Annotated in this window: 51 protein-coding genes (1 of these 51 only partly in view); 38 read left to right on the forward strand and 13 right to left on the reverse strand. The window is 58.8% G+C overall.

Translation table 11 applies throughout. From position 1 onward, the window contains the following. From B5F94_RS16690 to B5F94_RS05050, 4 genes are all read left to right on the forward strand, one after another. Window positions 1-453, forward strand: the 3' end of a protein-coding gene (locus B5F94_RS16690; RefSeq protein WP_143383244.1) for a tetratricopeptide repeat protein. 1,413 nt of this gene lie to the left of the window's left edge; 453 of the gene's 1,866 nt are visible here — the last part of the coding sequence; its start codon lies off the left edge, out of view; it ends in the stop codon at window positions 451-453. A gap of 277 nt (window positions 454-730) precedes the next feature. Further along, on the forward strand, window positions 731-1,504 hold the full coding sequence (gene spo0A / locus B5F94_RS05040; protein ID WP_343212787.1) for a sporulation transcription factor Spo0A: 774 nt from the start codon (window positions 731-733) through the stop codon (window positions 1,502-1,504). A 143-nt stretch (window positions 1,505-1,647) separates the two neighbouring features. After that, window positions 1,648-2,250: a pentapeptide repeat-containing protein gene (locus tag B5F94_RS05045; protein WP_087268702.1), complete on the forward strand. Its 603-nt coding sequence runs from the start codon at window positions 1,648-1,650 to the stop codon at window positions 2,248-2,250. 75 nt (window positions 2,251-2,325) lie between these two features. After that, entirely contained in the window at window positions 2,326-3,705 is a 1,380-nt protein-coding gene (locus B5F94_RS05050) for an alanine/glycine:cation symporter family protein (protein WP_087328366.1), read from the forward strand. Between the two features lie 44 nt (window positions 3,706-3,749). Here B5F94_RS05050 and B5F94_RS05055 read toward each other — a convergent pair whose 3' ends face one another. Continuing rightward, window positions 3,750-5,522, reverse strand: coding sequence for a CvpA family protein (locus B5F94_RS05055; RefSeq protein WP_242965593.1), 1,773 nt, complete (start codon window positions 5,520-5,522; stop codon window positions 3,750-3,752). Window positions 5,523-5,786: 264 nt separating this feature from the next. Between B5F94_RS05055 and B5F94_RS05060 the strand changes: the two genes are divergently transcribed. After that, entirely contained in the window at window positions 5,787-7,445 is a 1,659-nt protein-coding gene (locus B5F94_RS05060; RefSeq protein WP_087328369.1) for a Na/Pi cotransporter family protein, read from the forward strand. 59 nt (window positions 7,446-7,504) lie between these two features. Here B5F94_RS05060 and B5F94_RS05065 read toward each other — a convergent pair whose 3' ends face one another. The 5 genes from B5F94_RS05065 to aspS all read right to left on the reverse strand — a co-directional run bounded on the left by B5F94_RS05065 (window position 7,505) and on the right by aspS (window position 13,449). Further along, entirely contained in the window at window positions 7,505-8,806 is a 1,302-nt protein-coding gene (locus B5F94_RS05065; protein WP_087328374.1) for an MATE family efflux transporter, read from the reverse strand. A 173-nt stretch (window positions 8,807-8,979) separates the two neighbouring features. Further along, window positions 8,980-10,401 (reverse strand): Asp-tRNA(Asn)/Glu-tRNA(Gln) amidotransferase subunit GatB, encoded by a 1,422-nt coding sequence (gatB, locus tag B5F94_RS05070; protein WP_087328376.1) that lies wholly within the window; start codon window positions 10,399-10,401, stop codon window positions 8,980-8,982. After that, on the reverse strand, window positions 10,398-11,840 hold the full coding sequence (gatA, locus tag B5F94_RS05075) for an Asp-tRNA(Asn)/Glu-tRNA(Gln) amidotransferase subunit GatA (RefSeq protein ID WP_087328379.1): 1,443 nt from the start codon (window positions 11,838-11,840) through the stop codon (window positions 10,398-10,400). The genes gatB and gatA overlap by 4 nt, the downstream gene beginning before the upstream one ends. Before the next feature lie 10 nt (window positions 11,841-11,850). Further along, window positions 11,851-12,138 (reverse strand): Asp-tRNA(Asn)/Glu-tRNA(Gln) amidotransferase subunit GatC, encoded by a 288-nt coding sequence (gatC, locus tag B5F94_RS05080; protein WP_087268720.1) that lies wholly within the window; start codon window positions 12,136-12,138, stop codon window positions 11,851-11,853. 12 nt (window positions 12,139-12,150) lie between these two features. Continuing rightward, window positions 12,151-13,449 (reverse strand): aspartate--tRNA(Asn) ligase, encoded by a 1,299-nt coding sequence (gene aspS / locus B5F94_RS05085; protein ID WP_087328382.1) that lies wholly within the window; start codon window positions 13,447-13,449, stop codon window positions 12,151-12,153. 447 nt (window positions 13,450-13,896) lie between these two features. On the opposite strand from aspS, the gene B5F94_RS05090 reads away from it, so the two are divergent. Then, window positions 13,897-14,433 (forward strand): uracil-DNA glycosylase, encoded by a 537-nt coding sequence (locus B5F94_RS05090; RefSeq protein ID WP_087268725.1) that lies wholly within the window; start codon window positions 13,897-13,899, stop codon window positions 14,431-14,433. 76 nt (window positions 14,434-14,509) lie between these two features. On the opposite strand, the gene B5F94_RS05095 is transcribed toward B5F94_RS05090, so the two are convergent. Further along, window positions 14,510-14,722 (reverse strand): helix-turn-helix domain-containing protein, encoded by a 213-nt coding sequence (locus B5F94_RS05095; RefSeq protein WP_087188564.1) that lies wholly within the window; start codon window positions 14,720-14,722, stop codon window positions 14,510-14,512. A gap of 12 nt (window positions 14,723-14,734) precedes the next feature. After that, window positions 14,735-15,292, reverse strand: a complete 558-nt coding sequence (locus tag B5F94_RS05100) for a DUF2975 domain-containing protein (protein WP_087328385.1) — start codon at window positions 15,290-15,292, stop codon at window positions 14,735-14,737. 146 nt (window positions 15,293-15,438) lie between these two features. Between B5F94_RS05100 and B5F94_RS05105 the strand changes: the two genes are divergently transcribed. From B5F94_RS05105 to rpsU, 4 genes are all read left to right on the forward strand, one after another. Further along, window positions 15,439-15,921: an RNA polymerase sigma factor gene (locus B5F94_RS05105; RefSeq protein ID WP_087328387.1), complete on the forward strand. Its 483-nt coding sequence runs from the start codon at window positions 15,439-15,441 to the stop codon at window positions 15,919-15,921. After that, entirely contained in the window at window positions 15,915-17,222 is a 1,308-nt protein-coding gene (locus B5F94_RS05110; protein WP_087328388.1) for a DUF4179 domain-containing protein, read from the forward strand. The genes B5F94_RS05105 and B5F94_RS05110 overlap by 7 nt, the downstream gene beginning before the upstream one ends. A 146-nt stretch (window positions 17,223-17,368) precedes the next feature. Then, window positions 17,369-19,789: a leucine--tRNA ligase gene (gene leuS, locus B5F94_RS05115; protein WP_087328392.1), complete on the forward strand. Its 2,421-nt coding sequence runs from the start codon at window positions 17,369-17,371 to the stop codon at window positions 19,787-19,789. Between the two features lie 113 nt (window positions 19,790-19,902). Next, the gene (gene rpsU, locus B5F94_RS05120; protein WP_009259223.1) at window positions 19,903-20,085 is read left to right on the forward strand and encodes a 30S ribosomal protein S21; all 183 of its coding nucleotides are present in this window, start codon (window positions 19,903-19,905) and stop codon (window positions 20,083-20,085) included. 55 nt (window positions 20,086-20,140) lie between these two features. Here the strand turns inward: rpsU and B5F94_RS05125 are convergent, their stop codons facing one another. After that, on the reverse strand, window positions 20,141-20,920 hold the full coding sequence (locus tag B5F94_RS05125) for a hypothetical protein (RefSeq protein ID WP_087328395.1): 780 nt from the start codon (window positions 20,918-20,920) through the stop codon (window positions 20,141-20,143). A 248-nt stretch (window positions 20,921-21,168) separates the two neighbouring features. Here B5F94_RS05125 and B5F94_RS05130 point away from each other — a divergent pair, with 248 nt between their 5' ends. The 13 genes from B5F94_RS05130 (at window position 21,169) to B5F94_RS05190 (ending at window position 32,296) form a co-directional block, all read left to right on the forward strand. Further along, entirely contained in the window at window positions 21,169-21,669 is a 501-nt protein-coding gene (locus B5F94_RS05130; RefSeq protein ID WP_087328399.1) for a YqeG family HAD IIIA-type phosphatase, read from the forward strand. After that, the gene (locus B5F94_RS05135; protein ID WP_087328402.1) at window positions 21,666-22,514 is read left to right on the forward strand and encodes a TIM barrel protein; all 849 of its coding nucleotides are present in this window, start codon (window positions 21,666-21,668) and stop codon (window positions 22,512-22,514) included. Before B5F94_RS05130 ends, B5F94_RS05135 begins: the two co-directional genes overlap by 4 nt. Window positions 22,515-22,779: 265 nt before the next feature. Then, window positions 22,780-23,841 (forward strand): M24 family metallopeptidase, encoded by a 1,062-nt coding sequence (locus B5F94_RS05140; protein WP_087328407.1) that lies wholly within the window; start codon window positions 22,780-22,782, stop codon window positions 23,839-23,841. 79 nt (window positions 23,842-23,920) lie between these two features. After that, window positions 23,921-24,490: an elongation factor P gene (gene efp / locus B5F94_RS05145; RefSeq protein WP_087188553.1), complete on the forward strand. Its 570-nt coding sequence runs from the start codon at window positions 23,921-23,923 to the stop codon at window positions 24,488-24,490. Window positions 24,491-24,741: 251 nt separating this feature from the next. Continuing rightward, window positions 24,742-25,212 (forward strand): CD1247 N-terminal domain-containing protein, encoded by a 471-nt coding sequence (locus B5F94_RS05150; RefSeq protein WP_087188552.1) that lies wholly within the window; start codon window positions 24,742-24,744, stop codon window positions 25,210-25,212. A 202-nt stretch (window positions 25,213-25,414) separates the two neighbouring features. Further along, complete coding sequence (feoB, locus tag B5F94_RS05155) at window positions 25,415-27,862, forward strand: ferrous iron transport protein B (protein ID WP_087328409.1); 2,448 nt, start codon at window positions 25,415-25,417, stop codon at window positions 27,860-27,862. Window positions 27,863-27,866: 4 nt separating this feature from the next. Continuing rightward, window positions 27,867-28,031, forward strand: coding sequence for a FeoB-associated Cys-rich membrane protein (locus B5F94_RS05160; RefSeq protein ID WP_087328412.1), 165 nt, complete (start codon window positions 27,867-27,869; stop codon window positions 28,029-28,031). Window positions 28,032-28,043: 12 nt separating this feature from the next. Further along, window positions 28,044-28,769 carry an NAD-dependent protein deacylase gene (locus tag B5F94_RS05165; RefSeq protein ID WP_087328415.1) on the forward strand — a complete coding sequence of 242 codons (726 nt, stop codon included), beginning with the start codon at window positions 28,044-28,046 and terminating at the stop codon, window positions 28,767-28,769. Between the two features lie 100 nt (window positions 28,770-28,869). Next, on the forward strand, window positions 28,870-29,325 hold the full coding sequence (locus tag B5F94_RS05170; RefSeq protein ID WP_087328418.1) for an AlbA family DNA-binding domain-containing protein: 456 nt from the start codon (window positions 28,870-28,872) through the stop codon (window positions 29,323-29,325). 131 nt (window positions 29,326-29,456) lie between these two features. Then, a complete protein-coding gene (locus tag B5F94_RS05175) occupies window positions 29,457-30,383 on the forward strand; it encodes a helix-turn-helix domain-containing protein (protein WP_087328421.1) in 927 nt (308 codons plus the stop codon). A gap of 124 nt (window positions 30,384-30,507) precedes the next feature. After that, window positions 30,508-30,819 (forward strand): ArsR/SmtB family transcription factor, encoded by a 312-nt coding sequence (locus B5F94_RS05180; RefSeq protein WP_087268767.1) that lies wholly within the window; start codon window positions 30,508-30,510, stop codon window positions 30,817-30,819. A gap of 89 nt (window positions 30,820-30,908) precedes the next feature. Beyond that, window positions 30,909-31,925, forward strand: coding sequence for a permease (locus B5F94_RS05185; RefSeq protein WP_087328425.1), 1,017 nt, complete (start codon window positions 30,909-30,911; stop codon window positions 31,923-31,925). A 35-nt stretch (window positions 31,926-31,960) separates the two neighbouring features. Further along, window positions 31,961-32,296 carry a thioredoxin family protein gene (locus B5F94_RS05190; RefSeq protein ID WP_087328431.1) on the forward strand — a complete coding sequence of 112 codons (336 nt, stop codon included), beginning with the start codon at window positions 31,961-31,963 and terminating at the stop codon, window positions 32,294-32,296. Between the two features lie 62 nt (window positions 32,297-32,358). On the opposite strand, the gene trxA is transcribed toward B5F94_RS05190, so the two are convergent. Genes trxA through B5F94_RS05205 form a run of 3 tightly spaced genes read right to left on the reverse strand, consistent with a single transcriptional unit; the run spans window position 32,359 to window position 33,853 of the window. Further along, a complete protein-coding gene (trxA, locus tag B5F94_RS05195) occupies window positions 32,359-32,673 on the reverse strand; it encodes a thioredoxin (RefSeq protein WP_087328434.1) in 315 nt (104 codons plus the stop codon). 26 nt (window positions 32,674-32,699) lie between these two features. Further along, on the reverse strand, window positions 32,700-33,557 hold the full coding sequence (locus tag B5F94_RS05200) for an NAD(P)/FAD-dependent oxidoreductase (protein ID WP_087328437.1): 858 nt from the start codon (window positions 33,555-33,557) through the stop codon (window positions 32,700-32,702). Then, window positions 33,539-33,853: an ArsR/SmtB family transcription factor gene (locus B5F94_RS05205; RefSeq protein ID WP_087188541.1), complete on the reverse strand. Its 315-nt coding sequence runs from the start codon at window positions 33,851-33,853 to the stop codon at window positions 33,539-33,541. Before B5F94_RS05205 ends, B5F94_RS05200 begins: the two co-directional genes overlap by 19 nt. A 155-nt stretch (window positions 33,854-34,008) precedes the next feature. Between B5F94_RS05205 and B5F94_RS05210 the strand changes: the two genes are divergently transcribed. The 8 genes from B5F94_RS05210 (at window position 34,009) to guaA (ending at window position 44,209) form a co-directional block, all read left to right on the forward strand. Beyond that, entirely contained in the window at window positions 34,009-34,272 is a 264-nt protein-coding gene (locus B5F94_RS05210) for a metal-sensing transcriptional repressor (RefSeq protein ID WP_087188540.1), read from the forward strand. A 20-nt stretch (window positions 34,273-34,292) separates the two neighbouring features. Beyond that, window positions 34,293-36,812 (forward strand): heavy metal translocating P-type ATPase, encoded by a 2,520-nt coding sequence (locus B5F94_RS05215; protein ID WP_087328441.1) that lies wholly within the window; start codon window positions 34,293-34,295, stop codon window positions 36,810-36,812. 225 nt (window positions 36,813-37,037) lie between these two features. Beyond that, complete coding sequence (locus B5F94_RS05220) at window positions 37,038-38,273, forward strand: BMP family lipoprotein (protein WP_087328445.1); 1,236 nt, start codon at window positions 37,038-37,040, stop codon at window positions 38,271-38,273. A 166-nt stretch (window positions 38,274-38,439) separates the two neighbouring features. After that, window positions 38,440-39,981: an ABC transporter ATP-binding protein gene (locus B5F94_RS05225; RefSeq protein WP_087328448.1), complete on the forward strand. Its 1,542-nt coding sequence runs from the start codon at window positions 38,440-38,442 to the stop codon at window positions 39,979-39,981. Beyond that, the gene (locus tag B5F94_RS05230) at window positions 39,978-41,279 is read left to right on the forward strand and encodes an ABC transporter permease (protein ID WP_087188536.1); all 1,302 of its coding nucleotides are present in this window, start codon (window positions 39,978-39,980) and stop codon (window positions 41,277-41,279) included. Before B5F94_RS05225 ends, B5F94_RS05230 begins: the two co-directional genes overlap by 4 nt. Then, window positions 41,276-42,307, forward strand: coding sequence for an ABC transporter permease (locus B5F94_RS05235; protein ID WP_087188535.1), 1,032 nt, complete (start codon window positions 41,276-41,278; stop codon window positions 42,305-42,307). The genes B5F94_RS05230 and B5F94_RS05235 overlap by 4 nt, the downstream gene beginning before the upstream one ends. 69 nt (window positions 42,308-42,376) lie before the next feature. Continuing rightward, on the forward strand, window positions 42,377-42,838 hold the full coding sequence (locus B5F94_RS05240; protein WP_087328450.1) for a helix-turn-helix domain-containing protein: 462 nt from the start codon (window positions 42,377-42,379) through the stop codon (window positions 42,836-42,838). Window positions 42,839-42,919: 81 nt separating this feature from the next. Then, window positions 42,920-44,209 carry a glutamine-hydrolyzing GMP synthase gene (guaA, locus tag B5F94_RS05245; RefSeq protein WP_087328453.1) on the forward strand — a complete coding sequence of 430 codons (1,290 nt, stop codon included), beginning with the start codon at window positions 42,920-42,922 and terminating at the stop codon, window positions 44,207-44,209. A gap of 177 nt (window positions 44,210-44,386) precedes the next feature. Here the strand turns inward: guaA and B5F94_RS05250 are convergent, their stop codons facing one another. After that, window positions 44,387-44,947, reverse strand: a complete 561-nt coding sequence (locus B5F94_RS05250; RefSeq protein ID WP_343212788.1) for a helix-turn-helix domain-containing protein — start codon at window positions 44,945-44,947, stop codon at window positions 44,387-44,389. Between the two features lie 151 nt (window positions 44,948-45,098). Between B5F94_RS05250 and B5F94_RS05255 the strand changes: the two genes are divergently transcribed. The 7 genes from B5F94_RS05255 to B5F94_RS05285 all read left to right on the forward strand — a co-directional run bounded on the left by B5F94_RS05255 (window position 45,099) and on the right by B5F94_RS05285 (window position 48,967). Then, entirely contained in the window at window positions 45,099-45,311 is a 213-nt protein-coding gene (locus tag B5F94_RS05255) for a MarR family transcriptional regulator (protein WP_087328459.1), read from the forward strand. Beyond that, window positions 45,298-46,374, forward strand: a complete 1,077-nt coding sequence (locus tag B5F94_RS05260) for a site-specific integrase (RefSeq protein WP_009260866.1) — start codon at window positions 45,298-45,300, stop codon at window positions 46,372-46,374. The genes B5F94_RS05255 and B5F94_RS05260 overlap by 14 nt, the downstream gene beginning before the upstream one ends. Next, the gene (locus B5F94_RS05265; protein ID WP_087328463.1) at window positions 46,374-46,703 is read left to right on the forward strand and encodes a plasmid mobilization protein; all 330 of its coding nucleotides are present in this window, start codon (window positions 46,374-46,376) and stop codon (window positions 46,701-46,703) included. Before B5F94_RS05260 ends, B5F94_RS05265 begins: the two co-directional genes overlap by 1 nt. Before the next feature lie 160 nt (window positions 46,704-46,863). Further along, window positions 46,864-47,856, forward strand: a complete 993-nt coding sequence (locus tag B5F94_RS05270; RefSeq protein WP_087328487.1) for an AAA family ATPase — start codon at window positions 46,864-46,866, stop codon at window positions 47,854-47,856. Window positions 47,857-47,959: 103 nt separating this feature from the next. Then, entirely contained in the window at window positions 47,960-48,226 is a 267-nt protein-coding gene (locus B5F94_RS05275; protein ID WP_087328467.1) for a DUF6809 family protein, read from the forward strand. 13 nt (window positions 48,227-48,239) lie between these two features. Beyond that, window positions 48,240-48,593, forward strand: coding sequence for a TnpV protein (locus B5F94_RS05280; RefSeq protein WP_087328472.1), 354 nt, complete (start codon window positions 48,240-48,242; stop codon window positions 48,591-48,593). A 155-nt stretch (window positions 48,594-48,748) separates the two neighbouring features. After that, window positions 48,749-48,967, forward strand: coding sequence for a plasmid mobilization protein (locus B5F94_RS05285; protein ID WP_087328475.1), 219 nt, complete (start codon window positions 48,749-48,751; stop codon window positions 48,965-48,967). Window positions 48,968-49,027 lie beyond the last annotated feature (60 nt).

Below are 49,027 nucleotides of genomic sequence, written 5' to 3' on the forward strand. Positions count from 1 at the left end.
CTGGTAACCACTTTGTATTGCTACATCGAAGACGATGAAAAAGACCTGGCCTACTGGCTTTCCTATGGACAGGCCCTGCAGCAGCTGGTCAGTCACCCCGAGTGGCCGGGAGACGACTGTGCGGAAGGATTCCTAAGGGCGCTGGAGAGGGCTGCAAAACAGTATCCCCAGCTGCAGGGCTATGCAGATGCGGTGCTGGAGCATATGCCAGACGTCAAAGCGGAACGCGCACGTGAGGAGGAGGCCCGGCGTACGGAAGAAGCCAGACGTGCGGAAGAAGCCAGACGTGCGGAAGAAGCCAGACGTGCGGAAGAAGCCCGGCGTGCAGAAGAAGCCAGACGTGCAGAAGAAGCCAGACGTGCAGAAGAAGCCAGACGTGTGGAAGAAGCCAGACGTGCAGAAGAGGCCCGAAAAAGAAGAGAAGAGGAAGAGCTGCTGCTGCTGATTTGGTAACAGAACTGGAAGCAGCAGAAGGACAAAAGCAAGTATGCGCCGGGGAATCAGTGCGGTTCTCCGGCGCTCTTTTTGCCGAAAAAGGGGGAGGGAGTGGAGAAGTATGCTGCCCGCCGTCGGAATTTCTGCGGAAAAGTCGAACGAAGTCGAAGAGAAATAACCATAAATTACCAGTAAAACCCTTGCGCTTGCTGTCTGATTATGGTAAATTATAGCCAACCGGTAATCAGCCTTGGCCAGGCGGCAAATGTGGAGCAGGAGGAGCCTGCTGGAAAGGGTGTCAATATTGGAACGGAGAATCAAAGTCCTGGTAGCGGATGCAAGCGAAGAATTTCGCCGTATTCTGGTGGAACAGCTGGAAGGGGAAGCGGGCATCCAGGTGGTGGGAGCCACAGGAGATGGAGAAGAGGCGCTTCAACTTTCAGAGCGTCTGGCGCCGGATGTGCTGGTGATGGATCTGGTGCTGACCCAGATGGATGGGGTGGAGGTCTTGCAGGCGCTGTCCAAGGCCGAAGCCAGGCCCCGGGTGCTGGTGCTCTCCGGATTTGCCCGGGGCAGCGTGGCTGAGCTGGCTGCATCCACCGGCGCGGATTACTATATGCTCAAGCCCTGCCGGCTGACGGCGGTGGCCGAGCGGGTCCGCCAGCTGGCCGCCCTTCAGGAGACGGAGGAAGGGGATGACGGCGAAGAGCGGGCCAGACGGCTGGAAAATGTGGTGACGGGAATCATCCATGAGATCGGTGTGCCCGCCCACATCAAGGGTTACCAGTATCTGCGGGAGGCTATTATCATCGCCGTGGGGGATATGGATGTGATCAACGCGGTCACAAAAATTCTCTACCCCGAGGTGGCCAAACGCTTTGGCACCACTGCCTCCCGGGTGGAGCGGGCCATCCGCCACGCCATCGAGGTGGCCTGGGACCGGGGCGATCTGGAGACACTGCAAAAATACTTCGGCTACACGGTCTCCAACGCCAAGGGAAAGCCTACGAATTCGGAATTTATTGCCATGATCGCCGATCGGCTCCAACTGCAGCAGAAGGAGCGGTGAAGGCTGTGATGTGCCCGGCAGACGGGGAACTCCCCGGAGCCGGGCGCGTTTTTCTCTACACAGCCGGACAAAAAAGGAGTATAACATAAGCAGACAGGATGCGCCCCGCTGCCGGGGCGTATCCCCTAGGAGGCGTGACCATCATGCTGGTGCAGCAATTACATTGGGCCAGAACCGAAGAGCGGGACCTGGAGGATCTGGCCATTGAACAGGAACAGCTTGTGGGACTGGATCTGTCCCACTTGGAGTATACCCGGATCCGGTTCTATAAATGCCGTTTTGAGCGGTGCGATTTTTCCAAAGCGGCTTTTTATCAGTCGGAATTTGACGGCTGTGATTTTTCCAACTGCAGCTTTCTGGATACGGTGTGGAACAAGTGCCGGGTGTCCGGGTGCAAGGGAGACGGCGTGAAGATGATCTCCAGCCGCTGGAAGGATTGCTCGGTGACTGACAGCAGCTTTCGCTATGGGAATTTTTCCAAATCCCTGTGGAACCGGGTTAGTCTGACCGGCTGCGATTTGCGGGAGGCTTCCATGGCGGAGGCCCGGGTAAGCGGCCTGGAGCCCCATGGGTCCAACTTTCAGAGGGTGGACTTTTTTCGGACTCCGCTGAAGGGTCTGGATCTGTCCGACTGCCAGATCCAGGGCATTACCGTGTCGGAGAGCCTGCAGGAGCTGCGGGGGCTGAAGATCAACCCAGCACAGGCGGTGGATCTGGCCCCTTTGCTGGGGGTACAACTGCTCTGAGCATTCCGGCTTCGGACAAGATACAGGCATGGAACCGCCCCTGTCCGCATACCTCTGGGACAAGGGGGTGGGGCTATGACCGGATTAGAGCGGCTGGCCGATCTGATCTGGAATCCGTGGCTGCTGGGCCTGTTTCTGGTGACGGGCCTGTATCTGTCGGTGCGGACCGGTTTTTTTCAGGTAATTCATTGCAGGCTGTGGCTCAGGACCACGGCAGGGGCACTGGGCAAAAAAGCCAGAAAAGGTACCGGGCGGGGGCTGACTCAGCTTCAAGCCATGTCCACCGCTTTGGCGGCCACCATTGGCACAGGCTCCATCGCCGGGGTGGCCACCGCCATCTTTTACGGCGGGCCGGGGGCGGTATTCTGGATGTGGGTATCCGCCTTCCTGGGTATGATGACCGGCTGTGTGGAAAAGATCCTGGCGGTGCGCTACCGGGAAAAGGACGAGAAGGGCTGCTGGCAGGGCGGACCCATGTGCTACATGGAAAAGGGGCTTGGGAGCCCCGCCTTGGCCACCCTGTTTGCCCTGTGCTGTGTGGCCGCCTCCCTGGGGGGCGGCAATATGGTGCAGGCCAATTCCATCTCGGCTGCCCTCCATGCCGGTTTTGGGCTGGACCCGCTGGCAGTGGGCATCGTGGTGGCTCTGCTCACCGGAGCGGTTGTGGTAGGGGGCATTGGCCGCATCGGCAAGGTGAGCGAGACCCTGGTGCCCTGTATGGCCCTCCTCTTTGTGGGCGGCGGGATGGTGGTACTCTGCTGCCATGCCCAGGCCCTGCCCGGGGCGCTGAGACAGATCGTGGAGGGGGCCTTTACCCCAAAGGCAGCCCTGGGGGGCGGCGCGGGCTACGGTATGGCGGCGGCGCTGCGGTACGGTGTGGCCCGAGGGGTATTTACCAATGAGGCGGGCATGGGCTCCTCTTCCATTGCCCACGCCGCCGCCGACACCAGAGAACCGGCGGAGCAGGGGATGTGGGGCATTTTTGAGGTGTTTGTGGCCACCATCGTGGTGTGTTCCATTACCGCGCTGGTGATCCTTACTACCGGAGTTTATCAACCGGAGGAGGCTTTGGCCGCCATCCAAAAGGGGCAGGTGACGCCGGAGATGCTGGGAGCCCCCCTGTCGGCGGCGGGGTTTTCCACCGTATTCGGTCCCTTTGGGGAAATTTTTGTGTCGGTATGCCTGCTGCTGTTCGCCTTCACCTCCCTCTTGGGGTGCTGCTACTATGGTGAGCGGGGGCTGGCCTACCTGAGCGGCTCCAACCGCTGGCGGTGGATCTACCGGCTGGTATTTTTGTGGGCGCTGGTGTGGGGCAGTGTAGCCGACGTAACAGCGGTGTGGCAGCTGGCGGATATTTTCAACGGGCTCATGGCACTGCCCAACCTGTTCGCCCTGCTGCTGCTGTCCCCGGAGGCTTTGGCCCTGCTGCGGGAGTGGAAAAACAAACAGAGATGAAAAAGCGCACGCTGCTGATGCAGCGTGCGCTTTTTGTAGAAATCTTATTCCGCCGGAGCAGGGGAGGGAGAAGCTTCCCCGGTATCGGTCCCCTCCTGAGGAGCGGGAGTGACGATCGGCGAGGGAGCGGGCTGGGCCGCTCCGTCCAGAGTGATGGTGGAGCCATCCAGAATGGAGGAGGTCTCCCCGTCAATGGCGGGGGTGTGCTGGATAGTCACCTGGTCGCCCACATTGAGAATGACAGCCAGGGGATTCTGAGCGGCAGAGATGGCGTAGTAGGTGGGATCGCCCTCCAGCTGAATGAAGTAGTAGGAGTTGCCCTCCATGACTGCCGAGCGGATGTCGCTGATGACGCCGGAGACCTCAGTGCGTGGGGTGTCCTCCGGGGTGGTGATACCCTTGTTGTTGAGCAGCTTGATATACTCCTGCTCACAGGCCGACACGGTGGAGCCGGTGGCCACCACCTGATACTGGGCCACGTTGACCATGGCGTAGCTCTTCACCAGATTGGTGGCGTCCTTCAGGGGAATGAAATAGGTGGGCTCCCCGGCGATGTTAAGCAGCAGCGGGGAGGTAGCGGTGTATTTCAGGTCCTGCACCACGCCCTCGGCGGAGGACATGGCCGCCGCCTCGGTGGCGCCGGGGGCGGAGTAGAACTTGGTCTCCTTGGTACGCTGATTGGACAGCAGGAAGCCCAGGTTGGACTGGTCGGCATTGGCGGAGGTAACGCCGGTGTACATATACACGTCGTCGTTGAGGGCAATATAGTTGGAGCCGCTGGTGGTGATGGTCACGTCCCGCTGGCCGAAGATGGAGTTGATGAAGCCGTTGACCAGGGTGCCATGATAGTCATACTGCTGCATGATCAGCTCAGGGGTAAACACGTTGTCCACCCAGCTGGGGATATCGGCCAGCTCATAGTAGGTGCATTCGCCGGTGATGGCGTCCACCAGCACCGCACCCTGGATATCGTCACCGCCGAACAGGCCGATGGTCTTGACAATGCGGGGGGCGATCCAGTAGGGGCGGCCCTCCTCGTCGATCTCAAACTGAGGCGTGCCAAAGATAAAGGTAGGGTAGTTGAAGCGCAGGTGGCGCTCGATGTTGCGGTTAAGGGGCTCAGAGAAGGAGTATTTCATGCCCTCCTCCAGCCGGACCACCGTGGCCTCCTGGGTAACCATGTCCACCATCACATAGGCGGGCAGACCGGTACCTCGATTGGTAAACCATTTGAACAAGTCGGCGTAGGCGATGGGAGCCACACGGACGGGCCGGCCCTGGTAGTTGATCTGGGTGGAGTCAAAGGAATATTCAAACTGACTCACCATATCGCTGAGGGTACCCATCTGGCGGTCGCTGAGGTATTCGGCGGAGGACTCGTCCAGGGTGGGAATCTCGTTGAAGGAGATCTCGGCGATGTCGGTGGCAAAGTTGCCGTCCTCCACGGTGAGCAGATCACGGTAGGCCCCGGCCCGGAAGATAGGCAGGGAAATGAGGGTGCCCACGATGCCGATGGCGATGAGAACCAGCAGCAGGATGCCGGCCGGCAGACAGCGGGATTTGATGAAGCGCAGGTAGTCCTTGGGCCCACTGCCGTCCCGGATCAGGTCCATGCCGGAGGTGAGGATGGAGGTGACCACAAATACGATACACAACACGGCGATAAAGACATAAAAATCGCCGGACTGGGGATTGATAGGGGGCAGAGCCACATAGAAATAGACCAAGCCGATCAAAATGGTGAGTACAATACAGAGCACCAGTTTTCCGGACTTGCTTTTGGGCCCATGGGCCTTTTTGGCCGGTTGCTGTTCCATGAACGTTTCTCCTTTAGGCAATTCGACATTTTTTTCAGTATCAGAAGGGACTGATAAAGGTAGTATAGCCCATAGTGGTGGAAAAGGCAACTGAACAGGCATTAAATTTCCATAAAATGAGTGGAAAAACCTGCCGGAGCAGAGGGAGAAAGGAAGCAAAACTTCGTACAAAATCCCATTGACGACAAACTTTACATTCGATATACTTAGACAGGACATTGTAAAGAAACTGAAAAAGAAATATAAAAAAAGAGGAGAAAAAACGTGGGAAACATAAGCATCCTTCTGGGGCTGCTGGGCGGCCTGGCCTTGTTCCTCTACGGTATGCAGATGATGAGTTCCGGCCTGGAGGCCGCAGCTGGCAACCGTATGAAGCGCATCCTTGAGCGACTGACTTCCAACCGTTTCCTTGGCGTCCTGGTGGGCGCGGTGATCACTGCGGTGATCCAATCTTCTTCCGCCACAACAGTCATGGTGGTGGGCTTCGTTAACTCCGGCATGATGACCCTGCGGCAGGCTGTGTGGATCATTATGGGCGCCAATATCGGTACCACCATTACCGGCCAGCTCATCGCCCTGGACGTGGGCGCCATGGCACCCCTGTTCGCCTTTGTGGGTGTGGCCATGGTGGTGTTCCTGAAGAAACCCCAGATCCACCACTACGGCAACATCCTGGCCGGTCTGGGCGTACTCTTCATCGGCATGGAGATGATGAGCTCCTCCATGGAGCCCCTGCAGGAGTGGCCCGCCTTCGTGGATGTGGTCAGCACCTTCTCCAACCCTCTGATCGGTATTCTGGTGGGCACCCTCTTCACCGCCCTCATCCAGTCCTCCTCTGCTTCGGTGGGTATTCTGCAGGCCCTGGCGGTCAGCGGAGTCATCGGCCTGGACAGCGCTGTGTATGTTCTGTTCGGCCAGAACATCGGTACCTGCATCACTGCCGTGCTGGCCTCCATCGGCACCAGCCGCAACGCCAAGCGCACCACGGTGATCCACCTGATGTTCAACCTGTTCGGTACGGTGCTCTTTACCACCATGTGTATCCTGACGCCGCTGACCGACTTCATGGTGAGCCTGACCCCGAATTATCCGGCGGCCCAGATCGCCAATATGCACACCCTCTTTAACGTTGTCACCACCATTCTGCTGTTGCCCCTCGGCAACGGGCTGGTGAAGCTGGCCATGTTCATCCTGCCCGACCGGAGTGAGAGCGGCGAGGAGGGAATGCACCTGGCCTACCTGGTGCCCAACCCCACCCACACCAAGCAGGAGCACCCCATCGGTTTTTCCGCCATGTATATCACCCAGCTGCGGCAGGAGCTGAACCGGATGCTGGGGATGGCTCGGGAAAACATCGCCACCTGCTTCCAGGCGGTGCTGGATGTGGACCCCAAGAAAATGGAAGGTGCCGAGGCCACCGAGGACTATCTGGACTACCTGAATAAGGAGATCTCCCAGTATATCTCCCAGGTTATCGTCCATGAGACCAACGAGCAGGATTCCACCGCCGTCAGCGCCTACTTCAAGATCACCGGCAACATTGAGCGCATCGGCGACCATGCCATGAACATCTGCGAGTATACCCAGATGATGCATGATAAGAACATCCAATTCTCTCCCGAGGCCCGGGAAGAGATTAAGCGGATGGAGCAGGTCAGCCTGGAGGCCCTGGATCTCCTGGGACAGGAGGTTACCGATCCCACTAAGTGGCTGACCAAGGTGTCCGCCCTGGAGCAGCGGATGGACGACATGACTGAGGAATACCGCCGCAACCAGCTCAAGCGGATGCGGAAGGGAAGCTGCTCCGACGAGGCCTGCATTATCTTCTCCGAACTGCTCACCGACTTTGAGCGTATCGGCGACCACGCCCTGAACATTGCTCAGGAGCGGGCCTCCATTTCCTCCGACGCCACCGGCGTTTAAACCAAACCAAAACTCCCCCCGGTTCAACCTTTGAGCTGAACCGGGGGGAGTTTGTTTTATTAAGATAGTGGGGTGCGAAGAACCCTGCGGCTGGCGCCAAGAGCCAGAAAGAGGGTAAGCAGCTCTGTGACCGGGAAAGCCAGCCAGATCCCGGTGACCCCCAACAGCCATGCCAGCAAAAGTACCAGCGCGGCAATGCCTATGCCTCCCCGGAACAGGGACAGGAGAAAGGAGGCACGGGGCTGCTCCACAGCACCCAGGAAGGAGGCGGCAATGATGTTGGGCCCGGCAAAGAGAAAGCCCCAGAAATAGATCCGCAGCCCGCTTACTGCCAGCCGGGCCAGTTCCGGGTCGCCATCCCGGTTGAACAGGGCTGCCAGGGGTTCGGCCCCGAATTGAGCGATGAGGGCCAAGGCCAGACCCACCAGACAGGAGACCAGCAGGGCCAGACGGCAAAGCTGACGGACGGTGTGATGGTCTCCCCGACCGTAGGACTGACTGATGAGAGGCTGGGCCCCCTGGGACAGGCCGGTAAACAGAGCCAGAGCCATGAGCGCCAGATTGGCCACCACGCCGTAGGCTGCCACCCCAACCGTACCGGCAGCCCGGAGCATCAGGGTGTTGTAGAGGGCCAGCACCATGCAGGAGGTAAACTCATTGAGAAAGGCGGCGCTGCCCAGGCCTGCCGCGTCGGCCAGGGACCGGGCCGGGTTGGCGGGCCGGCTCAGCCGGTACTGATTCCGACCAGTGAGGCTGTGGAGAGAGGAGAGACACAGCCCGATTACCGGAGCGGTGCCGGTGGCCAGAGCCGCGCCGAAGATACCCATATTCAGAGGATAGAGGAAGAGGTAGTCCAGGGCAATGTTGGCCAGGCTGCCAGCCAGCATGGCAGTCATGGCCAGCTTGGGATTGCCGTCATTGCGGACAAAGCACACCATCACATGGTTGAGGAGAAAACAGGGAGAGAAGAGGAGTACCGTGCGCAGATAGACAGTGCACAGAGGTAGTGTGTCGGTATTAGCCCCCAGCAGCAGAGCGATGGGCCGGGCACAGAAGGCTCCCAGCAGAGCCAGGATGATCCCCAGCCCCAGCCCGGTGAGCAGGGACAAGGTAAAGGTGCGGTTGCCCCGGTCCTCATCCCCCTGATACCGGCAGATGGAGTAGCGGGTGGCGCCCCCGATGCCCAGCAGGATGCCCAGTCCGTTGATGAGCCCGAAAATGGGAATAGCCAGATTGAGGGCGGCCAGTCCGTCGGAGCCCAGCCGGTTGGCCACAAAAAAGGTGTCCGCCATGATGTAGCCGGACAGGCCAAGGGCCCCCAGCATATTTAAGGAGATGTACTTGAAAAAAGTCCGCCGCATGGTTTGTCCTCCCGGGTGCAAATGAAAAACGTGCCTGAGTATATTCCTTCAAAGACCTACGGAATATACTCAGGCACGTTGCCTCGCCCATCCGGTGACGGGCGTCATGCACATGGTTTACTTGTGGATAAGAGCATACCAGAAGAGCGGAATCCTGTCAAGCTTGGGAAAGGTTACTGGGACAGCTTTTCCCGCAGCACCTGGTTGACCACCGCCGGGGCGGCCTGGCCCTTAAGCTGCCGCATGACCTGGCCCACCAGGAAGCCGAAGGCCTTTTCCTTACCGGATTTGAAGTCCTCCACCGACTTCTGGTTGGCGGCCAGCACCTGTTCCACCACGGCGGTCACCAGTCCGGCGTCGGACACCTGGGCCAGACCATGTTCCTTAATATAAGCATCCACGTCGCCGTTGTCGGCAAAGACGGCTTCAAAGACCTTGACGGCGGTGTTGCGGTTGAGCTTGCCATCTTGAACCAGGGCGATGAGCTTGGCCAGGGTGGCGGGGGTCAGCTTCATGTCCTTGGCCTCCAGGCCGTGGGCGGACAGCTGCCCCAGTACCTGGCCCATGATCCAGTTGGAGGCCTGCTTGGGATCGGCTCCCAGGGCAACCACTTCTTCAAAAAAGTCAGCCAGAGCCTTCTGGGAGGTGAGCATCTCAGCGTCGTAGGCGGGCAGCCCCCAGTCCCGCTGATATCGCTCCCGCTTGGCCTCGGCCAGCTCAGGCTGGGCGGCCCGAAGGCCCTCGATATATTCGTCGGACAGCTCCAGCGGCGGAATGTCCGGCTCGGGGAAGTAGCGGTAATCCTGGGCGTTCTCCTTGGAGCGCATGGCGTAGGTGGCGTCCTTGTTCTCATCCCAGCGGCGGGTCTCCTGGACCACCCGCTTGCCTTCCTCAATGAGCTCGATCTGCCGCCGGGCCTCATAGGCGATGGCCCGGGAGATGGCCTTGAAGGAGTTCAGGTTTTTCATCTCGGTGCGGGTGCCGAACTCTGTGGACCCGGCGGGACGCACCGACAGGTTCACGTCGCACCGCAGGGAGCCCTCCTGCATCTTGCAGTCGGACACACCCAGGTATTGCAGGGTGGAGCGCAGCTTCTCCAGGTAGGCGATGACCTCCTCAGCCGAGCGGAAGTCGGGCTCGGTGACAATCTCAATGAGGGGCACGCCGCAGCGGTTGTAGTCCGCCCGGGTCTGGTCCAGCCAGGGGTCGTGGACCAGCTTGCCCGCGTCCTCCTCCATATGCAGCTCGTGGATGCGGATGGTTTTGCCTTCCCCGATGTCCACTTTGCCGTCGTGGCAGATGGGCAGGTAGAGCTGGGAGATCTGATAGGCTTTGGGCAGGTCAGGGTAGAAGTAGTTCTTCCGGTCAAAGCGGCTGAAACGGCTGATCTCGCAGTTCAGAGCCAGACCGGCCTTTACCGCAAATTCCAGTACCTTTTCGTTGAGCACCGGCAGGGTGCCCGGCATACCGGTACACACCGGGCAGCAGTGGGTGTTGGGCGCGCCGCCGAATTGGGTGGTGCAGGAGCAAAAAATCTTGGTCTTGGTGGCCAGCTCCACATGGGTCTCCAGACCGATGACGGTTTCCCAGGTCATTGGACGTCGCCTCCTTTGGGGCTTTTCTTGTGCCAGCCGGTGTCCAGCTGGAAGGCATGGGCGGCGTTGAGCACCCCGCCGTCGCCCAGGGCGGGACCGATGAGCTGGGCGCCGATGGGCATACCCTTGCTGTCAAAGCCGCAGGGCATGGACAGGGCGGGCAGGCCCGCCAGGTTGACCGACACGGTGTAGATGTCGCTAAGGTACATCTTCAGGGGATCGGTGAGGCTCTCCCCCAGCTTGGGGGCGGTGGTGGGGGCCACCGGGGTAAGGAGCAGATCATACTTGGTAAAGGCCTCATCAAAGGCCTTCTTGATGAGGGCTTTGACCTGGAGGGCCTTTTTGTAGTAGGCGTCGTAGTAGCCGGAGGACAGCACGAAGGTGCCCAGCAGGATGCGCCGCTTCACCTCGGAGCCGAAGCCCTGGGTACGGGTCTTGCAGTAGAGGTCGGTGAGATCCCCGTAGTCCTCAGCCCGCCATCCGTACTTGACTCCGTCGAACCGGGACAGGTTGGAGCTGGCCTCGGCGCAGGCGATGATATAGTAGGTGGGTACCACGTATTCCATCACCGGCAGGGCAAATTCCTCCACCTCGGCCCCACGGGCCTTCAAAACCTCGGCGGCGGCCAGCACGGCGGCGCGCACTTCTGGGTCCAGGCCTTCGCCGAAGCAGTCTGCCGGCAGGCCAATCTTCTTGCCATTCAGGTCGCCGGTGAGGGAGGAGAGGAGCCCCCCGGCGGGGGCGTCCAGGCTGGTGCCGTCCCGGGGGTCCTTGCCCTGGATGAGATCCAGCACCGCCGCGCAGTCGGCAGCGGACCGGGCGATGGGGCCCATCTGGTCCAGGGAGGAGGCGTAGGCAATGAGGCCGTACCGGGACACGGTGCCGTAGGTGGGCTTCATGCCGGTGACGCCGCAGTAGGCGGCGGGCTGGCGGATGGACCCGCCGGTGTCCGAGCCGATGGCGTACCACACCTCACCAGCTGCCACGGCGGCGGCAGCGCCGCCGGAGGAGCCACCAGCTGCCCGGGTCAGATCCCAGGGGTTTTTCACTGGGCCGTAGTGGGAGGTCTCAGAGGTGGAGCCCATGGCGAACTCGTCCATGTTCAGCTTGCCCATGGAGATTGCCCCGGCGGCGGACAGACGCTCCACCACAGTGGCGTCATAGCAGGGGACAAAGCCCTCCAGGATCTTGGAAGCGCAGGTGGTGGCCACACCCTTGGTACAGATGTTATCCTTGTAGGCCATGGGCACCCCGGCCAGAGGGGAGGCAGACAGGTCGGCCGCCGGGAAGACGGGGCCGTCCACCGTGACAAAGGCGTTGTTGCCCGGCTGGGCGGCGTGAATACGGGAGAGGGCGGCCTCCACCGCCTCCTGCTGGGTTACCTCGCCGGTGCGGAGCTTTTGCTCCAGCTCCAGGGCAGTCAGTTCATACAGTTCCATGTGTGCCACCTCACTCTACCGCCTTGGGGACCAGAAAGGTCTCGCCGTCCCCGGCGGGAGACCCAGCCAGCAGGGTCTCCCGGTCGTAGGACGGGACCACCTCGTCGGCGCGCAACACGTTTTTCAGGGGGAAAATGTGGCTCAGGGGCTCCACATCGGTGGTATCCAGGGTGTTGAGTACATCCATATAGGCCACGATGCGTTCCAGTTCCGCAGTCATGGCGGTTTTCTCCTCCGCCGGCAGCTGGAGCCGGGAGAGCTGGGAGATATAGTCGACCATATCTTCGGTGATTTTCATGTTCAATCCTCCTTACGGTTCCAGTCGGGTGCGGTCTCTGGGGAACAGACAGGCCCGGCGGACGTTGTCCAGGCCGCACAGCTGCATGGTCAGCCGTTCCAGGCCGATGCCCAGTCCGCCGTGGGGGGGCATCCCGTGCTTGTGGATCATGAGATAGCTTTCAAACTCTGCCGGGTCCATGTCCCGGGCCTCCATCTTGGCCACCTGGGCGGCGTAGTCGTGGATGCGCTGACCGCCGGTGGTCACCTCAAGACCCCGGAAGAGCAGGTCGAAGGACAGGGTGAAGCGGGGATCATCAGGGTCGTCCATGGCGTAGAAGGGACGCTTCTTGCTGGGGTAGTGGGTGACGAACACAAAATCGCTGCCCCATTCCTCCTTGGCGTACTTGCCGATGGCGTGCTCCTCCTCCGGCTCCAGATCGAAGGGGTCCCGGATCTGGTAGCCGTACTTCTCCGCCGCCAGCCGCTTGATCTCGTCAAAGCGGACGGCTGGAATTTGGGAGGTGTCGGGCAGTTCCATCCCCAGCAGATCCAGTTCAGCAGAATACTCTTTCTTCAGCAGCTCCATCAGGTGCTGGAGGAAGCCCTGCTCCATCTCCATGATCTCGGTGAAGGACTGGATATAGCCCATCTCGAAGTCCAGAGAGGTGTACTCGTTCAGGTGCCGCTGGGTGGAATGCTTTTCCGCCCGGAACACGGGAGCCACCTCGTATACCCGCTCGAAGGCCCCCACCATGGTCTGCTTGTAGAACTGGGGGGACTGGGCCAGGAAAGCCTTTTTGCCGAAGTAATCCAGGCGGAAGATGTTGGACCCGCCTTCGGCTCCGGCGTGGACGATCTTGGGGGTGTGGATTTCAGTAAAGCCCTCGCCCTGGAGGTAGTCCCGGAAGGCCCGGCCGATAGCGGCCTGGATGCGGAACACCGCCCGTTCCTTGGGGGCTCTCAGCACCACCGGCCGCAGACCCAGCTCGGTGTCCAGATTCAGATCCAGCTTTTTCTTGGACAGCGGCACCGGAAGAGGAGCGGCGGGGCGGGACAGGACGGTGAGGCTGGCGTCGGTCAACTCTTTCCCGCCGGGAGCCCGGGGTTCGATGCGCCACATACCGGCGGCGGTGACGGCGCACTCCTCGGTGGCCCCGTCCAGGGCGTCCTTTTGGGTGCAGACACACTGGACCAGACCGGTGCGGGTGCGCAGGGTGACGAAGGTGATGCCGCCCATGTCCCGCAGGGCATAGACCGCGCCGTGGATGGTGACGGGCTGGTTATTCCGGCCCTCCACCGCTTTGTCGATTTGTTTTGCCAGGAATACCATACCGTTCACAACCTTTCTTGTTTGAAAAAAATAAAAAAAGTCCCGAAGTCGATCAAAACGACTTCGGGACGGAAAAACTCCGCGGTACCACCCGTAGTTGCCCCATCACCCTTGATGGAGCCACTTGGAACTCTTAACGCGAGTAATACGGACGAACCTACCTCCCAAACGGGGCTCGGCACGCCAGCTCAAAAGTGTTGCGCCATCCCATCCTGCCGGACCGGGCTCTCAGTCGGTGACCCGGATTCTCTGTCGGCTCTCACGGGCGGCGGTCTTTGTCGCAGCCTTTATGGGCGTAGTATATGCGCTTTTGCGTGGAAAAGCAACTGTGAATTTTGACAAAATCTGCCCTAGGCAAGGAGGGCGGCCCTATGTTACAATGGGGAAAATCCTCGAAGAAAGGGGGCGGAGGACACGAAAAACTGGGACGAGCTCTATGCCGAATGTATGGACTGCCGCAAGTGCTCCCTGGCCGATACCCGGCACAACGTGGTCTTTGGCGAGGGCGCCCGGGACGCGGAGGTCATGTTCATCGGCGAGGGGCCCGGTGAGCAGGAGGACCTGACCGGACGGCCCTTTGTGGGCCGGGCGGGCCAGCTGCTGGACGATATGCTGGAGATGATCGACCTGCGCCGGGAGAAGGTGTTCATCGGCAATATGGTCAAGTGCCGTCCGCCGGGAAACCGGGACCCGCTGAACATTGAGCAGGAGGCCTGCATCGGTTACCTGCGCAATCAGGTGGCCCTGATCCGGCCCAAAATCATCGTCTGCCTGGGGCGCATCGCCGCCATTCGGCTGATGAAAGACGACTTCAAGATCACCCGGGAGCACGGACAGTGGATGGAGAAGGCCGGGGTGTGGATGATGGCCATGTTCCACCCTTCCGCTCTGCTGCGGGACCCCTCCAAGCGGCCTGAAAGCTTTGTGGATCTAAAGACCCTCCAGGCCAAGATCCGGGAGATCTGCAACCATACCTACGACTGAAGAACGGGACCTGCCTAAGGCAGGTCCCAATTTTTTATTCGTTTTTTATCACAGAAGGCAAAGGGAGCGTTATGGTTCACTCCGTCTCCGGCACATATTCCAGAATATCCCCGGGCTGGCAGTCCAGGGCCTTGCAGATGGCCTCCAGGGTGGTAAAGCGGACCGCCCGGGCGTGGTTGTTTTTCAAAATGGACAGGTTGGCCAGGGTGACATCCACCTTGGCGGACAGCTCATTGAGGCTCATCTTCCGCTTGGCCATCATCACATCCAGATTCACAACGATGGGCATGGGAACACCTCCTCAGATGGTCAGGTCGTTTTCCGCCTTCATCTCCGCCGCCTGGCGGAAGAGGGCGGATATGACCAGACAGAGCAGCCCGGCCAGAAAGAAGAGCGGAACAAAGAGTGTATTATAGCTGAACAGAGGCGCGATGGATTGGGCATAGCAGATCCTCCAGATTACACGCACCAGGGCGGCCCCGGAAATCAGAAAGCAGAGGACCGCCGACCCCAAAAGGCTTTTGGCATTTTCCAGGCAGAAGGGAGTACCTTTGAGGACAGTGCCCAGCACCCGGCGGCCCTGCCACAGGATGGCCGCTGTACAGGCGCCGCAGAAGAGTAGAAAACCAGACAAAACATCCGCCTGGATGCCGTTGCGCCCCCACATGGACCAGCCGCCGATGAGCAGCATATGCAGGGTATCGTCGATGTCATAGTCCCACCACGCCGCGAGCACCTGCTGTGAGCCGATGTGTACCAGCCCGGGCACCATGATAAGTGCAATGAGATTGCATACAAAAGTGATGGTAACCAGTATTGTCAGCACATGGGCCAGTTTCTGCACGCCGGTTCTCTCCATAACCACGCCTCCTTTGGCATCACTGTACCACGGAACACATTGCTTGTAAATGCGTTTTTATCGTTTTTCAATATAACGACGGGGCTTGTAACGTTTTGCGGAGCAAAAACGTGTATTCTATAGAAACAGAGAAAGGAGAGTGGGCTATGGATCGGGAGGAAGCCGCCCGGCTGGTGGAGCAGTACAGCCCGGCGGTATACCGGCTGGCCTACGCCCGGACGGGCAGCCGGGAGGATGCGGAGGATATCACCCAGGAGACCTTTCTGCGGTTGGTGCGGGCGGCCCCTGTTTTTCGGGATGGGGAGCATTGCAAGGCCTGGCTGCTGCGGGTAGCCGCCAACTGTGCGGGAGATCTGCACCGCTCCCCCTGGCGCAGGCGTGCGGTGCCGTTGGAGGAGGCGGGGCAAATGGCCGCGCCGGAGCCACCGGAGGAGCAGGGCATGGAGACCGCCATTCTGACGCTGCCGGAGGACTACCGGGTGGTGGTCCATCTCTATTACTACGAGGAGCTGAGTACCGCGGAGATCGCCAAGGTGCTGGGCAAGCGGGAGGGGACCATCCGTACCCGTCTGAGCCGGGCCCGGGCTATGCTGCGGGAGGACTTACAGGAGGGGGAAACGCCATGCTGAAGCAGGATTATCAGACCTGGATGGACCAGGTGGAGCCGGATCAGGACTTTCAGGCCCGGCTGACGGAGGCCATGACATCAGAACCGGTAAAAACCCCTAGACATACGTTCCGGGTGCTTGTGGCGGCGGCAGTGATGTGCGGTGCGCTTGTGGTGTCGGCGTTGGCGCTATCCCCCGACCTGCGGCAGACCCTCAGCGGGATACTGGAGGGATACACCCCCCACAGCCAGACAGTGGAGGGGGTATCGGTTACTGACCAAGGGGTGAAGGTGGAAATAGTGGCCGCCCTCACCGACGCCGCCGGTGGCACCGCCTATCTGGAGGTCACCGACCTGGAGGGAGACCGGATCGGACCGGATACCACCCTGGCCGGCGGGGAAGAACCCCTGGCCTACGACAGCGAGAGCAGCACTGCCCTGTATGCCTGGGAACTGGACCGGGGGGGCCTTTGGGAGGACGGCACGGTGGAGGTGTCGCTGTCTGGGTTCTGGCCGGGCCAGGTGCGGCAGGGCGGCATTGAGCTGCCATGGGAGGAATTTGCCTCCTTTGAGACGCTGGCTTCCACCGCTGTGACTGGCGCAGACGGGACCGCCCTTACCGCTCTGGTACCAGAGCAGACCCATATGGCCCTGGAGGGCACCGACGATGTGTGGATCTCCTCAGTGGGCTATGATCGGGGCGGGCACTTCCACATCCAGTTCGGCCTGTCGGAGGCTGTGACCCATCTGGAGGAGGCGGAAATCCTGTCCGCCGACCTAACGGACATCCACTATGTGGTGCTGGAGGGTGGACGGTATATCGATTGGTACTGGAAGGAGAGCGGGGAGCTGGCCCTGGAGGAACTGCCGGAGATGATTTCCGCCTCCTACTGGACCGGGACGGCCATTCAGGGTGACTGGACCCTTCGCTTTGAGCCGGAGCTGCTGCCCCAGCGCACGGTGGCCCTGAGCCAAAGACAGGAGGGCCTGCGCCTGGAGCAGGTGGAGCTGACCGCCATGTCCCTCAGCCTGCGGGTGGGCTTTGAGCACCCGGAACTGGGCGTGGACGGCGGGGCCTACCTGGGTACCCGTTCCACGCTGCTCCAGCTGAAGAACGGCGAACAGGTGGCCCTGGCCTTTGACCAGCGGTATCAGCTGTTCCAGAGCGAGGATGGCAGCCTGCACACCATTCTGGATCAGACCAGCCCCGGTGGGGAGCGGTATGGCGCCCTCTATGTCTGGATCTTACCGGAGGCTATCGAACCTGATCTGGTGGAGGGCTTGTGGTTGGGCGAGACGTATCTCCCGCTGCGTGAGGCTTGATTGGGACGTAAAAACCATCAGGCCCCGCCGTATTTTACGGCGGGGCCTGATGGTTTTTCTTGCATTGATGTTGTATTTCTAGTATAATATGCTGGATTATGGAGGCGGTGGATGCCGCCAGGATATGATACGAGGAAGTGCAGTCAATGAAGTACGATTTTGCTGCCATCGAGCCCAAGTGGCAGAAAAAATGGGCAGAGGAAAAAACCTTCCACTGTGAAAACCACAGTGATAAACCCAAGTTTTACGGCCTGGTGGAGTTCCCCTATCCCTCCGGACAGGGTCTGCACGTAGGCCACACCCGCCCCTATACCGCCATGGACGTGGTGGCCCGCAAGCGCCGTATGGACGGCTACAATGTGCTGTTCCCCATGGGCTATGACGCCTTCGGCCTGCCCACCGAGAACTACGCCATCAAGAACCACATCCACCCCGCCAAGGTGACCCACGATAATATTGAGAACTTCACCAAGCAGCTGCATATGCTGGGCTACTCCTTCGACTGGGACCGGGTCATCAACACCACTGATCCCAGCTATTACAAGTGGACTCAGTGGATCTTCCTGCAGCTCTGGAAGCACGGCCTGGCCTACAAGACCACCATGCCCGTGAACTGGTGTACCTCCTGCAAGTGCGTGCTGGCCAACGAGGAGGTTGTGGACGGCGTGTGTGAGCGCTGCGGCGCTCCCGTGGTCCGCAAGGAGAAGAGCCAGTGGATGCTCAAGATCACCGAGTACGCCCAGCGCCTCATTGACGATCTGGACGACCTGGACTTCATCGAGCGGGTCAAGACCCAGCAGAAGAACTGGATCGGCCGCTCCACCGGCGCCGAGGTCACCTTCAAGGCCACCACTGGCGAGGACATCGTGGTGTTCACCACCCGGCCCGACACCCTGTTCGGCGCCACTTATATGGTTCTCTCTCCCGAGCACGCCCTGGTGAAGGGCTGGCTGGAGAGCGGCAAGCTGGCCAACGCCGACGATGTGCGTGCCTATCAGGCCGCCGCCGCCTCCAAGTCCGACCTGGAGCGCACCGAGCTGAACAAGGAAAAGACCGGTGTTTGCCTGGACGGCGTGAAGGGCATCAACCCGGTCAATGGCAAGGAGATCCCCATCTTTATCTCCGACTATGTGCTCTCCACCTACGGCACCGGCGCCATCATGGCCGTGCCCGCCCACGACGACCGTGACTGGGAGTTTGCCAAGAAGTTCGGCTGTGAGATCATCGAGGTGGTCTCCGGCGGCGAGGACGTGCAGAAGGCTGCCTTCACCGCCAAGGACGAGACCGGCATCCTGGTCAACTCCGAGTTCCTCAATGGCCTGACCGTGAAGGACGCCATCCCCGTCATTACCAAGTGGCTGGAGGAGAAGGGCATCGGCGAGGCCAAGGTCAACTACAAGCTGCGTGACTGGGTGTTCTCCCGTCAGCGTTACTGGGGCGAGCCCATCCCCATGGTGTACTGTGAGAAGTGCGGCTGGCAGCCCATTTCCGAGGATCATCTGCCCCTGCTGCTTCCCGATGTGGACTCCTACGAGCCCACCGACGACGGCGAGTCCCCCATCTCCAAGATGACCGACTGGGTCAACACCACCTGCCCCCACTGTGGCGGCCCCGCCAAGCGGGAGACCGACACCATGCCCCAGTGGGCAGGCTCCTCCTGGTACTTCCTGCGCTATATGGACCCCCACAACGACAAGGCCCTGGCCTCCAAGGAGGCTCTGGAGTACTGGAGCCCTGTGGACTGGTACAACGGCGGCATGGAGCACACCACCCTGCACCTGCTGTACAGCCGGTTCTGGCATAAGTTCCTCTACGACATCGGCGTGGTGCCCACCAAGGAGCCCTACCAGAAGCGCACCTCTCACGGCATGATCCTGGGCGAGGGCGGCGAGAAGATGTCCAAGAGCCGCGGCAACGTGGTTAACCCCAACGACGTGGTGGCCCAGTACGGCGCCGATACCATGCGCACCTATATCATGTTCATCGGCGACTTTGAGAAGGCCGCCTCCTGGAGTGACAACGCCGTTAAGGGCTGTAAGCGCTTCCTGGACCGTGTGTGGAACCTGTCCGAGAACCTGACCGACTCCATGGAGTACTCTGCCGCCAACGAGAGCGCTATCCACAAGACCATCAAGAAGGTGGCCGACGACATCGAGGCCATGAAGTTCAACACCGCCATTGCCGCCCTGATGGCTCTGGTCAACGACTTCTATGCCAACGGCTGCTCCAAGGGCGAGTACAAGACTCTGCTGCTGCTGCTCTCCCCCTTCGCTCCCCACATGGTGGAGGAGCTGTGGGAGACCCTGGGCTTCAATGCCGGCGGTATGGCCTGCCAGCAGGCCTGGCCCTCCTACGACGAGAGCAAGACCGTGGCCGCCGAGGTGCAGATGGCCGTCCAGGTGTGTGGCAAGCTGCGCGCCACCGTCACCGTCCCCATGGACAGCGACGAGGCCACCGTGGTGGCTGCCGCTCTGGCCGATCCCAAGGTGCAGAAGTTTACTGAGGGCAAGAACCTGGTCAAGACCATCCTGGTGCCAAACAAGCTGGTCAATCTGATCGCAAAGTAAAAATCTACTCTTGACATTTCATTGGATATGGCATACAATGATTCTGTTAAAGCCATATCTATGTGTGGCCCTTTGGCGGTGGAACCCCGCCGCTTCGGAGGGAGGGGAAGTCAATGTCGGAAGTCCATGTGAAGGACGGCGAGTCCTTGGAGAATGCGCTGAAGCGTTTCAAGCGCAGCTGTGCCAAGTCTGGCGTTCTGGCCGAGGTTCGCAAGCGTGAGCACTACGAGAGCCCGAGCGTTAAGCGGCGCAAGAAGTCTGAGGCCGCCCGCAAGAACCGCAAGAAGTATTACTAATCCTACAGATTACAGGACCCCGCGCCTATGGCGCGGGGTCCTGTTGTATCTTTGCCTATCCTGCCAGAATATCCTCCAGCAGATCCTCAATTTGTGGATAGGACAGCACCGCCTGCCGGATGCCCAGTCCCCGGGCCACCTGCAATTTTTTGCGGATGGACCCGGCGTCGTCAAAGAGAACGAAATGAGCGCCGTTCTCCCGGGACATATAAGTAAAGTAGTGGGCGCACAGCTCGGTAGAGAAAAAGATGGAGGGACTGCGTTCGTCCATCAGCCGGCGCAGCTCCTCCTGGCTGAGAGGTTGCCCCTGACCGGAGGGGGAGGGGAGGTAGAAGTCCTCTGCCACCCGCTCTATGGCCAGGGCCACCCGGCCCTGGCCGTACCGCTGCGCCGCCTCCGCCAGCCGCTGGGCCAGAGAGCCGCCGGACAGGGCGGAGGAGATGAGCACTTTGGCGCTGTCGGCATAGCCGCCGTAGGTCTCGGTCACATAGAGAGGCCAGCCCCGCTTTTGGGTGAGACCGGCCAGGGTGCGGACGATTTCCGCCAGCAGGGGCATGGGACGGCCCTCAAAGTCACATAAGATGCCGTCATACCCCCGGGCGGAGCACTCCCGCAGAACCTCTTGACAGAAGGGCCCGGCCTCACCCCGGCCGTCAAAGCCCACGCAGTCCAGGGCCATCAGGCCGCCCCGGACGGATATGGGCATATTGGCCCGGAAGAGATGGGGGCCGCCCCCCACCCGATAGGCCGCATGGGCCACGGGAAGGCCAAACCGCAGAGCCGCCCGGCTGTGGGCGGGGGGTGCGGTGAGAATCAATGTGGAATTCAGCTGCATATCAGCTACCCCCTTGTCCAAGTTGTAAGAAGCGTGTATAATCAGCTTGTCGAAAAGGCTTTCCGACAAGCTGAAGCACGTTTTGAAACTTGAGCCAAGTTTCAAAACGTGTTTGATCGAACGCGAAAGACAACCCTGACGGTTTTCTTTCACACTATCTTTCCCTCCGAATCCTTTGCTCTGGAGGTTCTTTTCGATAGCCTGTACCATCCTATGCGGACCAGACTGCAAATAGACGAGGTGAAGCCATGCTGACGGCCCACTGGTCAGGAAAGACCATTTACGACATTGATCCCGCCGCGCTGGCCCGGCGGGGGGTCCGCCTGCTGCTGGCCGACCTGGACAACACCCTGGTGCCCTACGGGGTGCCCGAACCCACCCAGCAGGTGCGGGACTGGACGGCGGAACTGCAAAAGCATGGGGTCACCCTGTTCGTGCTGTCCAACAACCGGCATCCCCAGCGGCCGGAGCGGTTCTGCAAGGCCCTGGGCGTTCCTTACATCGGCCACGCCGGCAAGCCCAAGCCGGGCTCATTTTATCAGGCCATGGAGCAGATGGGCTGCACCCCGGAGCAGACCGCCATTGTGGGGGATCAGATTTTTACCGATATTCTGGGCGGCAGCCGGGCTGGTGTGACCACGCTGCTGGTGGAGCCTATCCGGCTGGCGGGCAATCCGGGGCGCTACCTGCGGTACGCCGCCGAGTGGCCCTTCCGCGCCCTGACAAAAAGGAGAGCAAAACCATTATGAGCGCTATCTTCGGACCGGCAGGTAATGCCGAGTCCTTTCCCTATAAATCCTCGGTGGACGCTCCCCGCTGGCTGGCGGGGCTGGGACTGGACTGCTACGAGTACCAGTGCGGCAAGGGCGTCAACGTAGGGGAAGCCACGGCCAGAAAGGTGGGGGAGGCGGCCAGGGAGGCGGGCATTGCCCTATCCCTCCACGCTCCCTATTTCATCAATCTGGCCAATCCCGATCCCGACAGCCTGCAAAAGACCATCGGCTATATCACAGCGGCCTGCCAGGCGGCAGACTGGATGGGCGCCACCCGGGTAGTTATTCACTCGGGTGCACTGATGAAGCGCACCCGGCGGGAGGCCCAGGACATCGCCCTGCACTCCCTGAAAGAGGTGGTGACTGCCTGCGACGCCGCCGGATTTGGACACATCACCCTCTGCCCCGAGACCATGGGCAAGATCAACCAGCTGGGGGACCTGGACGAGGTGCTGGAGCTGTGTACTCTGGATGAGCGGCTTACCCCCTGCGTGGATTTCGGCCACCTGTACGCCCGTACTCTGGGAGAGCTGGAGGGCTATGAGGCCTGCGTGAAAATGCTGGACCGCATCAAAGAGGTGCTGGGAGAGGAACGGGCCTCCCGTTTCCACAGCCACTTCTCCAAGATCCAGTTCACCCCCAACGGGGGAGAGAAGATGCACCTGACCTTCGATCAGGCGGACTTCGGGCCCGACCCGGAGCCTCTGATGACCGAGGTGGCCCGCCGGGGCTGGAGCCCTACTTTTATCTGCGAAAGTGCGGGTACCCAGGCGGAGGATGCGCTGACTATGAAGAAGCTGTACCAAGGCAGTCTGACCTGAACTTTGGCGCACTTTCGCAGGGGCCCCGCAGAGCGGGGCGGCGCGTTTGCGCCGAGCCAAGCGTTTTGGGCTTTCGGCCCAAAACCTTGATGCCGGGCGAATTCAGTTCGCCCGAGCAGATAAAAAAATATGGGGCCCCCGGCGGACCGTGGTCCGCTGGGGCAAAGTGCCGGGACACAGGCCGAGGACGCTCTAACCATGAAAAAGCTGTACCAAAGCGCCCTTTAGGGCTGCTGCGGCGCGAGATAGAAAGGAAGTCTTTATCATGAATCATCTCAATCAGATCGCGGCCAAGCTGGACGAATACAAGCTGGACGCCATGCTCATCACCAGCGATCCCGGTGAGTACTACGCCATCGGGTTCCACGGCGAGGGCATGGTCATCGTGACCAAGAATGAAAGCCGCTATTTCACCGACTCCCGGTACATTGAGGCCGCCGGCAACCTGGTGACCGGCGCCCACATCACCATGACCGACCGGAACAAGAACTTCATGGTGCTGGCCGAGCAGGCCGTTCAGGAGCTGGGCATTCAGAAGATGGGCTTTGAGGACGGCTATGTGACTGTGGCCTCCTACAACCAGTATTCCAAGCTGCCCTGCGAGCTGGTGCCCGCCCAGAGTCTGGTCAATAACCTGCGGGCCGCCAAGGACGAGGAAGAGATCGCCCTGATGAAGCGCGCCCAGGAGATCACCGATCAGGCCTTTGACGCTATCCTGAAGTTCATCCAGCCCGGCATGACCGAGCAGGAGATCGCTGCCCGCCTTCAGTACGAGATGCTGTGCCGGGGCGCTGAAAAGATGAGCTTTGATCCCATTGTGGTGTCCGGCCCCAACGGCTCCCTGCCCCACGGCATCCCCAGCGAGAAGAAGGTGCAGAAGGGCGAGTTTATCACCATGGATTTCGGCTGCAAATACGGCGGCTACTGCTCCGACATGACCCGCACCATTGCCCTGGGCGAGCCCACCGAGGAGATGCGCAAGGTGTACGACACCGTGCTCAAGGCCCAGCTGGCCGGTATTGCCGCCGCCAAGGCGGGCGTGCCCGGCAAGGAGATCCACAACACCGCTGCCAAGGTGATTGAGGACGCCGGTTACGGGGCATACTTTGGTCATGGCTTCGGCCACAGCGTAGGCATCGAGATCCATGAGTCCCCCAATGCCAACGGCCGTGACGAGACCCCCATGCCTGTGGGTGCCGCTGTTTCTGCTGAGCCCGGTATCTACCTGCCCGGCAAGTTCGGTGTGCGTATTGAGGATGTGCTCATCTACACCGAGGAGGGCACAGTGAACCTCACCAAATCTCCCAAAGAGCTGATTATTCTGTAAAAAGCCTTGCAATGAGGGGAATAATAAGGTAAAATGACTTAGCTGATGATTTAAAAAACCTTTTGGAGGATGAATTTCAATGCCTACGATTTCTGCCAGTGATTTCCGCAACGGCGTGACCTTTGAGATGGACGGCCAGGTCATGCAGGTCGTCGAGTTCCAGCACGTCAAGCCCGGTAAGGGCGCCGCTTTCGTCCGCACCAAGATGAAGAATGTCATCACCGGCGGCGTGACCGAGACCTCTTTCAACCCCACCGCCAAGTTTGAGCAGGCCTATGTGGAGCGCAAGGACATGGAGTACAGCTACAACGACGGCGATCTGTACTACTTCATGGACCCCGAGACCTACGATCTGGTGCCCATCGGCTCCGAGCTGCTGGGTGACAACTTCCGCTTCGTGAAGGAGAACATGGTGTGCAAGATCAACTCCTACAAGGGCAAGATCTTCGCCGTGGAGCCCCCCACCTTTGTGGAGCTGGAGGTCAGCGAGACCGATCCCGGCTTCAAGGGCGACACCGCCACCAACGTGACCAAGCCCGCCACCCTGGAGACCGGCGCCGAGATCAAGGTGCCCCTGTTCATCAACCCCGGCGACAAGATCAAGATCGACACCCGTACCGGCGAGTACCTGGAGCGCTGCAAGGGTTAAAAAATGTCCAGGGGGTATCCAAAGAAGCTAAATGTGGCTTCGCATGGATTTTCATCGGATGCGCCCCCGGCGCTTCCGACCCCCTAGATACAAATGGGCCGCGCCGTATGGCGGCACAGCCCATTTGATACCCCCGGTTTCGCGCCCGTGGCGCGGGTCGAGGTGTTTTGGGGTGAAGTGAATTCACCCCAAAACAGATCTATATTCTACTGGCCCTTCGTGGCTGACTGATGAAGAAAAGGAGACGCATTATGACGATTTCTGAGAAGGTCGCGTACCTGAAGGGCCTGGCTGAGGGCCTGAATATCGACACCGAGAAGTCCAAGGAGGGCAAGCTCCTCAACGTGATCATCGGCATCCTGGAGGAGATCGGGATGTCCATTGAGGATCTGGAGGAGAACACCGTGGCTCTGGGCGAGGAGATCGACGCCATCTCCGACGACCTGGCCGACGTGGAGAAGGCCGTCTATGAGGACGAGGACGACGAGGATGACGACGACGATTGCTGCTGCGATGACGACGACTTCTTCGAGACCGAGTGCCCCAACTGCGGCGAGACTCTGGTGATCGATGAGTCCGTTCTGGACGAGGGCGTGATCCAGTGCCCCAGCTGCAAGCAGAAGTTCGCTCTGGACCTGTCTGACGACTGCTGCTGCGGCGATGAGGACGAGGACGACTGCGGCTGTGGCTGCGGCTGTGAGGATCACGACCACGAGGACTAAGTTCCAAGGTATATCGGGAGCGCTGCGGAGATTCCGCGGCGCTCCTTTTTTGCCTTTGTTCGATGTTTTCTCTTATGGCCACAAAACCAGTGGGATTTTGGTGAAAATGGCGGGGGAAGTCTCTTGCGTCTGCCGCTGCCAGCGTAGTATAATGGGCACGGAATTAGATTAGATTAACTCTGAGAACTGCGGATGGGATAAGATGAAACTACAAGAGACACAGACACATAAGACTCTGGAGGAAGTCCAGCCCGGGGAAAAGGGCACCATCCTCCAGGTAGGCAATGACCGGGGGCCGGTGAAGCGCCGCCTGGTGGATATGGGCCTGACCCCCGGTACCCAGGTCATGGTGCGCAAGGTAGCCCCCTTCGGCGACCCGGTGGAGCTCAACCTGCGGGGCTACGAGCTGTCGCTGCGGAAGTCAGACGCAGCCCAAATCCTCATCGCCACCGGCGAGGAGGGAGAGCGGAAGGCCCAGGCCAGAAAAAAGCGCATGGGTATGGTGCAGCACTTGCCCGACGAGGAGACCATCCGGCGGATGGATGCCGACCACGCCCATGAGGCTGCGGCCCACGGTGGTGTGCCGGATTACGCCAGCCACGATACCCGGGAGATGAAGCTGGCTCTGGTTGGCAACCCCAACTGCGGCAAGACCACCCTCTTTAATGCCCTTACCGGCTCCAACCAGTATGTGGGCAACTGGCCCGGCGTGACGGTGGAGAAGAAGGAGGGCAGGGCGGAGGTAGATGGGAAATCCGTCACCGTGGTGGATCTGCCCGGCATTTACTCCCTGTCCCCCTACTCCATGGAGGAGATCGTGGCCCGGGATTTTATCGTGGGAGAGCGGCCCGACGCCATCATCGACATCATTGACGCCACCAACATTGAGCGCAACCTGTATCTGACCGCCCAGCTGCTGGAGCTGGAGCGGCCCATGGTCATTGCCCTCAACTTTATGGACGAGGTGGAGAAGCACGGGGACAAGATCGATGTGGACCGGCTGTCCGAGGAACTGGGCGTACCGGTGATCCCCATCACCGCCCGGTCGGGCAAAAACATCCAGAAGCTGCTGGAGGTGGCCCACCACCAGATGCACGTTGGAGTCACCGTAGAGCCGGACGACCTGTACGACGACTTCACCCACCAGATCCACCATAAGATGGGCGAGCTCATCCACGACAAGGCCTATGCCGCCCACATCCCCGCCCACTGGGCCTCCATCAAGCTCATTGAGGGGGACGATCTGGTGGAGAAGGCCCTGGGCCTGAACGGGGTGGAGAAGGCCGCCCTGGAGCGGGTCTGTCAGGAGTATGAGAGCGCCTATGAGCTGGGCGACCGGGAGACCCTTATCGCCGATGCCCGGTATCAGTTTATCCAGAAAGTGGTGGACAGCTGTGTGCACCGGGGCCGTCCCCTGGGTACGCCCACCCTGTCCGATCGGATCGACGCCATCGTCACCCATAAAGTGTTTGCCATTCCTGTGTTCCTGCTGATGATGCTGGCTATGTTTGCCCTCACCTTCGGCCCCGGCCAGATGCTGGCTGACGGGGTGGATACCCTCATCGGCGGCTACTTTGCCGACTGGGTGCGGGGTGTGCTGGCTGCTGCCGGTACCGCCCCCTGGGTGGAGGCCCTGCTGGTGGACGGCGTCATTGCCGGTGTGGGCGGCGTGTTGACGTTCCTGCCCCAGATCGCCATTCTGTTCCTCTTCCTGTCCTTCCTGGAGGACTCGGGCTATATGGCCCGGGCTGCCTTCATCATGGACCGGCTGCTGCGGCGCTTCGGCCTCAGCGGCAAAGCCTTTATCCCTATGCTGATGGGCTTTGGCTGTACGGTGCCCGCCGTCATGGGCGCCCGCACCATGGAGAATGAAAAAGACCGGCGCATGACCATCATGCTGGTGCCCTTCATGTCCTGCTCTGCCCGGCTGCCGGTGTACGGCCTGCTTACTGCCGCCTTCTTCCCCCGGTACGGTGGATTGGTGGTGTTTTCCCTCTACCTTCTGGGCCTGATCTTTGCCATCCTCTCCGGTATCCTGCTGAAGAAGCTGGTATTCAAGGGGGAGCCTGCCGCCTTTGTGCTGGAGCTGCCCCCCTACCGCCTGCCCACCCTGAAGAACATTGCCCTCCATGTGTGGGAGAAGGTGAAAGGCTTCCTCATCAAGGCGGGCACTCTGATCCTGGCCATGAGCGTGCTGCTGTGGTTCCTCCAGACCTTCGGCTTTGAGGGCGGCGCCTTCGGCATGGTATCCAACGAGGAATATTCCATTCTGGGCGCCATCGGGTCCTTCCTGGCCCCCCTCTTCGCGCCGCTGGGCTTCGGTACCTGGCAGGCGGCGGTGGCCCTCCTCTCCGGCCTGGTCGCCAAGGAGATGGTGGTGTCCTCCATGAGTATGTTCTATGGCTTCTCCGTCACCGCCAGCGGCACCGCCATTGCCGCCGCCCTGGGCGGCACCTTCCAGAGCCCCTTGGCGGCCTATTCCTTCCTGGTGTTTGTACTGCTCTATGTGCCCTGCGTGGCGGCGGTGTCTACCATCCGCAAGGAGATGAACTCCGCCAAGTGGACTCTGGCCTCCATCTGCTGGCAGCTGGGTGCGGCCTGGCTGGGCTCCTTCCTGGTTTACCAGATCGGCTCCCTGTTTTTGAGGTAATGCTATGTTGAAATACCTGATCTACGCCGGGGTGGCCGTCCTCATTATTTGGGCGGCGGTCTACCTGATCTATCGCTTCCATCAAAATCTGAAGGGCAAGCGGGGGTGCGGCTGCGGCGGCTGCTCCAGCTGTCCTCACACCTACTGCCGTCACCGGAAAGCGCCGTAAGGAGGGCTTGGTATGGATCAAAAACTGGAACGGCTCCAGAACTGGATCGATGAGAGCAAGAACATTGTCTTTTTCGGCGGGGCAGGCGTGTCCACCGAGAGCGGCATCCCTGATTTCCGCAGCGTGGACGGCCTGTATAACCAGCAGTACCAGTATCCCCCGGAGACCATTCTGAGCCACACCTTCTTCCAGAAGAATCCGGAGGAGTTCTACCGCTTCTACCACAACAAGATGCTCTTTCCTGACGCCAAACCAAATGCCGCCCATCTGAAGCTGGCGGAGCTGGAGCGGGCGGGCAAGCTGAAAGCGGTGGTGACCCAGAACATTGACGGCCTTCACCAGGCGGCGGGCAGCGTCAACGTCTACGAACTCCACGGCTCGATCCACCGCAACTACTGCATGAAGTGCCATCAGTTCTACGACCTGGACTTTATGATGGAGCAGAAGGGCGTGCCCCACTGCCCGGTGTGCGGCGGTATGATCAAGCCTGACGTGGTGCTCTATGAGGAGTCCCTGGATCAGGAGACCATCGAGGCCGCTGTGCTGGCCATCTCCCGGGCGGATATGCTCATCATCGGCGGCACCTCTTTGGCGGTGTATCCGGCGGCGGGTCTCATCCGCTACTACCGGGGGAACAAGCTGACCCTCATCAACAAGAGCCCCACCCCCTACGACAAGGAGGCCGACCTGGTGATTGCCGGACCCATTGGGGAGATTTTGGGCGCTGTTACCGTATAACCCATAAAAGGGACCTGTCCACGGACAGGCCCCTTTTTTCCTTGTCAACGGCCATCCTTCCCGGTATAATGAAGGCACTACGAAAGGGGAGGCCGGCCCTATGTTCGACTTCACACAGATCAGCCGCTATCGGGAGAACAACCGCCTGGAGGCCAAGCTGGCCACTGGCGGCCTGCCCCACAGCATCTGGGAGACCTACTCCGCCTTTGCCAATAGCTACGGCGGGGTGATCCTGCTGGGGGTGGAGGAGCTGCCCGACCACAGCCTGCGGGTACAGGGCCTGCTGGACCCCCAGGGTATGGTGGAGGAGTTTATTGCCGGCCTGGACGACCCGGCAGTGGTCAGCGTCAACATCCTCCGGGAGGAGGATATCCAGATCCTCCATGTGGATGGCGGGGACATTGTGGCCATCACTGTGCCCATGGCGGAACAGGACCAGCAGCCGGTCTATATCGGGGGAAACCTCCGCCGGGGGTCCTACCGCCGCAGCGGAGACGGGGATTATCACTGTACCCAGGCGGAGCTGAACGCCATGCTGGGCGGCCGGTCCCACTGAGCATTTTTTGAGGGCAAAAAGCCCGATGCAACCGAAAGTTTACAGGAAAAAACCCAAACGCAACTGCAAATTGGTTTCAGTTGCGCTTGGGTTTTGATATGTTTTAGCCACCTTGAGAGGAGGCAGAGACCATGAGTTTTGGGACGAATCTACAATTTCTCCGGGACCGGGCCGGGATGACCCAGGAGGGACTGGCCGAGGCCCTTCAGGTGTCCCGGCAGTCGGTGAGCAAGTGGGAGTCGGACGCCAGTTTTCCGGAAATGGAGAAGCTGCTGGTTCTGTGCAAGCTGTTCCACACCGATCTGGATACCCTGCTGCGAGGGGACGTGCGGGCTAACTACCAGACCGACGCCGCCGGATACGACCGCTTTATGAACTGGTTCTCCAACTGGATCGCCATCGGGGTGTGTCTCACCATCCTGTCGGTGGGAGGTGCGCTGGCCCTCTATGGTGCGGTGGGTATGCCAGAGAATTGGGTGGCTGCGGTACTCATCTCGGGGATCGGAGTGGCGGTAGCCATCCTGGTGATTGCCGGCATGCGCTACGACCGTTTTGAGAAGGAACATCCTGTCCTTCAGGACTTCTATACCAAAGAGCAGCGGGATCGGTTTTTGAACCGCTATCCCTTCCTCATCGCCCTGCCCATCGTGGGATTTTTCCTGGGCGTGGTGTGGCTCATCCTGCTGGGAGACAGCGCGGAGCTGATGGGCGAGCGGGCCGAGGCCAAACTGGTGGCAGGGTTTCTGACCATCGTGGCTCTGGGGGTGGCGGTGCTGGTATGGGCCGCCCTGCGGAAGGGCAAATACGATATTGAAGCGTGGAACAAGCAGCACGACCCCAGCCCGGAGGCGGTGGCCCGCCGGAAAAAGGTGGGGAAGGTGTGCGGTGCCATCATGCTGGCCGCCACCGTGGTCTACATGATCCTGGGCTTTGGTTCCATGGCCCTGGAAGGGGACTACGGCGGAAGCTGGGGCTGGGCTTGGGGCTGGATCGTCTATCCCATTGCCGGTGTGATCTGTGCGCTGGCTTCCCATCTGCTGGGAGAAGAGGATGAGTGAGAATAAGTGCCTGTCTCTGGTGAGATGGGCACTTTTTCTTGCGCCAAAAATAGCTGTTGACAGATGACCATCTATGGAGTATGATCTACACATCGAAAAAATTCGATTGATTGGAGGGGAGACCATGGACCGCCATGCTGAGGACGCCAGAATATTTAAAGCCTTTTGCGACCCCAACCGGCTGAAAATTCTGGAGCTGCTCCGTGGAGGAGAGAAGTGCGCCTGTGTGCTGCTGGAGGACCTGGAGATCAGCCAATCCACCCTTTCCTACCATATGAAGATCCTTTGTGATTCCGGTGTGGTGGTAGGGCATCCAGAGGGAAAGTGGATGCACTATGCCATCAGTGAGGAGGGCGCCCAGCGGGCCCGGGGGCGGCTTCAGGCTCTTACCAACAGCGGGGACGCTTCTGATACAGGGTGTGTTTGCCGAAAATAAAGCCATCGTTCGGACGGTGGCTTTTCTTATGAATATCATATCGATATATTTAGAACTATCAATGTATCTGTTGGAAAGGAGATAGTTAGATGGATTTTTTAAGCGCTTTTGGCCGCTTTATCCAGGACCAGGTCCTGGGTATGCAGTGGCTCAACGAGCTGATCGGCGCCATACTGGAGGCGCTGGGCCTAAAGCTGGACAGCACTCTGGGCGGTAGCCTACACTTTTTTATTTACGATACCATCAAGATTTTCGTTCTGCTGTCGGTGTTGATTTTTGGCATATCCTATTTGCAAAGCTACTTCCCGCCGGAACGGACCAAGCGCATCCTGGGACGCTTTCACGGGCTTGGGGCCAATACGGTGGCGGCTCTTCTGGGAACGGTGACCCCCTTTTGCTCCTGCTCTTCCATCCCGATTTTTATGGGATTTACCAGTGCCGGACTGCCTGTAGGGGTGACCTTTTCCTTCCTCATCTCCTCGCCCATGGTGGATCTTGGATCGTTGGTGCTTCTGATGAGCATTTTTGGCGCCCGTGTGGCGGTGGTGTATGTGGTGCTGGGCCTGGTGGTGGCGGTGATTGGAGGCACGCTGCTGGAAAAACTGGGAATGGACCGGTATGTGGAGGACTTCATCAAAAATGCACCCAATATTGAGTTGGAAAGGGAGAAGCTGACGCGCCGTGACCGGGCGGCCTACGCCAAAGAGCAGCTGCTCAGCACCATCCGAAAGGTGACGCCCTATATTTTGATCGGGGTGGCCATCGGCGCAGTGATCCACAATATGATCCCCCAGACCTGGGTGGAAACGGTATTGGGCAGCCGTAATCCAGCGGCGGTAATTCTGGCTACCTTGGTGGGCATACCCATGTACGCCGATATATTTGGTACCATCCCGGTAGCGGAGAGCCTGCTGTTTAAGGGAGCCAGCCTGGGTACCATCCTGTCCTTCATGATGGCGGTGACCACCCTGAGCCTGCCTTCACTCATTATGCTGAAAAAGGCGGTGAAGCCCCGGCTGCTGGCGGCTTTTATCGGGATCTGCACGGCAGGCATTATTCTGGTAGGTTATTTCTTCAATTTCTTTCAGTATTTTTTCATCATCTGAGGATTAGATCAAATCATTTATGGAGGTAACTTGTAATGGGACTGTTTGGATTTGGCAAGAAGGAAAAGAATAGCTGCTGTTGTGCCTGCGGCTGCGGCGGCAGCGCCGCGCCTGAGCAGACGGAGGCATCCATTCTCATCCTGGGTTCCGGCTGCCAGAACTGCCGGACGCTGGAGGCAAATACCCGGGCGGCGCTGGAGCGGATGGGAGACACACAGTCTACCATCGGCCATGTCACCGACTTCACCCAGATCGCTCAGTACGGGATCATGACTACGCCCGGCCTGGTGGTGGATGGAAAAGTGGTGTCCTATGGTAAGGTGCTCAAGCCGGAGGAAATTGAGGCTCTGCTGAAAAAGATGCGGGGCTGATCGGCACAACAAAAGGGCTGCCGCCAGATTTGGCGGCAGCCCTTTTTGCTGCACGAATGAGATTACAGGTTGGCATCCAGCACGGCGGTGTAGGCCTGGGGAGGCATGACACCCACCTTGCGGTCGAACTCCTTGCCGTCCTTCAGGAAAATGACGGTGGGGATACTCATGACGCCGAAGCGCATGGCCAGGTTGGGCTCATCGTCCACGTTAACCTTGCCCACCAGGGCTTTGCCCTCGTACTTGCCCGCCAGATCCTCCATCACAGGGGCCAGCATTTTGCAGGGACCGCACCAGGAAGCCCAGAAATCCACCATGGAGATACCGTTGGAAACCGCCTTGTCAAAAGCCTCATTGGTCAGATGAATGATAGACATAGATAACATCCTTTCTCTGTATCAAATCAATTTGAATTGCTCATGTGGTCTACGTATTCCGCAGCCCGCAGGCCGGCCACCAGGCCTTCCCCCACGGCTTTGGATACCTGGAGCGGGAGACCGGTACAGTCGCCGGCGGCAAAGACGCCGGGGACATTGGTAGCCATGTCCCGGTCTACCTGGATATATCCGCCCTCCAGTGCCAGGCCGGGGAGCAGATCAGCGGGAGCCACCGAGGGGCGGAGGATGAACACACCCTCACAGGGAATGGTGGTGCTGCCGGCCCGAATGGATTCCACCTTGCTGCTGCCGGTAATCTCCACCTTGGGAGCCTTCACATAGGGAATGTCGGGCCGCAGGCCGTCGGGGGCCTTGTCGCTGACGTAGGTGACCTTACATCCCAGCTCCTGAAGATAGTTGGCCTCCTGAGGGGCGTCGGCGGCTTTGCCCACCACAACGACCTCCTTGCCCCGGTAGAGCATTCCGTCACAGGTGGCGCAGTAGCTGACGCCCCGGCCCAGATACTCTGCCTCGCCGGGATACTTGTTGGCCCACACCACGCCGGTAGCCAGAATGATGGCCCGGGCCTGTTCCATCTCAGAACCGATGCTGAGATAGAATGTGTCGCCCATGGGCATGATATTCAGAACACGGCCCTCTTTTCGTTCGGCTCCCATTTCACGAGCGTGGGCGTGGAACCGATCCAGCAGTTCCTGTCCGCTGGCTTGGGGAAAGCCCAGGTAGTTTTCGATGCGTGGGGTTTTATAGAGGGGATTATCCCGGTCGTCACCGCCCACCACCAGCACCGATTTATTTCGAACCCGTGCCTGGACGGCGGCCGACAGGCCGGCAGGGCCGCTGCCGATTACTGCGATGTCGTACAATGGTATTCCTCCTCACACTCTCCGAACAGAGCGGCGATCACAGCCGCAGTCTGGGGATCGGAGACCTCGTAATAGACCTCGTTGCCTGACCGGGCCGCCTTTACAATACCGGCGGCCTTCAGGCGCATCAGGTGCTGGGAGATGCAGGACTGGGACTGGCCGGTGTTGGCTTCCATGCAGCCCACGTTGCGGCAGCCGCAGTGGAGCAGGCCCCGGACGATCCGCAGTCGGACGGGATGGGACAGGGCCTTCAGCAGCTCCGCCTTCTCCAGATAGATGGAATCCGTACCTTCCATGGGATCACCTCCCTGTCTTGATCTGTATATTATTATATTCAAATATTCTAATATGTCAACCCCTTTTTTCCTACTTTTGTTCCGGGACTTTTCGACAGGGGAGGTTGACACGACTAACTGATGATGCTATACTACACCCCAGGGGGGTGTCTGATATGATGGCAGACCAGAAAACAGTCCTCCGGCTGCTGCGTACCGCCCGGGGACAGATTGACGGAATTATAAAAATGGTGGAAGAGAATCGATATTGTATCGATATCTCCCAGCAGCTTATGGCTACGGAAGCTATTTTGAACCGTACCAATAAAGAGATCCTGGCAGCCCATCTCAAGCACTGCGTTCAGGAGGCGGAAACGCCGGAGGAACGCAGCCAGAAGGTGGATGAGTTTATCGGCACGCTGGGCAAGATTTTAAAGTAGAAAGACGATATGGTGAGACCATGAAGCAAAAATTTGACGTACAAGGCATGACCTGCGCGGCGTGTTCGGCTCATGTGGAAAAGGCTGTGTGCAAGGTGGCCGGCGTGGACGGGGTCAATGTGAATCTGCTGGGCAACTCCATGGTGGTGGACTACGACGAGGGTGCCACCGACGCCGGGCAGATCATCCATGCGGTGGAGGAGGCGGGCTACGGAGCCTCCCTCCCGGCAGTCAAAGGAGTGACGGCCCAGCCTAAGCAGGTCAATAGGATGGAGGAAGAGGCCGCCGGTATGAAGCGGCGGTTTTTGACCTCCCTCATTTTCCTGGTGCCTCTCTTCTATATCGCCATGGGCCACATGATGGGCTGGCCTCTGCCCGCCTTTTTCCACGATCCGGGTAACGTGTTTGTGGTGGCGCTGATCCAGTTCCTGCTTACCCTGCCCATTATGTATATCAACGACAAATACTATAAGGTGGGCTTTAAAACGTTGTGGCACCGCTCACCCAACATGGACTCCCTCATCGCGCTGGGATCGGCCGCTGCTGTGATCTACGGTGTGGCCGCCCTGTTCCAGATCGCTTGGGGCCTGGGCCACGGAGATCAGGCCCGGGTGGACAAGTGGTCCATGGATCTGTACTTTGAGTCAGCCGGTATGATCCTTACCCTCATTACCCTGGGCAAGTGGCTGGAGACCCGGTCCAAGGGCAAGACCAGTCAGGCCATTACCCGGCTGATGGATCTGGCCCCTAAAACTGCCGCGGTTCTGCGGAATGGGGCAGAGGTGGAGATCCCGGTGGAAGAGGTAACGATGGGCGACCTGGTGGTGGTGCGTCCCGGCGGCCGCATCCCGGTAGACGGGATCGTGGTGGAAGGGAACTCCTCGGTGGACGAGTCCGCCCTCACCGGCGAGTCCCTGCCGGTGGAGAAAGGGGTCGGCGACCAGGTAGCCGCCGCTACCATCAATAAATCCGGTTACTTTGTCTTCCGGGCCACCCGGGTGGGGGAGGACACCACCCTGGCCCAGATGATCAAATTGGTGGAGGAGGCCTCTGCCTCCAAGGCACCCATTGCCAAACTGGCCGACAAGGTGGCCGGGGTCTTTGTGCCGGTGGTGATTGGCATCGCCCTGGTGACGGCGGTGGTGTGGTTTGTCCTCACCCAGTCCATCGAGTCTGCCCTCACCGCCGGAGTGGCGGTGCTGGTGATCTCCTGCCCCTGCGCCCTGGGCCTGGCCACTCCGGTGGCCATTATGGTGGGTACCGGCAAGGGCGCGGAAAACGGCATCCTCATCAAATCCGCCGAGGCCCTGGAAACCCTCCACACGGTCCGTACCGTGGTGGTGGATAAGACGGGCACCCTGACCCAAGGAAAACCGGCGGTCACCGACTGTATCCCGGCGGAAGGGGTGACGGAGGAGGAACTTCTATGCGTAGCGGCCTCTTTGGAGAAGCCCTCTGAGCATCCACTGGCCGAGGCCATCCTGACCGAGGCGGAGAAGCGAAACATTCCTCTGGCTCCCATCCAGAACTTTGAAGCTCTGTCCGGACGGGGGGTCCGGGGCACGCTCCACGGTGTTCCCGTGCTGGCGGGCAACCGGGCCATGCTGGAGGAGGCGGGCATTTCTCTGGAAAGCTTTGGAGACAGGGGAGAAGCTCTGGCCCAAGGCGGCAAGACCCCGCTGTACTTTGCCGAGCATGGTAAGGTGTTGGGGATTGTAGCTGTGGCCGATCCTCCCAAACCCACCAGTGCCGCAGCCATCCGGGGCTTCCGGGAGCTGGGCATCGACGTGGTTATGCTCACCGGCGACAACCGGCGTACCGCCGAGGCGGTAGGCCGGGAGCTGGGGGTAACCCAGGTCATTGCCGAGGTTCTGCCCCAGGATAAGGAGAAGGTCGTGGCCGATCTCCAGGCCCAGGGGAAGCGGGTGGCCATGATCGGCGACGGCATCAACGACGCCCCCGCGCTGGCCCGGGCCGATGTGGGCATGGCCATCGGGGCGGGCACCGACGTGGCCATCGAGTCGGCCGACGTGGTGCTGATGAAGAGCGACCTGCTGGACGCGGTCACCGCCGTGCGCCTGTCCAAAAAGGTGATTCGCAATATCAAGGAGAACCTGTTCTGGGCCTTTATTTATAACATCATCGGTATCCCGCTGGCCGCCGGCGTGTGGTTCCCCATCACCGGCTGGCAGCTTTCCCCCATGTTCGGCGCTGCCGCCATGAGCCTGAGCTCGGTGTGTGTGGTGTCCAACGCCCTGCGTCTGAAGTTTTTCCGGCCCCTCCATCAGGAGGTGCCGGCGGAGCAAATCGAAACACAGAAAGGAACGAGTACCATGACTAAGACTATGACCATCAACGGAATGATGTGCGCCCACTGCCAGGCCCATGTGGAGAAGGCGCTCAATGCCATCGACGGTGTGACCGCCACTGTGGATCTGGCCGCCAAGACCGCCACCGTTATTCTGAGTAAGGATGTGGCAGACGAGGCATTGAAGAACGCTGTTACGGAAGCAGGCTACGAAGTGGTCTCCATTCGGTGACGAATTATGGCAAAGGAGCGGCAGAAGGCCGCTCCTTTGCCATTTTTACTGGGAGAGGTAGGAAAACAGCGTTGAGAATTTGTAAAAATTGAATGGTTTGTGTAAATTGTGGGTTGCCCTTTTTTCGGGAACAGAGTATAATAAGACCAAGCTCAGGGAGGAGAAACAACGCCGTTGCAGACCGACCTGGGCGATTTGTGTGATATGAAAGGAAGGTAGATCACATTGAAGAAGTCTAAGAAGCTCCTTGCGCTGCTGCTCTCTCTTGCGATGATCGTGGGCCTGGCAGCCTGTGGCGGTGGTGGCGGTACCACCGAGACCCCCAGCGGCAACAGTGAGACTCCCGGCAACGTGGAGACCACTCCCGGCAACACCGAGACCCCCGGCGGCGAGGCTGCCACCGATCCCGACTCCATCCCCGACACCATGACCTCTGAGGACGGCAAGTATCAGGTGGCTTTCGTTACCGACGTGGGCCAGCTGAAGGATAAGTCCTTCAACCAGGGCACCTTCGACGGCGTGAAGCTGTATGCTGCCGCCAACGGCCTGTCCTACAAGTACTATCAGCCCGCCAACGCCAACGAGGCTACCGACGATGACCGCTACGACGCCATGAAGGCTGCCGTGGACGGCGGCGCCGAAGTGGTCGTGTGCGCCGGCTTCCTGCAGGAGGCCGCCCTGCGCAAGGCCGCCATTGACTTCCCCGAAGTTCCCTTCGTGTTCATCGACGGCTATCCTCTGACCGAGGATCCCGAGAATCCCGACAGCCCCATCCTGACCAACGTGGCCGCTATTGCCTTTAAGGAAGAGCAGGCTGGTTACCTGGCCGGCTACGCCGCTGTGAAGGACGGCTTCACCAAGCTGGGCTTCTCCGGCGGCGGCGGCGGCACCAACCCTGCCTGCTGCCGTTTCGGCTACGGCTATGTCCAGGGCGCCAATGACGCCGCCAAGGAACTGGGCACCACTGTTGAGATGAACTACTCCTGGCAGTACGGCGCTACCTTCTCCGGCTCCACCGAGCTGCAGACCATGATCAGCGGTTGGTATGCCAACGGTACTGAGATCGTCTTTGCCTGCGGCGGCTCCATGTTCCAGTCCATCGCCGCTGCCGCTTCCGCCAACGATAAGTATGTCATCGGCGTGGACGTGGACCAGTCCGGCGAGTCTGATTACGTTGTTACCTCCGCCATGAAGGGCCTGTCCGACGCTGTGCAGTGGGCCGTGGGCCACGTCTATGACGGCACCTTCAGCGAGATCGGCGGCGTTGCCACTTCTCTGGGCGTGGAGAACAACTCTGTGGCTCTGCCCACCGCTGACAGCTCCTGGCGGTTCGAGACCTTCACCGTTGAGGAGTACGAGGCTCTGTATCAGCAGATGCTGGACGGCTCCCTGGTGGTGGACGCCGACTATGAGAAGCTGGAGTCCACCGATTGGAGCAACCTGACTCTGAACGTCATCTGATTATCAGTCCATCCGGAGGGCGCCCTGCGGAATTCCGCAGGGCGCTCTTTCTTTTTCCGCAGAAGGAGACTCAGAAATTGGAGAATAGAACAAATTTCTTGAGTTTCTCCTACCGATATTGTATAATAAAAACAACCAACTCACGGAGGAGGGCGGGATAAGGATTATGGAGACTGAGAACATCATTGAGATGCTCCACATTACCAAGGAATTTCCTGGTATCATCGCCAATGACGACATCACCCTCCAGCTGCGCAGAGGAGAGATCCATGCGCTGCTGGGCGAAAACGGCGCGGGAAAATCGACTCTGATGAGCGTGCTTTTCGGCCTGTATCAGCCGGAGGCAGGCGAGATCCGCAAAAATGGCGAGAAAGTAAAGATCAATAACCCCAACGACGCTACGGCGTTGGGCATCGGCATGGTGCACCAGCACTTCAAGCTGATCGACGTATTTACGGTGCTGGACAATATCATTCTGGGCGCGGAGACCACCAAGCTGGGCTTCCTGCAGAAGAAAGAGGCCCGGAAAAAGGTGGAGGAGATCTCCAAGAAATACGGCCTGAGCGTGGATCTGGACGCCAAGGTGGAGGATATCACGGTCGGTATGCAGCAGCGGGTAGAGATTCTGAAAATGCTCTACCGGGACAATGAGATCCTCATTTTTGACGAGCCTACCGCCGTGCTGACTCCTCAGGAGATCGACGAGCTGATGGCCACCATGCGTGAGTTTGCCAAGGAGGGGAAGAGCATCCTCTTCATCTCCCACAAGCTGAACGAGATCATGGCGGTGGCCGATCGGGTCACCGTACTGCGCAAGGGCAAATATGTGGGCACGGTGGATACCAAAGACACCGACAAGCAGTCCCTGTCCAATATGATGGTGGGCCGGCCGGTTCAGCTTCAGGTGGAAAAGACGCCTGCCACGCCCGGCGAGGTGGTGCTTTCTGTCGAAGGGATGACAGTGCCCTCTCATACCCATAAGCGCAATGCGGTCAATGACGTATCTTTCCAGGTCCGCAAGGGTGAAATCGTATGTATTGCGGGCATCGACGGCAACGGCCAGAGCGAACTGGTATACGGTCTTGCCGGTTTGGAGAAGTGCAGCGGCGGTTCCATCCAGCTGTGCGGAAAGGAAATCAGTCACTGCTCCATTCATCAGCGTGGGGAGAACATGAGCCACATTCCTGAGGACCGGCATAAGCACGGCCTGGTGCTGGACTTTACCCTGGAGCAGAACATGGTACTCCAGCGGTTCCGGGAGCCCAGATTCCAGCACCTGGGATTTATCAAGAGAGGCGAGGTACGCAAGTATGCCGAGGCCCTGATTGAGCAGTATGATGTGCGTTCTGGCCAGGGACCGGTGACCATTGCCCGGTCTATGTCGGGCGGTAACCAGCAGAAGGCCATCATTGCCCGGGAAGTGGATCGGGACAAGCCCCTGCTGATTGCGGTGCAGCCCACCCGCGGCCTGGACGTGGGCGCCATCGAGTATATCCACAAGCAGCTGGTGGCTGAGCGGGACAAGGGCCGTGCTGTGTTGTTGGTCTCCCTGGAGCTGGACGAGGTTATGAGTCTTTCCGACCGCATCCTGGTTATGTACGAGGGTGAGATCGTGGGTGAGCTTGACCCGAAGACCACCACCGTTCAGGAGCTGGGCCTCTATATGGCCGGCGCCAAGCGGACAGAGAAGGAGGGGAAAGGCGCGTGAAAGAGAGAGGTTCCACCTTACTACAAAAAGAGGGTACCAAATCGGTGCTGGCTTCGCTGATCGCCATCCTCATCGGCCTGGCAGTGGGCGCCATCATCATCCTGATCGTCGGTATCTTCAACCCCAGCTTGGGGATTAAGGGTGCGCTGGAGGGCGTTCAGCTGGTATTCGGCGGCCTGTTCAGCACCGGACGCAGCGCGGCTGGTGCCCTTACGTTCGGATTTAACTCCACCAACATGGGCAATATGCTCTTCCGGGCTACGCCTCTGATCCTCACCGGTCTCTCGGTGGCAGTGGCCTTCAAGACCGGCCTGTTCAACATCGGTGCACCCGGTCAGTATCTGATGGGTACGGCGGCCACTTTGATCCTGGCCCTGTCCATCCCCACCAGCGTGGTGCCTGCTCCCCTGGTGTGGGTGATCGCTTTTGTGGGCGGCTGCCTGGCTGGCGCCATCTGGGGTTGTATCCCCGGCCTGGTCAAGGCCTTCCTCAACATCAACGAGGTGCTGGCCTGTATCATGACCAACTGGATCGCCGCCAACCTGGTAACCTGGCTGTTTGACAACGGCAGTCTGTTTGCCAACCTCCAGAACCATGTGGAGAACACCAAGACGGCCTATATCTATAAGACTTCGTTTAACGGTGTGCAGACGGCCAAGCTGGGGCTGGACAAGATCTTCCCCGGCTCCCAGGTCAACGGCGGCATTGTGGTGGCGATCATCATTGCCATCCTGATCTTTATCCTTATGACCAAGACCACCCTGGGCTACCAGCTGAAGGCCTGCGGCGCCAACCGCCATGCCGCCCGGTATGCGGGTATTGCGGACAAGCGCAATATCGTGCTGTCTATGGCCATTGCCGGCGCCCTGTCCGGTGCTGCTGCCTCCCTGTACTACCTGTCCGGCAACACTGAGTTCTACTGGACCTCGGCTTACCAGACGCTGCCCGCCACCGGCTTTAACGGTATCCCCGTGGCCCTGCTGGCGGCCAGCCATCCCATCGGCGTCATTTTTGCCGGCTGCTTCATGTCCATGCTGGATATTGTGGGCCTGCAGCTGACCAACCTGACCGCCTACAACGAATATATTACCGACGTAATCATTGCCATCATCGTTTACCTCAGCGCTTTCTCTCTGGTGATCCGGATGCTCATCAGCGGCCATAAGAAGCGTAAGAATGCCAAGGTGCAGACGGTGGCCGCAACCACAGAGCCGCTTCCGGCGGATACACCGCCAGATACGCCGCCGGACACGCCCCCGGACAGCGCCGCTGTGGAGGAAGGAGGCGGTGAAGCATGACGTTCCTCATTCAGCAGACTTTGATCTATGCCGTGCCTCTGATGATCGTGGCACTGGCCGGCGTGTTCGCCGAGCGCAGCGGTATCATCAACCTGGCCCTTGAAGGTATTATGATCTTCGGTGCCTTTGCTGGCGTACTGTTTGTGCGGCTGATGCAGCAGGCTGGCTTCTATGTAGATGCCAAGGCTGCCGGTGACTGGGTAGCCCTCCAGGGCTTTATGATCCTGGCTATGGTAGTTGCCGCGGTGCTGGGCGCCATTTTCTCCCTGCTGCTCTCCTTCGCATCTGTGAATCTGAAGGCAGACCAGACCATCGGCGGTACCGCTCTGAACCTGCTGGCTCCCGCCCTGGTGCTCTTCTTCATCCGCATCGTGGCCAACCAGAACACCCTGCAGATGGCGGAGGGCGACGCGGCCAGCTACTTCATGATCAAAAAGAGCTTCTTTGGATACGGACGCAGCGAGGAGATGGGCTTCTTCGGCTCCACCTTCATTGATAAGACCTATCTGGCCACTTATATCTGCATCATCCTGTTTGTCATCCTGTCCATTCTGCTCTACAAGACCCGCTTTGGTCTGCGGCTGCGCTCCTGCGGTGAAAATCCCCAGGCTGCCGACTCTCTGGGCATCAATGTGTACAAGATGCGCTATGCCGGTACCACCATCTCCGGTGCCCTGGCCGGTATGGGCGGCTTTGTGTACGCCCTTACCACCGCCAACTGTGCCTCCACCGGCGAGGTGGCAGGCTTCGGCTTCCTGGCCCTGGCGGTTATGATCTTCGGTAACTGGAAGCCCCTGAATATCGCTGGTGCAGCCCTGCTGTTCGGCTTGTTCAAATGTATCGCCGCTTCTTACACCAGCATCGATATCAACGGTGACGGTGTGTTTATGCTGGCGGAGATCGGTGTCAGCCCCCATTTGTACCGGATGCTGCCCTACCTGATTACCCTGATCGTACTGGCCTTTACTTCCAAGAAGTCCAGAGCGCCCAAGGCAGAGGGTATTCCCTACGACAAGGGACAGCGGTAAATCACACACAGACGAAAGGGGCCATCCGGCCCCTTTCGTTTTGCATATTGGAAAAAGGAGAGATAAAACATGGTTACGATGGCACAACGGATCGAGGCCCTGCGGGACGAGGCGGGCCTGTCCCGCCCCGCCCTGGCGTCAGCCTTGGGTTTTCCCAAAAACGCCATTGAAAAGTTTGAGACTGGCCGGGCTACGCCTACCAAAGACCAGCAGGAGAAGATGGCGGCCTATTTTGGCGTGTCGCTGTTCTACCTGCGGGGGGAGAGCGGGGACCGCACTCGCCAGGAGGACTGGATGAGCGGCGGCCTGACCGCCGCAGAGGAGGAGCCGGTATATCGCCCCGCGCCGGTCAAGCGGCCCAAGGCGGAGTCGGCATCCAGCGGCGGCGGCGCTACCATGCTGGATGCCCTCTTCTCCAGCAAACAGGCCAAGGATCAGTTCAAGGCCATGGTGCTGGAGGTTCTTCGGTCTCCGGAGGGACAAGAGGTCATTGCCCAGGCGGTGTGGAAGGAACTGGCCAAACGCCGCTGACAGGTTTCCACAGGCTGGAGAATGTGATATAATGTCAAAAAGCGCCGCCGCCGGCCGCGCATAGAACAGGGAGGTACTGCAATGAAGCAGGACATGATTCTGATCCTGGACCTTGGCAGCAAGGAGAACGCCAAAATTGCCCGTGAGGTTCGGGCGCTGGGTGTTTACAGTGAGATTCATCCCCATGACATTACCCTGGCAGAGGTTCAAGCTTTGCCCAATGTGAAGGGCATCATTCTCAACGGCGGTCCCAACCGGGTGGTGGACGGCGTGGAGATTGACGTTTCCAAGGAGATTTATAACTGTGAGCTGCCGGTATTGATGGTCGACCACAAGGGGGATGCCCCCTGGCCTGAGGATGACGAGGCCCGGAAACAGGCCCTGTCCAACTTCGTCTTTGGCGTGTGCGGTGCCGAGGCCAACTGGAATATGGACAACTTTATTGCCGACCAAATCGAGCTGATCCGTCGACAGGTGGGGGATAAAAAGGTTTTGCTGGCCTTGTCCGGCGGCGTGGACTCCTCGGTGGTGGCCGCCCTGCTTATCAAGGCCATCGGCAAGCAGCTCACCTGCGTTCACGTCAACCACGGCCTGCTCCGCAAGGGCGAGCCGGAGCAGGTGATCCAAGTATTCCGCCATGAGATGGATGCCAACCTGATCTATGTGGACGCAGTGGACCGGTTCCTGGACAAGCTGGCCGGGGTAGCTGATCCGGAGCAGAAGCGTAAGATCATCGGCGGTGAGTTTATCCGGGTGTTTGAGGAAGAGGCCCGGAAGCTGGAAGGCATCTCCTTCCTGGGCCAGGGCACCATCTATCCCGATATTATTGAGTCGGGCACCAAGACAGTGAAAGCGGTGAAGAGCCACCACAACGTAGGCGGCCTGCCGGAGGACCTGGACTTTGAACTGGTGGAGCCCCTGAAGATGCTCTTCAAGGACGAGGTGCGTGCCTGCGGCAAGGCCCTGGGCCTGCCCGACAACATGGTCTACCGCCAGCCCTTCCCCGGCCCCGGCCTTGGGGTGCGGTGCCTGGGTGCCATTACCCGTGACCGTCTGGAGGCGGTGCGGGAGTCGGACGCAATCCTGCGGGAGGAGTTTGCCAAAAACGGTCTGGAGGGCAAGGTTTGGCAGTATTTTACCGCTATTCCCGATATCAAGAGCGTGGGCGTCCGGGATGGCAAGCGGGCTGACGAGTGGCCGGTTATCATCCGTGCGGTGAATACGGTGGATGCTATGACCGCCACGGTGGAGGATGTGCCTTTTGCCCTGCTGCAGCACATCACCCACCGGATCACCCATGAGGTGCCGGGCGTCAACCGTGTACTCTATGATCTGACGCCGAAGCCCACGGGAACCATTGAATGGGAATAAGGTGCAAGAGCCCTGAAACCATTGAAAACACAGGCTTTTTGGCCTGTCACTTTGCCTGACGATACTGAAATGATACTAACGGTATCGGCCTGATACAATCGGGTATTATTGCAAAGGACAAGCGAACAGCCCTGCTGAACGACAAATTCAGCAGGGCTGTTTTGCTTGTCCTTATTTTTATTTGCGCCAGTCCACGTAATGGGTGGAATCGGCGCAGCGGTCAGAAGTATCAGGCCAGTTGATCTTCCAGGCAAAGTATTGGTCGTGGGTGATCTCGCCGTATGCCAGCTGCCGCTGGCGCAAAAGCCATTCCCGCAAAAAATCTCCCACAAGCTCCCCGTCAAAGTACATCCCCACAGGTGGATAGACAGGCCAGTTTTTCCCGTCCTCATACCGGGCGACCGGCTCGTTCTCTGTTTCTCTGTCACCGGGGTACCGCTCCAGCTGGAACAGGTGGATATAGCCTGGAAAATCCTCCTCCAACCAGAGCAGACGATAGATGAAAGCATCCAAAGAATCAGGGACCGGATCATAAAAATTATGGGGGTTCACATTCAGGGCCCCAGCGATTTCATCCAGCAATTCCGCCTTTGGAACACGGTAATTTGTTTCATACTGGGCAATGCGATTATCTGCCCCACGGGACCCCATACGGAGCATAGAGCCCAGCTCTTTTTGCGTCATACCTCGAAATGTTCTGATTTTTTTGATCTTCTCTCCTACCGTCACACAAATCACCGCCTCTGGGATAGTGTATCGTATGTAGAAGAAAAAAGCAAGTTAATATTAGCAAAAATGCGAAACAGAATCTTGACATTCGCTTAAATGCGAATATATAATGAAAGGGCAAACATTAACAAAAATGCACATATTAAAAAGGAGGTACAACATGAGTAAGGGCTTATTTATCCATGCGGCTGAGGTGGCAGAGGCACTCGGAATATCACGCCCCTATGCCTACAAGCTGGTGCGGGAACTAAACAAAGAGTTGGAGGAAAAGGGGTTTCTGACCATTTCCGGCAAGGTGAGCAGGCGCTACTTTGAGGAGCGGATCTATGGGATGCAGACTAGCAATAAGGAGGAATTGGATGCCAGCGTATAAGGATCAAAAGAAAGGAACCTGGTATGTATCCTTTTACTACCAGGATTGGACCGGAAAGCGGCAGAAGAAGCTGAAACGTGGCTTTCCCACTAAACGGGAGGCACTGGAGTGGGAACGCGGCTTCTTGCAGCAGAAGGCGGCAGATCTGAGCATGACCTTTGAACAATTTGTCGCCCTCTACATAGCTGACATGAAGGGAAGAATCCGGGAAAATACCTGGGGCCCGAAGGAGCATATCATGTATAAAAAATTGGTGCCCTACTTTGGACGCAAAAAAATGTGTGAGATCCAGTCCAAAGATGTGCTCGCCTGGCAAAATGAGATGCTCAGTCACCGGAATAAGAACGGAAAACCCTATTCTCCCGTTTACCTGAAGACCCTCCATAACCAGCTCAGCGCAGTGTTCAACCATGCGGTCAAGCATTACCGCTTGGCAGCCAATCCGGCGGCGCTGGCAGGAAATATGGGCAAAGCCAGGAATGGAGAGATGCAGTTCTGGACAAAGGAGGAGTACCAGAAGTTTGCCCAGGCGGTGATGGACAAGCCACTGTCCTTCTATGCCTTTGAGACACTCTACTGGTGCGGTATCCGAGAGGGTGAACTGCTGGCCTTGACTTCCGAGGATTTTGACTTTGAAAAAGGTACGGTGACTATCAACAAATCTTACCAGAGGATTAAGGGAAGGGATGTAGTGACTGAGCCGAAAACACCAAAAAGCAACCGGGTCATTCAAATGCCTGCGTTTCTGGGGGAAGAGATCCAGGAGCACATCAAGACGCTGTATGGCATAAAGCCCACAGACCGCATTTTCCCGGTGACGAAATCTTACCTCTATCGGGAAATGGTCCGGGGAGCAAAAGCTGCAGGTGTCAAAAAAATACGGATTCATGATTTGAGACATAGCCACATCAGTTTACTGATCGACATGGGCTTTACTGCCCTGGCCATTGCCGATCGGGTGGGACATGAGAGTATCGACATCACCTACCGCTATGCGCATCTCTTTCCCACACGGCAGCAGGAGATGGCGCAAAAATTGAATATGGAAAGGGGCGATTTTTAGTGTCTGCAAAAAAACGGGACAACAAAAACCGGTGGAGGAATGTTACGGTGGCCTTCCGTATGTCCCCGGAGGAGAGCGAGCAGCTCAATACCTTTGTAAAGCTGTCGGGATTAACCAAACAGGAGTACATTATCCGCAGATTGCTGGTCAAGGAAGTGGTGATTCAGGGAAACACCAGGGTGTACAAGGCGTTGCGGGAACAGTTTTCCGAAGTGAAAGGTCAGCTGGAGCGTATTGAGGCCGGAGGCCCCGTGGACCAGGAATTGCTGGACACCATCCGCTTGATGAACACGATTATAGCAGGCATGGGAGAGGTGTCCTATGTTTGAGTATAAAAAAACAGCTGCCCTGAATCCATCTGCGCCAACAGACGGAGGGCAACTGTCCAAAAAGAACGCAATTATTATAACAGAAAGCCCAGCAGAAGGCAATCCATACCCGGAAACTCCCACAGAGGATATTGAAAAACGTCTGCGTGAGTGGGAGCAGATGCAAAGCCCTGACTATCTCCACATGGTTGGAATGGAGGAGCTGATGGATCAGACCTTCCCGGTCAAGGAGCCGGTCATCGATGGTCTGCTATACAAAGGAGTGTACCTCTTTGCCGGAGCACCCAAGATCGGCAAATCCTTTCTGGTGCTCCAGATAGCCTACGCCGTCAGTACGGGACAGGCTATCTGGGGTTACCAGGTACATCGGGGAGCGGTACTTTACCTGGCCCTGGAGGATCAGTACCGGCGGCTCCAGGAGCGCATGGCCCGGATGTTTGGGGTAGACGGCCACGGGGATCTGATGTTGGCGGTGGCGGCCAAGCGGCTGGGCCAGGGATTGGAACAGCAGATGGAGTATTTCCTCAAACGGTATCCCAAAGCTCAGATGATTGTGATTGATACCCTGCAAAAGGTGCGGGAGATGGCTGGAGATCGCTACAGCTATGCCAGTGACTATGAGGTTATCGGCCAGCTGAAAACCTTTGCTGACTTCCACAATATCTGCATTCTCATCGTTCACCACACCAGAAAGCAGCAGGCGGAGGATAGCTTTGAAATGATTTCCGGCACTACCGGCCTGCTGGGATGTGCCGACGGGGCATTTCTGTTACATAAAGAGAAACGTACCGACCGCCGGGCTATTCTGAACATTGTAGGCCGCGACCAGCCCGACCAGCGGCTTCGCCTGCTCCGCAACGAAGAAAATCTGACTTGGATACTGGAGGGGGCAGACTGTGAGCTGTGGAGAGAACCACCTGATCCGCTGTTGGAGCAGGTAGCCCAACTGGTTATGCCGGAGCAGCCGGTGTGGCAGGGAAGCGGTGCGGAAATGCTGGAGAAATTGGGGCTGAAAACCACGGCTAGCAGACTGACCAGGCGGCTCAATGTGCGGGCGGGGCAACTATATTCTACTTATGGAATTGCCTACAAGAATATAAGAGATAGGGCTGGCAGTCATATCACATTGACATTAAAAAACGAGCCTGTGTGACGCAAGTGACGCTTGTGACGCTAAAAGTGGGTACTGTTTTTTTGCGTCACTTGCGTCACAAGCGTCACAGAAGCCTGAATTATGGAAAAGGAGGATGAAAACCATGTCCTTTCTGGAGCAGTTGTTTTTCGGCAACGTAGATCCCCAATGTCGGGAAAGTCTCCATCCCAAAGCTATGCGGAAGGCGCAGCAGACTCTCAGCAGCCTGGAGCAGACCCTGATGGATCAGCTGCCCACACCCCAGATGGAACTCTTTGTGCAGTATACCGATGCCTGGGGAACCTTAAATGCACAGAGCGATCTGGACTGCTTTGTGTGTGGTTTCCGCCTAGGAGCCCAGATGGCGCTGGATGCCTTTAAAAACGATTAGGAGGATTGATGATATGGAAATGACCTATACCGAAGTGGATGGCTATTTCTACCCTGGTTTGACTTTGCCGGATGCAGAGGAACATCGACCCCTGGGCAAGTACGGGCTGCTGTGGAAAACCTATCTGAAGCGGCACCGGCCCATGATGTATGACCGGCTGCTGCTGGTCGGGAAACTGGATGTACACCTCCGGAAAATCGACGCTCTGGCTGCGGAGCAGGTAGACCGGATCATTGCCGACCTGGCCGCAAAAGAGGGCGTGGACGAGCAGCTCAAAGCCGCCGATCAGCTGCGCTGGGTGGGGCTAATGAATAGCTTCAAAGCCGCCGCAGAGGAGCAAGTTTTGAGAGAAATTGTGTACGGATAATTTCTCGCTTCCATACATTCTTTTCTCGGCTGGGTAAAGACCCACAGCGGCTGTGCCGCTGTTTTTGCAAGCATCGCATTTTTGTACAAAAACGCACTTGTCAGGGGATACCCCTGAAGCCCCAGTGCATAGCAACAGGAAAGAGGTGAGTATTTTTGCATCAGCTGCACGTGATGCTCAGTGAGAAAGATTATACCCATTTAAAGGAGCAGCAACGGCGCAGTGGCCTCTCTGCCAGTGCATTGATCCGTTCCTTACTGGCTGACCTGGAGATCAAGGAGCGTCCCACTGAAATGGTCATGCAGGTTTGCCGGGAACTAGGCCTTGTTTTAAAAATTGCAGAGTATTGCATCATTTCAACAAAATGGCGATAGCGCCAATGTAAACGAAGGCAAGGAATGAGGAGTCGAGCTTATCATAGCGGGTGAAAATCC

The organism is Flavonifractor sp. An4 (genome assembly GCF_002161755.1).
GTDB classification, from domain to species: Bacteria; Bacillota; Clostridia; order Oscillospirales; family Oscillospiraceae; genus Flavonifractor; species Flavonifractor avicola.

What these genes read in the sequence shown, in the direction of transcription:
- B5F94_RS05045 (WP_087268702.1), top strand. Translation starts at nt 1,648, where the DNA reads ATGCTGGTGCAGCAATTACATTGGGCCAGAACCGAAGAGCGGGACCTG.
- B5F94_RS05050 (WP_087328366.1), top strand. Translation starts at nt 2,326, where the DNA reads ATGACCGGATTAGAGCGGCTGGCCGATCTGATCTGGAATCCGTGGCTG.
- B5F94_RS05055 (WP_242965593.1), bottom strand. Translation starts at nt 5,522, where the DNA reads ATGGAACAGCAACCGGCCAAAAAGGCCCATGGGCCCAAAAGCAAGTCC.
- B5F94_RS05065 (WP_087328374.1), bottom strand. Translation starts at nt 8,806, where the DNA reads ATGCGGCGGACTTTTTTCAAGTACATCTCCTTAAATATGCTGGGGGCC.
- gatB (WP_087328376.1), bottom strand. Translation starts at nt 10,401, where the DNA reads ATGACCTGGGAAACCGTCATCGGTCTGGAGACCCATGTGGAGCTGGCC.
- gatA (WP_087328379.1), bottom strand. Translation starts at nt 11,840, where the DNA reads ATGGAACTGTATGAACTGACTGCCCTGGAGCTGGAGCAAAAGCTCCGC.
- gatC (WP_087268720.1), bottom strand. Translation starts at nt 12,138, where the DNA reads ATGAAAATCACCGAAGATATGGTCGACTATATCTCCCAGCTCTCCCGG.
- aspS (WP_087328382.1), bottom strand. Translation starts at nt 13,449, where the DNA reads ATGGTATTCCTGGCAAAACAAATCGACAAAGCGGTGGAGGGCCGGAAT.
- B5F94_RS05090 (WP_087268725.1), top strand. Translation starts at nt 13,897, where the DNA reads ATGGACTGCCGCAAGTGCTCCCTGGCCGATACCCGGCACAACGTGGTC.
- B5F94_RS05095 (WP_087188564.1), bottom strand. Translation starts at nt 14,722, where the DNA reads ATGCCCATCGTTGTGAATCTGGATGTGATGATGGCCAAGCGGAAGATG.
- B5F94_RS05100 (WP_087328385.1), bottom strand. Translation starts at nt 15,292, where the DNA reads ATGGAGAGAACCGGCGTGCAGAAACTGGCCCATGTGCTGACAATACTG.
- B5F94_RS05105 (WP_087328387.1), top strand. Translation starts at nt 15,439, where the DNA reads ATGGATCGGGAGGAAGCCGCCCGGCTGGTGGAGCAGTACAGCCCGGCG.
- B5F94_RS05110 (WP_087328388.1), top strand. Translation starts at nt 15,915, where the DNA reads ATGCTGAAGCAGGATTATCAGACCTGGATGGACCAGGTGGAGCCGGAT.
- leuS (WP_087328392.1), top strand. Translation starts at nt 17,369, where the DNA reads ATGAAGTACGATTTTGCTGCCATCGAGCCCAAGTGGCAGAAAAAATGG.
- rpsU (WP_009259223.1), top strand. Translation starts at nt 19,903, where the DNA reads ATGTCGGAAGTCCATGTGAAGGACGGCGAGTCCTTGGAGAATGCGCTG.
- B5F94_RS05125 (WP_087328395.1), bottom strand. Translation starts at nt 20,920, where the DNA reads ATGCAGCTGAATTCCACATTGATTCTCACCGCACCCCCCGCCCACAGC.
- B5F94_RS05130 (WP_087328399.1), top strand. Translation starts at nt 21,169, where the DNA reads ATGCTGACGGCCCACTGGTCAGGAAAGACCATTTACGACATTGATCCC.
- B5F94_RS05135 (WP_087328402.1), top strand. Translation starts at nt 21,666, where the DNA reads ATGAGCGCTATCTTCGGACCGGCAGGTAATGCCGAGTCCTTTCCCTAT.
- B5F94_RS05140 (WP_087328407.1), top strand. Translation starts at nt 22,780, where the DNA reads ATGAATCATCTCAATCAGATCGCGGCCAAGCTGGACGAATACAAGCTG.
- efp (WP_087188553.1), top strand. Translation starts at nt 23,921, where the DNA reads ATGCCTACGATTTCTGCCAGTGATTTCCGCAACGGCGTGACCTTTGAG.
- B5F94_RS05150 (WP_087188552.1), top strand. Translation starts at nt 24,742, where the DNA reads ATGACGATTTCTGAGAAGGTCGCGTACCTGAAGGGCCTGGCTGAGGGC.
- feoB (WP_087328409.1), top strand. Translation starts at nt 25,415, where the DNA reads ATGAAACTACAAGAGACACAGACACATAAGACTCTGGAGGAAGTCCAG.
- B5F94_RS05160 (WP_087328412.1), top strand. Translation starts at nt 27,867, where the DNA reads ATGTTGAAATACCTGATCTACGCCGGGGTGGCCGTCCTCATTATTTGG.
- B5F94_RS05165 (WP_087328415.1), top strand. Translation starts at nt 28,044, where the DNA reads ATGGATCAAAAACTGGAACGGCTCCAGAACTGGATCGATGAGAGCAAG.
- B5F94_RS05170 (WP_087328418.1), top strand. Translation starts at nt 28,870, where the DNA reads ATGTTCGACTTCACACAGATCAGCCGCTATCGGGAGAACAACCGCCTG.
- B5F94_RS05175 (WP_087328421.1), top strand. Translation starts at nt 29,457, where the DNA reads ATGAGTTTTGGGACGAATCTACAATTTCTCCGGGACCGGGCCGGGATG.
- B5F94_RS05180 (WP_087268767.1), top strand. Translation starts at nt 30,508, where the DNA reads ATGGACCGCCATGCTGAGGACGCCAGAATATTTAAAGCCTTTTGCGAC.
- B5F94_RS05185 (WP_087328425.1), top strand. Translation starts at nt 30,909, where the DNA reads ATGGATTTTTTAAGCGCTTTTGGCCGCTTTATCCAGGACCAGGTCCTG.
- B5F94_RS05190 (WP_087328431.1), top strand. Translation starts at nt 31,961, where the DNA reads ATGGGACTGTTTGGATTTGGCAAGAAGGAAAAGAATAGCTGCTGTTGT.
- trxA (WP_087328434.1), bottom strand. Translation starts at nt 32,673, where the DNA reads ATGTCTATCATTCATCTGACCAATGAGGCTTTTGACAAGGCGGTTTCC.
- B5F94_RS05205 (WP_087188541.1), bottom strand. Translation starts at nt 33,853, where the DNA reads ATGGAAGGTACGGATTCCATCTATCTGGAGAAGGCGGAGCTGCTGAAG.
- B5F94_RS05210 (WP_087188540.1), top strand. Translation starts at nt 34,009, where the DNA reads ATGATGGCAGACCAGAAAACAGTCCTCCGGCTGCTGCGTACCGCCCGG.
- B5F94_RS05215 (WP_087328441.1), top strand. Translation starts at nt 34,293, where the DNA reads ATGAAGCAAAAATTTGACGTACAAGGCATGACCTGCGCGGCGTGTTCG.
- B5F94_RS05225 (WP_087328448.1), top strand. Translation starts at nt 38,440, where the DNA reads ATGGAGACTGAGAACATCATTGAGATGCTCCACATTACCAAGGAATTT.
- B5F94_RS05235 (WP_087188535.1), top strand. Translation starts at nt 41,276, where the DNA reads ATGACGTTCCTCATTCAGCAGACTTTGATCTATGCCGTGCCTCTGATG.
- B5F94_RS05240 (WP_087328450.1), top strand. Translation starts at nt 42,377, where the DNA reads ATGGTTACGATGGCACAACGGATCGAGGCCCTGCGGGACGAGGCGGGC.
- guaA (WP_087328453.1), top strand. Translation starts at nt 42,920, where the DNA reads ATGAAGCAGGACATGATTCTGATCCTGGACCTTGGCAGCAAGGAGAAC.
- B5F94_RS05255 (WP_087328459.1), top strand. Translation starts at nt 45,099, where the DNA reads ATGAGTAAGGGCTTATTTATCCATGCGGCTGAGGTGGCAGAGGCACTC.
- B5F94_RS05260 (WP_009260866.1), top strand. Translation starts at nt 45,298, where the DNA reads ATGCCAGCGTATAAGGATCAAAAGAAAGGAACCTGGTATGTATCCTTT.
- B5F94_RS05270 (WP_087328487.1), top strand. Translation starts at nt 46,864, where the DNA reads ATGCAAAGCCCTGACTATCTCCACATGGTTGGAATGGAGGAGCTGATG.
- B5F94_RS05275 (WP_087328467.1), top strand. Translation starts at nt 47,960, where the DNA reads ATGTCCTTTCTGGAGCAGTTGTTTTTCGGCAACGTAGATCCCCAATGT.
- B5F94_RS05280 (WP_087328472.1), top strand. Translation starts at nt 48,240, where the DNA reads ATGGAAATGACCTATACCGAAGTGGATGGCTATTTCTACCCTGGTTTG.